The organism is Pseudoxanthomonas suwonensis 11-1 (assembly GCF_000185965.1).
Classification (GTDB): Bacteria; Pseudomonadota; Gammaproteobacteria; order Xanthomonadales; family Xanthomonadaceae; genus Pseudoxanthomonas; species Pseudoxanthomonas suwonensis_A.
On record NC_014924.1, the window covers coordinates 1 to 56,833 of the forward strand.

Here is a 56,833-nt window from a genome sequence, read left to right on the forward strand (position 1 = left end):
AGGCCCGGCCCCGAGGTCAAGCCGGCATGAAGACCGCGGCGGGAGCGGTCATCACAGGCCTGTGGATGCCCTGTTGATAACAGTGGGAAAAGACGGGGCCGGATGGTAGGCTGGCGCGTCCCGAACCCGACCCATGCGGTGGCCCGGCGACGCTTGCGCGGCGCGGTCACCGCCCGACGAGCTTTGCCTTTCGATGGATGCCTGGCCCCGCTGTCTGGAACGTCTTGAAGCCGAATTCCCGGCCGAGGACGTCCATACCTGGCTCAAACCCCTCCAAGCCGAGGAACGCCCCGACGGCGTCGTCCTCTATGCCCCCAATGCCTTCATCGTCGAACAGGTGCGCGAGCGCTACCTGGCCCGCATCCGCGAGCTGGCGCAGCACTTCGCCGGCCACCTGAACGTGCAGCTGGAGATCGGCTCGCGCCCGAAGGCGCCCGAGCCGGTATCCGCGGCCCCGGCGGTGCATGCCGGCGGAACGGCCACCCGGCCGGTTTCCAGCGAGCCGTTCAACGGCAACCTGGACCCGCACTACGTCTTCGACAACTTCGTCGAAGGCCGCTCCAACCAGCTCGGCCGCGCCGCGGCCTGGCAGGCGGCGCAGAAGCCGGGCGACCGCGCGCACAACCCCTTGCTGCTGTACGGGGGCACCGGCCTGGGCAAGACCCACCTGATGTTCGCCGCCGGCAACGAGATGCGCCGCCTGAACCCGGGCGCGCGCGTGCTGTACCTGCGTTCGGAGCAGTTCTACAGCGCCTTCTTCCGTGCCCTGCAGGAGAAGACCGCCGACCAGTTCAAGCGCCAGTTCCAGCAGATCGACGCGCTGCTGATCGACGACATCCAGTTCTTCGCCGGCAAGGACCGCACCCAGGAAGAGTTCTTCCACACCTTCAACTCGCTGTTCGACAGCCGGCAGCAGATCATCATGACCTGCGACCGCTACCCGCGGGAGGTGGACGGCCTGGAACCGCGGCTGAAGTCGCGCCTGGCCTGGGGCCTGTCGGTGGCGATCGACCCGCCGGACTTCGAGACCCGCGCGGCGATCGTGTTGGCCAAGGCGCGCGAGCGCGGCACCGTGGTGCCGGACGAGGTCGCCTTCCTGCTGGCCAAGAAGATGCGCTCCAACGTGCGCGACCTGGAAGGCGCGCTCAACACGCTGGCCGCCCGCGCCAACTTCACCGGCCGCGCGATCAGCGTCGAGTTCGCCCAGGAAACCCTGCGCGACCTTCTGCGCGCGCAGCAGCAGGCCATCGGCATCCCCAACATCCAGAAGACCGTGGCCGACTACTACGGCCTCCAGGTCAAGGACCTGCTGTCCAAGCGCCGCACCCGTTCGCTGGCGCGCCCGCGCCAGGTGGCCATGGCCCTGACCAAGGAGCTGACCGAGCACTCGCTGCCGGAGATCGGCGACGCCTTCGCCGGCCGCGACCACACCACGGTGCTGCACGCCTGCCGCCAGATCCGGACCCTCATGGAGACCGACGGCAAGCTGCGCGAGGACTGGGACAAGCTGATCCGCAAGCTCAGCGAATGATCCGGGCACGACCACCGGCTGCGGTGGACCGAGCTGGGGTAAATTGGGCGCAACGCGGGGGCAGGCTGGGGATAACCCGGGGACAGAATCCAGGTCCCAAATCCATCCACAGCTTGTCCCGGATCGCCCGGGGACTTTCCCGCAAGGTTTGTCCTCAGCAAAAATCCATCAAAAACAACGGGTTGCTATAGTTTTCCACAGGCTTCGGCGCCCTCCAGCACCACCGCTTTCAGATTTATTCCACATCTTCTTTAAAAGCGTAGAGGCACGGAATCCCATGCGTTTCACTCTCCAGCGCGAAGCCCTGCTCAAGCCTTTGGCCCAGGTCGTAAACGTGGTCGAACGGCGGCAGACCCTGCCGGTACTCGCCAATTTCCTGGTCCAGGTGCAGGACGGGCAGCTTTCGCTGACCGGTACCGACCTGGAGGTCGAGATGATTGCCCGTGCCGCCGTGGAAGATGCGGTCGACGGCGAAATCACCATTCCCGCGCGCAAGCTGTTCGAGATCGTGCGTGCGTTGCCGGACGGCAGCCGCGTCACCATCAGCCTGGCCGGCGACAAGGTGACCGTGCAGGCCGGGCGCAGCCGCTTCTCGCTGGCAACCCTGCCGGCCAATGACTTCCCCTCGGTCGACGAGGTCGAAGCCACCGAGCGCATTACCGTTCCGGAGGCCGCGCTCAAGGAGCTGATCGAACGCACCGCGTTCGCCATGGCCCAGCAGGACGTGCGCTACTACCTCAATGGCCTGCTGTTCGACCTGCGCGACCAGAGCCTGCGTTGCGTGGCCACCGACGGCCATCGCCTGGCGCTGTGCGAGGCCCCGCTGGAGCAGCCGGTCGGCACCAAGCGCCAGATCATCGTGCCGCGCAAGGGCGTGACCGAGCTGCAGCGGCTGCTGGAAGGCGGCGACCGGTCGCTGGAGCTGGAAGTCGGCCGCAGCCACATCCGGGTCAAGCGCGACGATGTCAGCTTCACTTCCAAGCTGATCGATGGCCGTTTCCCGGACTACGAGGCCGTGATCCCGATCGGCGCGGAGAAGGAAGTACGCGTGGACCGCGAGGTCATCCGCGCCGCCCTGCAGCGCGCCGCGATCCTGTCCAACGAGAAGTACCGCGGCGTGCGCGTGGAGATCTCGCCCGGGCAGCTGAAGATCAATGCCCACAATCCCGAGCAGGAAGAGGCCCAGGAAGAGATCGAGGCCGAGACCAAGGTCGACGGCCTGGCAATTGGCTTCAACGTGAACTACCTGCTGGACGCGCTGGGCGCGCTGCGTGACGAGCACATCGTCATCGCGCTGCGTGACGCCAACTCCTCGGCCCTGGTGCGCGAGGCGGGCAGTGACAAGTGCCGCCACGTCGTGATGCCGCTGCGTCTCTGACCGTGGGTTTTGGCGTGTTCCACGTGGAACCTGTACGACGCCCGGCTATTGCCGGGCGTCTTGCGTTGGGGAATCCGCCGTGCGGGTGACCCGGCTGCAGCTGCGCGATTTCCGCCGTTTCCACGAGACGGGGCTTGAACCCGGTCCAGGCGTGAACCTGATCCTCGGCGCCAACGGGGCGGGCAAGACCAGTGTGCTGGAGGCCCTGCACCTGATGGCCTATGGCCGGAGCTTCCGGGGCAGGGTGCGGGATGGCCTTGTCCGGGAGTCGGCTGCGGCGCTGGAAGTCTTCGTGGAATGGGAACAGGCCGATGCGGTTGGTGTCCCCCAGCTGCGCAGGGCAGGGTTGCGTCATGCCGGCGATACCTGGACAGGGCGCCTGGACGGCCGTGACGTGGCCCAGCTGGGTGAACTTTGCGCCGCGCTGGCGGTGGTCACGTTCGATCCGGGCAGCCATGCACTCATTTCAGGCGCCGCCGACAACCGGCGCCGTTTCATGGATTGGGGCTTGTTCCACGTGGAACAGGACTTCCTGCCGCCGTGGCGGCGCTACGCCCGGGCCCTGCGCCAGAGGAACGCTCTGCTCAAGGCTGGCGGCAGCAACGCGCAGCTGGATGCCTGGGACCACGAACTGGCCGAGTCCGGCGAGGCCCTGACTTCGCACCGCGAGGCCTACCTGGCCGAACTCGAGCCCCAGGTCCTGGATACAGCGGCCCGGCTGTCCGGCTCCCTGCACCTGCAAGGGCTGGAATTCCAGCCCGGCTGGCGCCGCCACGAGGTTCCGCTGGCCGACGCCCTGCTGCTGGGCCGCGACCGCGACCGGGCCATGGGCTATACCGGGGTAGGGCCACACAGGGCCGACTGGAAGCTGGGCTACGTTGGTCTGCCGGGCAGGGAGGCGTTGTCCCGCGGCCAGACCAAGCTGGCCGCGCTGGCCATGCTGCTCGCCCAGGCCCGGGATTTCGCCCGCCGTCGCGGCCATTGGCCGGTCATGGCCCTCGACGACCTGCCTTCGGAACTGGATCGTGAGCACCAGCAACGGGTGCTGCGGTTCCTGGCCGACCAGCCGGGCGTGCAGCTCCTGGTCACGGCGACCGAGACGCCGCCTGCACTGGAGGCCCTGGAAGGGCTACCGATGTTCGTGTTCCACGTGGAACACGGCGCAATCGGCCCGTCACCGGGCGTTCCGGGGCCGGGCGGCCCGGCCTGATATAATCGGCTGTCACCCACAGCCACCTACCGGTCGCCCCCTGCAAGGGCGTGCGGCCCGGCTTCCGATTGCGGCGAAGGCATGAGCGAACAGACCCCGAGTTCCACCCCCGGTACCTACGACTCCAGCAAGATCACCGTGCTGCGGGGCCTGGAGGCCGTGCGCAAGCGCCCCGGCATGTACATCGGCGATGTCCATGACGGCACCGGCCTGCACCACATGGTGTTCGAGGTGGTCGACAACTCTATCGACGAGGCCCTGGCCGGCCACGCCAACGAGGTCATCGTGCGGATCCTGGAGGATGGCTCTGTCGCGGTGTCCGACAACGGCCGCGGCATCCCGGTCGATACCCACAAGGAAGAGGGGCGTTCGGCGGCCGAGGTGATCCTTACCGTGCTGCACGCCGGCGGCAAGTTCGACGACAACAGCTACAAGGTTTCCGGCGGCCTGCACGGCGTCGGCGTGTCGGTGGTCAACGCCCTGTCCGAGCACCTGTGGCTGGACATCTGGCGCGACGGCTTCCACTGGCAGCAGGAGTACTCGCTGGGCGAGCCGCTTTACCCGCTCAAGCAGCTCGAGCCGTCCGACAAGCGCGGCACCAGCCTGCGCTTCAAGCCGGCCGTGGAGATCTTCACCGACGTGCAGTTCCACTACGAGATCCTGGCGCGCCGCCTGCGCGAGCTCTCGTTCCTGAACTCCGGGGTCAAGGTCACCCTGATCGACGAACGCGGCGAGGGCCGCCAGGACACGTTCCAGTACGAAGGCGGCATCCGCAGCTTCGTCGAGCACCTGGCCCAGCTGAAGACCCCGCTGCATCCGAACGTGATCTCGGTCAGCGGCGAGCACAACGGCATCGTGGTGGAAGTCGCCCTGCAGTGGACCGACGCCTACCAGGAAACGATGTTCTGCTTCACCAACAACATCCCGCAGAAGGATGGCGGTACCCACCTGGCCGGGTTCCGCGCCGCGCTGACCCGCACCCTGACCAACTACATCGAGCAGAACGGCCTGGCCAAGCAGGCCAAGGTCAGCTTCTCCGGCGACGACATGCGCGAAGGCATGATCGCGGTGCTGTCGGTCAAGGTCCCGGATCCCAGCTTCTCCAGCCAGACCAAGGAAAAGCTGGTCAGCTCCGAGGTCAAGCCGGCGGTGGAGAACACCTTCGGCGCCCGCCTCGAGGAGTTCCTGCAGGAACACCCGCAGGAAGCCAAGGCCATCGTCGAGAAGGTCGTCGACGCCGCCCGCGCCCGCGAGGCCGCACGCAAGGCGCGTGAACTGACCCGCCGCAAGGGCGCGCTGGACATCGCCGGCCTGCCGGGCAAGCTGGCCGACTGCCAGGAAAAGGATCCCGCCCTTTCTGAACTGTTCATCGTCGAGGGTGACTCGGCGGGTGGCTCGGCCAAGCAGGGCCGCAACCGCAAGAACCAGGCCGTGCTGCCGCTGCGCGGCAAGATCCTCAACGTGGAACGCGCGCGCTTCGACCGCATGCTGTCCTCGGCCGAGGTAGGCACCCTGATCACCGCGCTGGGCACGGGCATCGGCAAGGACGAGTACAACCCGGACAAGCTGCGCTACCACCGCATCATCATCATGACCGACGCGGACGTGGACGGCTCCCACATCCGCACCCTGCTGCTGACGTTCTTCTACCGGCAGATGCCGGAGCTGCTGGAGCGCGGCCACGTCTACATCGGCCTGCCGCCGCTGTACAAGATCAAGCAGGGCAAGCAGGAGCTTTACCTGAAGGACGACGCCGCGCTGGACGCCTACCTGGCCAGCAGCGCGGTCGACAACGCCGCCCTGGTCCCGGCCGACGGCGAGCCGCCGATCACCGGCGAGGGCCTGGAGAAGCTGCTGCTCGCCTACGCCGCCGCGCGCGACACCATCACCCGCAGCGCGCACCGCTTCGATCCGATGCTGCTGGAGGCGCTGGTCGACTTCGCGCCGCTGGACAGCGAGCACCTGCTGCGCGAGGGCGGCGCCGATGCGCTCAAGGCGCTGGAAGCCCGCCTCAACCGCGGCAAGCTCGGCAGCCCGCGCTTCAGCCTCGAGCTGCTGCCGGCGATCGAGGACCGTCCGGCCGCGCTGCGCCTGACCCGCCGCCACATGGGCGAGCAGGTCCAGCAGGTGCTGCCGTTGACGATCTTCGAAAGCGGAGAGCTGCGCCCGCTGCACGACGCGGCGGTGCTGCTGCACGGCCTGGTCCGCGAAGGCGCCCAGGTCATCCGCGGCAACCGCAGCCAGGCGGTCACGAGCTTCGCCGAGGCCCAGGCCTGGCTGATGGACGAGGCCAAGAAGGGTCGCCAGATCCAGCGCTTCAAGGGCCTGGGCGAAATGAACCCCGAGCAGCTGTGGGAAACCACGGTCAACCCGGATACCCGCCGCCTGCTGCGCGTGCGGATCGAGGACGCCGTCGCCGCCGACCAGATCTTCAGCACGCTGATGGGCGACGTGGTCGAGCCGCGTCGCGAGTTCATCGAGAACAACGCGCTGAAGGTGGCCAACCTCGATGTCTGAGCCCGTCCCGGCGCCGCCGCTTCCGACGGCGCCCGCACCGGCATCCCCACGGTCCGCGCCCCTGCGTGGCCTGCTCGGCGACTTCTCCCTGGATGTCGTGGTGGGGGTGGTCGCGCTGTTCGGCACCAGCTTCGCGGTGATGGTCGCCTGGGGCATCTGGCGCGCGGTCGCCCAGGGCCTGGACGGCGGCAGCGACGGCCCGGGCGCGGCCGTGCTGATGCTGGCGGCGATCCTGGGGATGTCCTCCGCTGCGATCCTGCTGTACTTCTGGCGGCGTCCGGCCAGCGCGGCCGAGCGCCGGCAGTCGTTCGCCGCCGCGGCGCGGCCGCGCACCTGGCTGCTCGCAGCCGGCGCCGGCGTGGCAGTATTCGCCTGCAGCTCGCTGGCCGGCTGGTTGATGAGCGCCGCCGGCATCGATCCGGTGCCCTCGAACATGGTCCTGATCGAGGAAGCAGCGCGGCGCTGGCCGGTGTTCCTGGTGCTGTTCGCGGTGTTCCTGGCGCCGGCCTACGAGGAGCTGCTGTTCCGCCGGGTCCTGTTCGGGCGCTTCCTGGATGCCGGCCGCCCATGGCTGGGCCTGGTGCTCAGCAGCGTCGCCTTCGCCCTGATGCACGAGATCCCGGGGCTCAGCGCTAACCCGCCGGCCGCGGTGGCCCTGCTACTGGCGGTCTATGCCTCCATGGGCGCGGTATTCGCCTGGGTGTACTGGCGCACCGGCAGCCTGTGGGCCGCCATTGGCGCCCACGCCCTGAACAACGGCCTGGCGCTGCTCGCGCACGGCATCGGCAACGGCTGAGCTTGACGAAAAGTTAAGCAGCCCGCGGACACACTTCCCGTGGAACCAGACAGGGCGGGATCTATGAAACATTTGGTGCTTGCCGCTGCAATGGCGGCGGTGGTGGCGGCCTGCGCGACGACGACTTCACCGACCGGCCGCAAGCAGTACGTGGCCTACTCGGACGCCGAGCTGAACCAGGTCGGCGCGCAGGCCTTCAACGAGATGAAGGCCAAGCAGCAGACGCTAAGCGGCGGCCAGCAGTCGTCCTACGTGCAGTGCGTGGTCAAGGCGCTGGTGGCGCAGCTGCCGGCGGACTGGCAGTCGCTGCCGTGGGAGACCGCGGTATTCGTCGACGACAGTCCCAACGCGTTCGCCCTGCCCGGTGGCAAGGTCGGCGTGCACACCGGCATGTTCAAGGTCGCCAAGAACCAGGACCAGCTGGCGGCGGTGATCGGCCACGAGATCGGCCACGTCTACGCCCGCCACACCAACGAGCGCGTGTCCCGCCAGGCCGCGACCTCCGGCGTGCTCGGCCTGCTCGGCGCGGCGGCCGGTGCCCGCTACGGCGATGGCATCGCCCAGGCGGTCACCCAGGGCGGCGGCACCCTCGCCAACCTCGGCCTGCTGCTGCCGTTCTCCCGCACCCAGGAAACCGAATCCGACGAGATCGGCCAGCGCCTGATGGCGCAGGCCGGCTTCGACCCGGCCCAGGCGGTGAATCTGTGGGAGAACATGATCGAGGCCTCGGGCGGCCGCCAGCCCGAATGGCTGTCCACCCACCCGGATCCGCAGAACCGCATCAGCAGCCTGCGCCAGCGTGCTCCGACCCTGCAGGGCACCTTCCAGGCGGCCCGCAATGCGGGTCGAACTCCGCGCTGCGGCTGATAACGTCTTCCTAACATCCGGAACAAGTCCTTTCCGTATTGAGGTTGGTTCTGTTAGGTTTGCCGACCCGATCCGCCATCGACCACCGGTGGCACGAAAGAGGTGATCCATGAAATTCCGCAGCAAGCACGCCGTCCTGTCGCTCGTCATCGCCGCTGCATTCGCTGGCGTCGTGGCGTCGGAAGACGTGTCCGCGCAGTCGCGCGGCGGCAAGAAGGCCCAGAAGGCCGAGCAGATGTTCCCGAACGCGACCCGCCAGGAGCCGAACGGCAAGGCGTCGAGCAAGGTCGGCAAGAAGCTGCAGAAGATGATCGACGCGTACAACGCCGACGATCTGGCCCAGACCCGGGTCCTGGCCGACGAGATCCTGGCTGCCGATGGCGCCAACGAGTACGACCGCTCCCTGGCCGCGCAGCTCGCTGCCCAGGCTGCTTACAACCTCGATGACAACGCTGCCAGCAAGGCCTACCTGAAGCAGGTCCTGGAGCTGGGCGGCCTGGACAACAACGGCCACTACCAGTCGATGCTGATGCTGGCCCAGCTGCACCTGGCCGACGACGAGCTCGAGCCTGGCCTCGCCGTGCTGGACCAGTACCTGTCCGAGACCGGCTCGACCAAGCCGGAGGACCTGGTGATCAAGGGCCAGGCCCTGTACCAGGCCGAGCGCTTCCAGGAAGCGATCCCGGTGCTGAAGCAGGCCGTCGAGTCCTCGCCCGAGCCGAAGGACAGCTGGGTCCAGCTGCTGATGGCCTGCTACGCCGAAGCCAACCAGCACGGCGAGGCGATCGCCCTGGCCGAGCGCCTAGCGGCGAAGAACCCGAACGACAAGAAGGCCCAGACCAACCTGGCCTCGGTATACGCCCAGGGCGACCAGGTCGAGAAGGCCGCCGAGGTGCTGGAGAAGCTGCGCGCTTCCGGCCAGCTGACCGAGGAGCGCGAGTACCGCCAGCTGTACGTCACCTACGCGAACATGGACGGCCGCGAGAAGGACGTGGTGGCGGTGATCAACGAAGGCTTGGAGAAGGGCATCCTGAAGCCGGACTACCAGACCTACCTGGCGCTGGCCCAGTCGCACTACTTCATGGAGCAGATCCCGCAGGCCATCGAGAACTGGCAGAAGGCGGCCCCGCTGTCCAAAGACGGCGAGACCTACCTCAACCTGGCCCGCGTGCTGTACCAGGAAGGCCGGGTTCCGGAGGCCAAGCAGGCGGCCCAGCAGGCGCTGGCCAAGGGCGTGCGCAAGCCCGAGGACGCCCGCAAGATCATCAACCTCAAATAACCCGCCGGTAAGCACCGCGGCCTAGGCACAGGGCCGCGGTATTGGTATATGCTTGGCGGTTCATGCGGTTTTCACCGTGTCTCACGGAACCGGCAGGTTCCCGCCTCACAATCGAGCCATTGGCGCAATGACTGAACAACTGGTCGTCCACAGGAACTACGAAGAAACCGAGGACAGCGGGCTAAGCTGGCCCCGCATCATCGGCATCGCGTTCGTCATCGCGCTTCATCTGGCGGCGCTGATGCTGCTGCTGATCCCCGCGGTCGCGCCGAAGGCCGACGTGGAGAAGGAGCGGGCCATCCTGGTCACCCTGGTCGATGCCCCGCCGCCGCCCCCGCCGCCGCCGCCGCCGCCGCCGAAGCAGGACAAGCCGCCGCCGCCGATCAAGGAGCTGTCGCCGCCGAAGCCGACCCAGGTGCCGCCGCCGCCGGAAGCCCCGCCGGTCGACGTCCCGGAGCCGCGCGACACCGACATCGTCGTCCCGCCGTCGCCGCCGGCCCCGCCGGCGCCGGTCGCCGACATCGCGGCCAGCGTGGACATCTCGTCCAAGAACATGAATCCGCCGCGTTACCCGCCCGCCGCCGCGCGTTCGGGCATCGAGGGCGAGGTCATCCTGGTCATCGACGTCGACGCCAATGGCAACGTCACCAACGTCACCGTCGAGAAGTCGAGCCGTAACCGCGACCTCGACCGCGCCGCGATGGAAGCGGCTCGCAGGTGGCGCTTCAATCCCGCAACCGTGGGCGGCCAGAAGGCGGCCGGTCGCGTCCGGGTCCCGGTGAACTTCACCCTGGGTTGATGTCCGAACCCCGTGGCGGTCCGCCGCCACGGTAGCCGGGCCTACGTTTCCGCCTTCCTTCTAAATCACCACCAAACCAAACAAAGGTAAGCGTCATGCTGCAGGAACTCTTCATTGCCGCCGCCGCCGGGGGTAACGCCGCCGGTCTGAACCAGATGGGCTTCGACCATCTGCTCCACGAAATGACCACCAAGCCGGGCGAGTTTGCCGTCTCCTGGATCGTGCTCCTGACCCTGGTCCTGATGTCGGCTGCGTCCTGGTACTGGACCATCTTCAACACCATCAAGAACATGCGCCTGAAGTCGGCGGCCGACCGCGTGGTCAACGCCTTCTGGGAAGCCCCGAACGCGCAGGAAGCCATCCGCATCATGGAAGAGCAGCCGCGTAGCGAGCCGTTCTCCAAGATCGCCCTGGACGCCGCCCAGGCTGCCGCCCACCACCAGCGTGCGGAAGCTGCCGCGACCTCCGGTACCGGCCTGGGCGAGACCCTGAGCCGCTCCGAGTTCGTCGACCGCGCCCTGCGCCAGGCCGTCACCCGCGAGAGCTCCAGGCTGCAGTCGGGCATGGTGCTGCTGGCCACCGTCGGCGCGACCGCTCCGTTCGTCGGCCTGCTGGGTACCGTGTGGGGCATCTACGGCGCGCTGATCAAGATCGGTGCGACTGGTTCGGCCTCGATCGACGCCGTTGCCGGCCCGGTGGGTGAGGCGCTGATCATGACCGCGATCGGTCTGTTCGTCGCGATCCCGGCCGTGTTCGCCTTCAACTTCTTCAGCAAGATCAACAGCGCGACGATCGCCCGTTTCGACTCGTTCGCCCACGATCTGCACGACTTCTTCGCCACCGGCTCGCGCGTTCGCTGAGCCGGTTCCCGAAGCGTCGTTCCTGCACTAGACGGAGAGCCACATGGCCTTCAGTTCCGACAACAGCAGCGGTCCGATGAATGACATCAACGTCACGCCCCTCGTGGACGTGATGCTGGTGCTGCTCATCATCTTCATCATCACCGCGCCGCTCATGGCGCATAAGGTGAAGGTGGAACTGCCTGAGGCCAACCTGGTCCGTTCGGGCGAGGAAGAGAATGAACGCATGATGCCGATCACCATCGCGGTGACGGAGGATGGTTCGCTCTACTGGAACGACGAGCCGATCACCCGCGAGGTGATGGAGTCGCGGCTGTCCAGCGTTGCCCAGCAGACCCCCCAGCCGCCGCTGAACCTGCGCGCGGACCGCACCACCCGTACCGGCACCATCCAGGATGTCGTCAAGGTGGCGCAGGGCCAGGGCATGCTGGACATCGGCTTCGTAGCCACCAAAGAGAAGGGGCAGTAACCCATGGCTTTCAGTACGGGTGGCAACAAGGGCCCAATGGCGGAGATCAACGTCACGCCGCTGATCGACGTGATGCTGGTCCTGCTGATCATCTTCATCGTGACCGCTCCGATCATGACCTATCCGATCGAAGTGGCCCTGCCGCAGCGGGTCATCAACCCGCCGCCGGTCACGCGTGAGCCGCCGCCGCCGATCGACCTGCGCATCGACGCCTCCAACCAGGTTTACTGGAACAATGGCCCGGTTGCCCTGGCCAACCTCCAGCAGCTGATGGAGACCGAGGTGCAGCGCGATCCGACGAACCAGCCGGAGCTGCGCATCGATGCCAGCGCCGATTCGCAGTACGAGACGCTGACGCGCGTCCTCGCCGCTGCGAAGAACGCGGACATGAAGAAGATCAACTTCGTGCAGTAACAGTGTCCTGGCGGCCCGCTTCCTGCAGCGGTGGCGCCGTCGGAACAGCACTGGAAGAACGCCGCCTCCGGGCGGCGTTCTTCGTTCTGGCCGTCCCTCTCCCATCGGGAGAGGAGAGGAGTGCCGGGTACAGGCGAAGCTGGCGCGGCCGCCGACGTTTGCCGAGTGCGCAGGCCCCTGGCCTGCCGGGCCGCGCAACGGGAGCCTACGGACGCCGGTTAGCCCGCCCACGCTTGCGGGCGGACTCCCGCAACCGCGCACGGGTAGGCCGCGCCACGAATCGCGCTGCAACCGGTTGCTTCGAAGATGGCGGGCGGTCCCGGCTGGAAGCCCGGCGCCGCGAGAGTCAGCGCGCCTTTTCCAGGATCGCCAGGTACGCCCGCACGGTCGCATCCAGTCCGGCGTAGAGCGCCTCGCCAATCAGTGCGTGGCCAATGGACACCTCCTCCACGCCGGGCACGCCGGCCAGGAAGTCGCCGAGATTGGCCTGGGACAGGTCATGGCCGGCATTGACCCCGAGGCCCGCGGCCTGGGCGCGCCGCGCCGTTTCCGCGCACAGCGCCAGTGCTTCCCCGGCGCGTCCGGTTGCATGGGCCTCGGCGTAGGGGCCGGTGTAGATCTCGATGCGGTGGGCACCGACTTCCGCCACGCGTTCCACGTGGGGATTTCCGGCGTCCACGAACAGGCTGACCCGGCAGCCCAGCGCGGCGAAGCCAGCGACCTGGTCCGCCAGTCCGGCGAGGTCGCCCTCCAGGGCGAAGCCATGGTCCGAGGTCAGCTGGCCGTCGCTGTCCGGGACCAGGGTGACCTGGGCCGGACGCACCTGTTCGCACAGGGCCAGCAGGCCGGGATAACCCTCGCGCGGCGGGGCGAAGGGATTGCCCTCGATGTTGAACTCCACCCCGTACCTTGCCGTGGCATCCGCCAGCGGCGCCAGGTCCTCGGCCACGACGTGGCGCCGGTCCGGGCGCGGGTGCACGGTGATGCCATGGGCGCCCGCGGCAAGGCAGGCCCTGGCCGCGGCCAGCACGTCCGGTTCGCCGCCGCCGCGCGAGTTGCGCAGGACGGCGATCTTGTTGACGTTGACCGAGAGCCGGGTCATGGGGCCGGCGGCACCTGGCCGCCAGCCTGCGCGGCCTGGGCCTCGCGACGCTTCGCCTCGGCCAGCTGGCGCAGGCGCATCAGTTCGGCCGGGTCGATCATCGCTACCTCTTCCCGTGCGCCTTCGCCGACACGGGCGCGGTACCAGCCGATTGCCCAGGCCAGCAGGAAGCCGACCATGGCCAGCAGCGACAGGGCGAGCAGTCCGACACTGGTGGTGGACATGGCCACGATCAGCGCCCCGATTCCCAGCAGCAGGTAGAGCAGGTGCATTGTGGTCTCCGTGGAACGGCGCCTTCCGTGCGCCCGGCACCGGCCATGATGCCGCCTGCGGGGCGGCGGGGCCATGCCGCGCATCCGCCGCCGGGGCCGCCCGTCGCCTGTGGACGCCTGGCGGGCGCCTACAGCACCGGCGAAAGCAGGCGGGCGAACGCTTCGGGCAGGCGGTGCCGCCACAGGCCCATCGGCCGGTCCAGGCGGACCCGCGTCGACTGCTCCATCTCACCTTCCAGCACGCTCGCCAGCTGGGCGCAGGTGTCGCGGTCGCGCAGCATCATCGAGGCCTCGAAGTTGAGGCGGAAGCTGCGGTGGTCGAAATTGGCACTGCCGACCACGCAGAACTCGTCGTCGGTCACCAGGGCCTTGGTATGCAGCATGCGCGGGCCGTACTCGTAGACCTTGACCCCCGCCTTGAGCAGCTCGTCGAAGTAGGAGCGGGCGGCGAGCGTGACCATGCGCGAGTCGCTGCGCCGCGGCACCACCAGGCGCACGTCCAGTCCGCCCAGCGCGGCCGAGGTCAGCGCCATGCGTGCCGCCTCGCCGGGGACGAAGTACGGCGTGGTCATCCACACCCGCCGCCGCGCCTCGTGGATCGCGGCCACCTGCAGGCGATGGATCGCCTCCCAAGACGAATCCGGGCCGGACACCAGCAGCTGCGCGCCGATCGTGCCGCGCCGTGCCTCCGGCCAGTAGGCCTGGTCGCCGAACCTGGTGGGCTCGCAGCAGTCCGCGTAGATCCAGTCCTCGACGAACGCCAGCTGCATGCTGCGCACGACCTCGCCCTCCACCCGCATGTGCAGGTCGCGGAACGGGCGTTCGTGGATGGTCTCGTCATGGTCGTCGGCGATGTTGATCCCGCCGATGAAACCCACCGCGCCGTCGATCACCACGATCTTGCGGTGGTTGCGCATGTTCAGCCACGGCCGGGTGAAGGGCCGGAACTTCGTCGGATGGAACCAGCAGAACTGGCCACCGGCATCGACCAGCGGCTTGAGATGGCGCTGGCGCAGCGGACCGGAGCCGACCGCGTCGAGCAGCAGGCGGACCTCGACCCCGGCGCGGGCGCGCTCGACCAGCGCCTCGAGCAGGCGCCCTCCGGTCTGGTCCGGCCGGCAGATGTAGTACTCGAGGTGGATGTGGTGGCGCGCCTTCGAGATCGCATCCAGCAGCGCGCCATAGGTCGCATGGCCGTCGACCAGCCAGTCCACCCGGGTGGCGCTGGAAGGCGGCAGGCCGGTGGTGGCCTGGCCGATGCGCGCCAGTTCCACCGCGCTGTCGTCGGCCGGGCAGATCGTCGAGTACTGGCCCATGCCCGAGCGCGTGCGCCCGCGCCGCAGGCGCTGGCGGCTGATGCGCTGCGGACCGAGCAGGAAATAGACCAGGAAGCCGACGTAGGGCAACAGGGCCAGCGAAAGCACCCAGCTGAGGGTGGCGACAGGCTCGCGCTTCTGCAGCACCACCCAGGCCACCAGCCAGGGGATGTAAAGCAGCCATGCCGCGACCAGGTACAGGCCGATGTGGGGGATGGAGCTGAGCGCCTGCCAGGCGCCATCGAGGAGGTCGGACATGCGCGGATTCTAGGCGGGCCCGGTGCGAGGCGGGATGAGGATGCCGTCGCAGGGACTGAGACGCCACCGTGGCAGGCTGGCGCCATGCACGGACCTGCGATCAAGGGACGCGGCGCGCGCGGCTACCTGCCGGGCCGGTTCGAGACCACCACCACCGAGGCGGTGGACGACGGCTGGGCGCCACCGGAGGCCGACACCGAGTCCGGCCCGGATCCGCTGCGCCCGCGCACCCAGGTCCACGAGGAGACCGCGCGCAGCATCATCACCCGCAACAACTCGCCGGACATCGGCTTCTCGCAGTCGGTCAACCCCTACCGGGGCTGCGAGCATGGGTGCTCGTACTGCTTCGCCCGGCCATCGCACGCCTACCTCAACCTGTCGCCGGGCCTGGACTTCGAGACGAAGATCTTCGCCAAGACCAATGCCCCGGACCTTCTGCGCAGGGAGCTGGCGCGGCCCGGCTACCGGCCCAGTCCGATCGCGCTGGGCATCAACACCGACTCCTACCAGCCGCTGGAGCGCAAGCTGCAGCTGACCCGGCGGCTGATGGAAGTGCTTGTCGAGTGCCGGCATCCCTTCACCCTGATCACCAAGAACGCGCTCATCGAGCGCGACCTCGACCTGCTGCAGGTCGCCGCGAAGCAGGACCTGGTGCACGTGCACTTCTCGGTGACCACGCTTGATCCGCACCTCGGCGCCAGGCTGGAGCCACGTGCCGCGGCCCCGCATGCGCGCCTGCGGGCGATGCGGAACCTGCACGAGGCCGGCGTACCGGTCGGGGTGATGTTCGCGCCGGCGATTCCCTGGGTGAACGACCACGAGCTGGAACGGGTACTGGAAGCGGCCCGCAAGGCCGGCGCCTCCAGTGCCGGCTACGTGCTGCTGCGGCTGCCGCACGAGGTCGCGCCGCTGTTCCGCGACTGGCTGCAGGCACACGTGCCGGACCGGGCCGAACACGTCATGGGCACGGTGCAGCAGATGCGTGGCGGTCGCGACTACGACTCCGGCTTCGGCACGCGCATGCGTGGCCAGGGCCGCTACGCCGACCTGCTGGAGCAACGCTTCGCACTGGCCTGGCGTCGCTTCGGTTATGCAGACGCGACCACCCGTCCGGTGGACTGCAGCCGTTTCCAGCCGCCACGGCCGCCTTCGCCGCAGGGGGAGCTGTTCTGAAGCGGCGCGCGTGCGGTCATGGCCTGGTGACCGGGTAGGCCAGCAGGATCACCAGGTCGTCCTCCCCCGCCTGTTCGATCGCATGGGTGCTGCCGGGCCTGGTCAGCATGGCGTCGCCCGGACCCACGTCGTGCACCTTGCCGTCCAGCACGTAGCGGCCACGGCCGGCGAGCACGTAGTAGATCTCGTCCTTGTGGTGCTGGTGCAGGCCGATGCCGGCGCCCTTGTGCAGCACGCGCTTGCGCATCACGAAGGAGAGGCCGTCGGCATCGGCGAACAGCGGATAGGCGGTGGTGCTGCCGGCGCCGCCGTGCGGACCGGGCTGGGCGCGGGCCAGCGCCGCCTCGTTCACCACCTGCGAAGGACGCGGCTGGGCGGCTGCATCCTGCCGCGCGGTGGCCGGGGCGCCGCAGTCAGTGTCGCGCACCACGTGCCGTTCCAGCGCCGGATCCAGCGTCTTCCAGTCGCGCACCACCAGGCACGCGACCATCGTCGCGCCGGCCGCCGAAAAGTGGGTGTCGTCGGCGATGCCGCGTTCCGGCACGTGCTCGTAATAGGCGCGCGAGGCTTCCTCGCCGAGCGCGCGGACCCAGTCGCGGCTGCTGGCGTTGAGGTCGACCAGCGCCACCTGCTCGCGCCGGGCCAGCTCGCGCATGGCATCGGTGTAGCGGGCGTGGGTGTCCAGCAGCGAGCCGAAGCTCCAGATCCGCCGGGTCACCGGGGTGATCAGTACCGGCGTGGCACCGCGCGTGCGCGCCAGCTCCACGTAGCGCATGAGCCAGCGCGGGTATTCCTCGCGCGGTTCGGTGTAGCGGCCGGGGTCTTCCTGCTTGGCGTCGTTGTGCCCGAACTGCACCAGCAGCACGTCGCCGCGGCGCAGCTCGCGGGCGATGGCATCCAGCCGGCCTTCGGCGATGAAGCTGCGCGAGCTGCGCCCGCCGATGGCGTGGTTGCGCACCTCGAACGCACCCGGGTCCAGGAAACCCTGCAGGTGCTGGCCCCAGCCGTTGCGCGGCGCGCGCTCGGGGCCGTACCCGGCGGCGGTGGAATCGGCGGCGATGAACACCCGTCGCGGCGGGGTCGCCGCGCCCGCCAGCAGCGGCACGGCCAGCAGGAGCAGGGTGGCAATGCGGGGCAGGATGCTCATGGGGCCTCCCAGGGATGCCAGGCAGTCGGTGCCTGGCATCGGGACCTGGCCGCGGCCGCGGAGAGAGAGGGTGGACGTCGCCTCTCGCCAGGCGGCGCCCACACGACCGCGGCCAGGTCCCTTCCAAAGCCAGGGCGAAGGCGGACGGCGGCGGCCGTCCGCACCGGCTTCAGCGCGCCAGCCAGCCGCCGTCGACCGGGATCACCGCGCCGTTGACGTAGTCCGAGGCGCGGCTGGCCAGGAACACCGCCGTGCCGCCCAGGTCCGCCGGCACGCCCCAGCGGCCGGCCGGGATGCGGTCGAGGATCGCCTTGCTGCGCTCCTCGTCGGCGCGCAGCTGCGCGGTGTTGTCGGTGGCCATGTAGCCCGGGGCGATGGCGTTGATGTTGATGCCCTTGCCCGCCCACTCGTTGGCCAGCAGCCGGGTGATGCCGGCGATGCCGCTCTTGGAAGCGGTGTACGAGGCCACGCGGATGCCGCCCTGGAACGACAGCATCGAGGCGATGTTGATGATCTTGCCGCTGCCCTGGGCGATGAAGCGTCGGCCTGCGGCCTGCGACATGAAGAACGCGGACTTGATGTTGACGTTCATGACGTCGTCCCAGTCTTTCTCGCTGAAGTCCACCGCGTCGGCGCGGCGGATCAGGCCGGCGTTGTTGACCAGGATGTCCAGGCCGCCGAGGCCGGCGACGGTTTCCTCGACCAGGCGCGCGACCGGCTCGATCGAGATCAGGTTGGCTTCCAGGTTGAGGAAGCGGCGGCCCAGCGCACGCACCTTCTCGCCGGTTTCCTCGGCCGCGACGATGCCGGCGGCGGCGATGTCGGCGCCGGCTTCGGCCAGCGCCAGCGCGATGCCCTGGCCCAGGCCGGTGTTGGCGCCGGTGACCAGCGCGACCTTGCCTTCCAGACTGAACGGGTTGTTTGCCATGAGCGGTCCTCGGTTTTGGCCGGCGGCGTCATGGCCGCCGGATGCATGGGAAGCCGGGGGGTGTCCCGGCGCATCGGGAGCTGCGCCGGCGGTCCACCGGCGAGGGGCGCCGCCGGCGGGCGGCGGCGCGGGCATTACTTGAGCTGGCAGATGTCCAGCACGTGCATGTCGGTGTAGTCCAGGTTCTCGCCGCCCATCGCCCAGATGAAGGCGTAGTTGGAGGTTCCCGATCCCATGTGGATCGACCACGGCGGCGAGACCACGGCCTCGTCGTTGCGCATGACGATGTGCCGCTGCTGGTCCGGCTGGCCCATGAAGTGGTAGACGCGGTCGTCCGCGCCCAGGTCGAAGTAGAAATAGACCTCGCTGCGGCGGTCGTGCAGGTGCGGCGGCATGGTGTTCCACACGCTGCCCGGCTTGAGCACGGTCAGGCCCAGCAGCAGCTGCGAGGACTGGCAGGTGGACGGCACGATGAACTGGTAGATGGTGCGCTCGTTGCTGGTCTCCAGCGCGCCGCGGTCCAGGGCCACGGCGTCCTTGATCGACAGCTTCTTCGTCTCGAAGCGGGCGTGCGCCGGGGTCGAGGCGAGGTAGAACTTGGCCGGGCTGGATGCGTCGGCCGAGGAGAAGCTGACCTCCTCGCTGCCCATGGCCACGTACAGGCCGTCCTTCGGGCCAAGCACGTACTCGGTGCCGTCGACGGTCACCGTGCCGGTGCCGGCGCCGACGTTGATCACGCCCAGCTCGCGGCGCTCCAGGAACGGCTTGCCCGCGGCCGAGGCCGGCTCGACCTGGCGCGGCAGCGACACGGTCTTGCCAACCGGGGCGGCACCGCCGATCACGAAGCGCTCGTAATGGGTGTAGTTCAGGCGGACCTCGTCGGCGGCGAACAGCTCGCCGATCAGGTACAGGTCGCGCAGCTCGTCGTTGCTGGCGCCCTGCATCACGCCGGGATGAGTCGCGTAATAGGTCTTCTGGTACATCGGTACGGCTCCTGGCAAGCGGGGGACCGGGGGCGGTCCCTATCCATCGCGGACGATTCTAGGCCTTCTGGTAACCGGTGTCATTCTGCGCTGCGCCATTCCGCGCGGGGCGCGGGAAGGCAGGGGGAAAGCCGCCTCAGGGCGGCGGCTGGCAGGAGTCGCGGACGATCAGGTGCGGGCGCACGCTGGCAACCGCCAGCGGGGCGGTATCGGTGCGGATCAGGGTTCCGGCGGCGATCCGGCCGGTGTCGCGGGTATGCCGGCGGACCGAGGTCAGCGACGGCCACAGGCGCGAGGCCAGCGGGCTGTCGTCGTAGCCGACCACCGACAGGTCGCGCGGGATGCTGATGCCCGCGCGCAGTGCGACCTTGTACACGCCGGCCGCCATCTCGTCGTTGCCGCAGAAGATCGCGGTCGGGCGCTGCCTGGCCGCTAACAGCTTCTCGGCCGCGGCCACGCCGGACTCGAAGGTGTAGCTGGCCTCGATGATGCGCGCCTTCGGCACCTCCACGCCGCGCTGGGCCAGGGTGTCGAGGAAGCCGTTGGTGCGTTCGATGGCCGAGCGGTAGGTCAGCGGGCCGGTGATCAGGGCGATGTCGCGGTGGCCGAGGGTCAGCAGGTAGTCGGCCGCCTCGACCGCACCCTCGCGGTCGTGGGTGACGATCATGCGGCCGTCGTTGTCCTCGAAGCCCACCGGCACGATGCGGCTGTAGCGGCAGCCCAGTTCGGCCAGCATGTCCGCGAGCTTCTGGTCCTCCGAGGCGCGCGGCACCAGCATCACCCCGTGCAGCTTCTGCTGCTGGACGAAGCGGCGCACCCCGTCGATGTAATTCGGCGTGCGGCTGTCGCAGGGGTGCACCACCAGCTCGAAGCCCGAATCGCGCAGCGCGTCCAGCGCGCCGTACTGCATGTCGACGATGTACTGCGCGGTCGGGTTGTCGTAGACCATGCCGATCAGGAACGAGCGCCGGAACGCCAGCCCGCGGGCCAGCGGGTCGGGCGTGTAGCCGACTTCCCGCATCAGCGCCTCGACCTTCTCGCGGGTGTCCTTGCGGACCAGGGGCGAGTTGTTGATGATCCGCGAAACGGTCTTCTTCGACACCCCCGCCAGGCGGGCGATGTCGTTGATGGTGGCTGCCTTGCCGGAGGGAATCCGGGAGGCCGTATCTGGGCTCTTGCGCGCGGGCATGTTCGGCTTCACGGGAATATCGGTTGGATTCTAGCCGGAGCCGCGGCCCGGCGAGGGGCGGGGCACGCCAGGCGGCCCGCGGCGGCCGGGCTTGCCGCCGTCCCGGGCGCCCGGATCAGCCCCGCAGCAGGGCCGGCAGCCACAGCGACAGCTGCGGGAAGAACGCCACCACCAGCAGCACGCCCAGCCCGGCCAGCCAGAACGGCCAGATCGAGCGCATGGCCTGGCCGACGCTGATCTTGCCGATGGCCGTGCCGATGAACAGGACCGAGCCCACCGGCGGGGTGACCAGGCCCAGGCCGCCGGTCAGCACCAGGACCAGGCCGAAGTGGATCGGGTCGATCCCGTAGGCGCGCGCCACCGGCAGGAAGATCGGGGTGCAGATCAGGATCATCGGCGCCAGGTCCATGAAGGTGCCCAGCAGCAGCAGCATGACCACGATCATCAGCAGCACCGCGTACTTGCTGTGCGCGATCGACTGCAGGAACTCCACCGCCGCCGCCGGTACCTGCAGGTAGGCCAGCAGCCAGCCGAACACGGCCGCGGTGGCGATCACGAACAGGATCACGCCGGTGCTGCGCGCCGCGTGCACCACGGTCTCGAGGAACTCCTTCAGCCGCAGCTGGCGGTACAGGACGATGGTCACCAGCAGGGCGTAGACCACGGCGATGGCCGCCGACTCGACCGCGGTGAAGATGCCGGCGCGGATGCCGACGAAGATCAGGGTCACCAGGCCCAGGCCCGGCAGCGCCGCGACCAGCCGCAGCAACACCGCGCGCCAGCCCGGGAACAGCTCCACGCCGTAGCCGCGGCGGCGCGCGACCAGGTAGCCGGTGGTCATCAGCGTGGCGGTCATCATCAGCGCCGGGACGATGCCCGCGGCGAACAGGTCGGCGATCGACAGGCCGCCGGCGGCCGCGGCCGAGAACAGGATCAGGTTGTGCGAGGGCGGCACCAGCAGCGCGACCAGCGCCGCGGTGATGCTGACGTTGACCGCGAAGTCCCGGTCGTAGCCGCGCTTGACCATCTGCGGGATCATCGTGCCGCCGACCGCGGACACGTCGGCGATGGCCGAGCCGGACACGCCGCCGAAGAACAGCGAGGACAGGATCGAGACCTGGCCCAGGCCACCACGCATGCGTCCCACCAGGGAGGCGGCCAGCGCGATCAGGCGTTCGGAAATGCCGCCGCGCATCATGATCTCGCCGGCGAAGATGAACAGCGGGATCGCGATCAGCGAGGCCGAGCCGGTGCCGGCCGACACCTGCTGGACCAGCACCACCGAGGGCAGGTCCAGGTACAGCAGGGTCGCCAGCGCCGCCGCGGCCAGCGCGAACGCCACCGGCACGCCGATCACCAGCAGCACGGCGAACACCAGGAACAGCAGGGCGATGGCCATCAGCGGTCTCCTTCCATGGCGGCGGCCTGGTGCGGCAGCAATGCCAGCGCCAGCCGGTTGAGCGCGAACAGCACCATCAGCGCGCCGCCGGCGGCCAGCGGGAGGTAGTTGATGCTTTGCGGCAGGGCCGCGCCGGCAGCCTTGATGTGCAGGCCGTCCAGCAGCAGCACCGAGGCCCACCACGCCAGCACCGCGCCGATCGTGGCCACCACCAGCTGCACCACCACGTCGATCGCGGTCCGCATGCCCGGGCGCACGTGGTCGTGCAGCAGGAAGAAGCCGAAGTGGCGGTTGGTGTGCACGCCGGTGGCCGCGCCCAGGCTCATGGCGGTGGCCAGCAGCAGCAGGGTCACCGGCTCGGTCCAGCTCGGCGAGTCGTTGAGCACGTAGCGGGCGAACACCTGCCAGCCCTGCACCACCACCAGCCCGAGCAGGGCGGCGGCGGCGATGCCGATGGCGACGGTGGCGATCAGGTCCAGGACGCGCTGGGCGCCGGTGGGCGGGACGGTCACGGGTTCGGACATCGCGGGTTCCAGGAAGGGGTTCAGGCGAGCGCGCGGATGCGCTGGTGCAGGCCGGCGATGGCCGGGTCGCGCAGGTACTGCTCGCGCAGCGGGCGCGCGGCGGCGCGGAACGCATCCATGTCGACCTCGTTTGCCTGCACGCCGGCGGCCAGCACGGCCTGGCGCGCGCGCTCCTCGGAGGCGTCCCAGTGCCGGCGCATGACGTCGACCGAGGCGCGCGCGGTTTCCAGCAGCAGGCGGCGGTCCGGCGGCGACAGCGCCTCGAAGGTCCTGCGCGACACCAGCAGGATGTCAGGCGCGTGCGAGTGCCCGGTCTCCGACCAGAAGCGCGCGGCTTCGAAGTGGCGGCTGGAGTGGAAGCTGCGCATGTTGTTCTCGGCGCCGTCGATCATGTGCGTCTCCATGCCGGAGAACGTGTCGCCGAGCGACATCGGCGTCGGGTTGGCGCCGAGCAGGCGCACCAGCTGGATGAAGATGTCCGAGGAGGCCACGCGCAGCTTGAGGCCGTGCAGGTCCCGTGGCACCACGATCGGGTGCTTGGTGTTGTAGAAGCAGCGGGCGCCGCTGTCGTAGACCGCCAGGCCGACCAGGTCGCGGCTCTCGAACCCGCGCAGCACTTCGTCGGCCACGCCGTTGTCCAGCGCGTGGCGCATGTGCTGCACCGAGTCGAACACGTACGGCAGGCACAGGGCGCGGGTCAGCGGGAACGCGTTGTTGAGCGCGCCGGAATACACGCGGGTGATGTCGATGGCGCCGAAGCGCGCCATGTCGATCGCCTCGCTCTCGCGGCCCAGCTGGCCGGAGTGGTACAGGCGGATGTCGAGGCGGCCACCGGTCCGTTCGCGCAGGGCCTGGCCGAACCAGCGCACCGCTTCCACGGTCGGGTAGTCGGACACATGCACGTCGGTGGCGGTCAGCACCCGCGCGCCCTCGCCGGCGCCGCTGGCGGCGGCCAGCAGCCGGCCCGGCGCGGCCAGCGGCAGGGCACAGGCCCAAGCCCCGGCCAGCAGCAGGCGGCGCCGGGTCAGCCCCTTCATGCCGGATCCTCGCCCGCCGAGGCCACGGCGACGCAGCGCAGCGTGGCATGGCCGTCGAACACCACCGTGCCGGTCTGGCCGACGCCGATGTCGTGGATGCCGGTTGCGTTGCCGGTGGCGATCAGCTCGCCGCGCCGCAGCGGCCGGCCGCGCCGCGCGGAGCGGGCCAGGGCGAAGGCGAAGGCCGCGCGCAGGCCACCCGGCAGGCGGCTGGCGCCGCCGCTGCCGACGGCCTGCCCGTCAATCGAGGTGTCGGCCAGCAGGCTGGCTTCGTCCAGCGTCGTCCAGTCCGGGATTTCCGGACCCAGCAGCAGCCCGTTGTTGTTGCCGAAGTCGCACACGACCACGCGCGGGCCGAGCTCGTTGATCGTGGCCAGCGGGCTGCTGGCGATCTCGATGCCGGCGAACAGGGTAGACGGCAGCGCCGCGGCCTCGTCCGGGGTCCATTCCAGCTTGTCGGCGGGCGCGTCGGCGTCCAGGCGCAGCACGTACTCGGCCTCGATCGCCGCGAACCCGCCGGCGAACACCGGGACCTGCTCCGTACCACCGGTAGCAATCCAGAGGTGGCGGGCGAAGATCGGGCCCAGCAGGCGCTCGTCGCCGGAGCCGTCGCGGCGTTCGGGCGCGATGTAGCCGACCTTCCAGCCGACCACCCGGTCGGGCCAGCGGGCGATGGCCGCGTCCTGGACCCGGTAGGCGGTCACCAGGTCAGCGGGGATGTCCCCGGGGAATGCCGGCAGCGAGGCGCCGCGGCTGCGGGCGGTGGTGAAGCGTTCGGCGATCGCCGCCAGTTCCGGTGGCAGTCCGCCGGTTCCATTGCCGTGCTCGGTGCTCAAGGCGCCTCCGATGTCCAATGCGAATGCATGCTGCGCCGCCAGACGACGGCGCTCGAGAAGCGGTATATGGTAAACCGGTGTCATGTAGCAATGTGCAGTGCGGCAAAACCGCCGGACTGTACGCGCAGGCACCTGTTGCGGGCATCGGAGGAGAGCATGGTTCCACCCTTCCTGGCGCGATTGCTGCTGCCGCTGGCGATCGCCGGCGCGGCCGCTCCCGCGGCGGCGGCCGGGGCGCCGCCGCACATTCCCCTGTGGCCGGGCACGCCGCCCGGCTCCGAAGGCCTGGCCCTGGAGCAACGCGTGGTGGAGCGCAGCAGCGATCCGCGGCTGCCGGACCGCTACGTCGACAACATCGGCCAGCCGTTCCTCAGCGTGTACCGGCCTGCCCGCCCCGACGGCCGCGGCCTGCTGGTGGTGCCGGGCGGCGGCTACCAGCGGGTGGTGGTCGACAAGGAGGGCACGGCCCTGGTCCCGCACTTCGCCGGCGAGGACGGGCTGACCCTGTTCGTCCTGCACTACCGGCTGCCGGGGGAGGGCCACCGGGAGCCACGCGACGTGCCGCTGGCCGATGCCCAGCGCGCCATCCGCCTGGTGCGCCAGCGCGCCGCCGAGTGGGGCATCGACCCGGACAGCGTCGGCGTGATGGGCTTTTCCGCCGGGGGCCACGTCGCCGCCAGCCTGGCCACCCGCCATGCAGAGCGCGTGTACCCGGCGGTGGACGAGGCCGACCGCCAGCCGGCGCGGCCGGCCTACGCGGTCCTGGTGTATCCGGTGATCGACATGGGTGCCCACGCGCACCCGGGGTCGCGCGAGCGCCTGCTGGGCCTTTCGCCGGACGCGGCGGCGGTGCGTGCGTACTCGCTGCAGAACCGGGTCGACGCTACGACCCCGCCGGTGTTCCTGCTGCACGCGCAGGATGACGGAACGGTGCCCGTGGAGAACACGCTGCTGCTGGACGCGGCGTTGCGTACCGCCGGCATCGACCACGAAACCCACCTCTACGCGCACGGCGGCCACGGCTTCGGCGTGCGCCAGGCGCACGGCAGCCTGGCCTTGTGGCCGGCGATGGTGCGCGCCTGGATCGATGTCCAGGCGCCGCCGCGCGATGCCGGCGCCGGCAGGTGAACCCCGATCCCGACAGTGGAGGCCGCATGACCCAGCAACCGCCATCCCGCCCGACCGAGCCACAGGTCGATGCCGGTCGCCGACGCCTGCTCCGGGCCGGCGCCGCCGCGTCGACGCTGGCGCTTGCAGCCGGCACCTCCCTGCCGGCGTTCGCGGCGCCGCCCGCGCCGGTCGTGGCCACCGTCCATGGCCGCGTGCGTGGCCTGCGCGAGCACGGAGTGCAGGTTTTCCGCGGCATCCGCTACGGCGCCGATACCGCGCCGGTGCGGTTCCGCGCACCGTTGCCGCCCGCGCCCTGGCGCGGCGTACAGGACGCCACCGCGTATGGCGCCCAGGCGCCACAGCGCTCGCGCGAGGGCATGGGCAGCGAGGACTGCCTGTTCCTCAATGTCTGGACGCCCGACACCGACCCGCGGGCCAGGCGGCCGGTGCTGTTCTACATCCACGGTGGCGGCTATGACGCCGGCAACGGCAGCGACCCGCTGTACGACGGCACGCGCCTGTGCACGCGCGGCGACGTGGTGGTGGTGACCGTGAACCATCGCCTCAACGCTTTCGGCTACCTCTACCTCGGCCTGCTCGCCGCGGGCTACGGCAGCTCCGGCAACGCCGGGCAGCTGGACCTGGTGCTGGCGCTGCAGTGGGTGCGCGACAACATCGCCCGCTTCGGCGGCGACCCGGGAAACGTCACCGTGTTCGGCCAGTCCGGTGGCGGCGCCAAGATCGCGACCCTGATGGCCATGCCCGCCGCGCGCGGCCTGTTCCACAAGGCCTGGACCATGAGCGGGCAGCAGGTCACCGCCGCCGGACCGCGCGCGGCGACCCAGCGTGCGCAACTGTTCCTGCGCACCGTGGGCATCGATCCGGACGCCGGCGACGCCCTGGCCCGCCTGCAGGCGTTGCCGGCGCAACGCATCGTGGAGGGCACGACCGCGCGCGACTTCTCCCGGGTCGAGGACACGCGCCTCTACTTCGGCCCGGTGATGGACGGGGAGGTTCTGCCGCGGCATCCGTTCTGGCCCGACGCGCCGGCGCAGTCGGCCGCGATCCCGATGGTGGTCGGCAATACCCGCGACGAGACCCGCGCCTTCCTCGGCGGCGATCCGGCGAACTTCGAGCTGGGCTGGGAAGAACTGCCGGCGCGGCTGGAGAAGCAGCAGTACGTGGACATCCGCGCCGACCTGGTGGTCGCGCATTACCGCGCGCTGTACCCGCACTACACGCCGTCGGAGGTGTTCTTCGCCGCCACCACCGCCGGGCGGTCCTGGCGCGGCGCGGTGGAGGAGCTGGAAGCGCGCGCGCGCCAGGCGCGTGGCGCGGCGCCGACCTGGGCCTACCAGCTGGACTGGGGTTCTCCGCTGGACGGCGGGAAATTCCGCGCCTTCCACACCCTGGACATCCCGCTGGTGTTCGACAACATCCGCCAGCCCGGCTCGCGCACCGGTGAGGGCGCGGCCGCGCAGCAGGTGGCCGAGGCCATGTCCGGCGCGCTGCTGGCGCTGGCCCGGCATGGCGATCCCAACCATCCCGGCCTCCCGCACTGGGAGCCCTATACCTTGCCGCGGCGGCAGACCCTGCTGTTCGACGTGCCGCCATCGCTGGCCGACGATCCCCGCGGCGGCGAACGCGCGTTCTGGCAGCAGGCGCCGTTCGTGCAGCGCGGGACGATGTAGCCCGGCCGGCGCCGTGCTCAGGACGGTGCCGGGCAGCGATCCGGACCGGCAGCGCCGGCAGCCAGCGATCGCAGCGGCACCCAGGTCACGGCCACGTCCTCCTTGTTCACCGCGTAGGCCACGACCAGGCGATCGTCCCACAGCACGCTCTTGGGATAGTGGTAGCCGGGGCGCTTGTAGCGGCCCCCGGCGCGCAACGGCGGCAGCGCGTCGCGGCCGCGCAGCAGGAAGGAACGGTCGAAGCAGCGGCCGTCGGCCGACAGCGTCACGGCCAGCGGCATGCGCTCGCGCTGCCCGCTGGGTGCGTTGACCAGGAAGGCGCTGCCGTCGGGCAGGTTGCCGGCGCTCTGCTTGGCGCGCGAATCCGGCATCGGGGTGAGCGCCGGCACGGTCCAGGTGCCGCCGCGATCGCAGCTCTCGCTGGCCAGCTGGCGGTAGCTGTCGCCCTGGTCGCGGAACACCATCACCGCGCACTCCCCGCCGTCTTTGGCGCGGCGCAGGAACAGGCTCGGTTCCAGCTCGCGGCTGGCGGGGCCTGCATGCGGCAGGTTGCGCATCGCGCCGCGCTGCCAGCCGGCCAGGCCCAGCGGATCGTCGCTGAAGAACGGCGCGGCGAGGATCCCCGGCCGGAGGTGGAAGGCGGCGAGAATGCGGCCGTCGGAAAGCGCGTGGGGGTCCTGTTCGATCACGCCCGGCACGGGGGCGCCACCGGTCCCAAGCACGGGCCGCAGCGGCGTCCACTGCACGCCGTCGGTGCTGAGCCGGTAGCCGGTCCAGCCACCTGCGCCGGACTGGAAGCCGGACGGCCAGACGTTGATGTACGCGACCAGGGTCCGGCCATCGCTCCACCAGCCGCCACCGGAATGCATGGCGCCGCCACTGCCTGCCTCCATCAGCACCTCGGGCCGGCTCCAGTGCACGCCGTCGTCGCTGCGGCTGTAGAGCACGCGGGTGTCGGGCGAGTCCTCGTCGCGCGCGGAGTTCTGCCACTGCACGTAGAGCCGGCCCCCGAACACCACCGGCACCGCGCCGTTGTTGAACATGCCGCTCGCCGGATCCGCCCGGAACACGGTGGCGCTGGTGGTGCCGGCCGCCGGGCGCAGCCCCAGGTCAGGGGCCTGCGCATCGAACAGGCCGGTGGCCAACGCGTAGGGAGGCGATGCCGGCGTCGCCGGATCGGTGGCCGCGGCGCTGGCGCTGGCCGTGGCCAGCACCAGCGCCAGGCATGCACGCGTGCGTCGCATTCCGCCGGCCGCGCTCAGTAATCGAGCGCGCGGTAGCGGAAGTCGCGGAAGTGCACCTTGCCGCTACCCGCGGCATAGATCGCCGGCTTCAGCGCCAGGAACTGCCCGGCCACGTTGTGGTGGTAGCCGGACACCTCCATCTGCACGGGGTACTTTTCCCAGCGCTTGCCGTCGCGGCTGGTGTGGAAGGTGACGATGTGCTGGTTGTTGGTCACCCGCAGCCACAGCTTGCCGCCCTTGCCCGGCGGCAGGCCTTCCACCGGACGCTCCTGGCCGTAGCGGTGCATGATGAAGCGCTCGCCGTTGCTGCCCACGCCGACGTAGAGGCGGTCGCTGTAGAACAGCAGCGCGCCGCCGACCGCGCCCGGCTCGATCTCCAGTTCCACTTCGAACTGGTAGGCCTTGTCGCCGGCGATCACGGTCAGCGGCGAGCTGTCGGCCGGGGTGCGGCCCTTGCCCTGCACGCCCATCGCGCCGTTGCCGAAGGACAGGCGGTCGTACTCGTCCCGGCCAGGGTCGTAAAACGACCACTGGTGCCCGAGGGACGTGCCGTCGAAGGTGTCGGACAGCGCCATGCCATGCGCACCGATGGCCTCGCCGCTGGGCTTGCGCAGCGGCTTGCCGAGGTCGCCGCCGCGGGCCAGGAACCAGCCGTCGTCGGTCCACTCGATCGGCTCCAGCAGCGCCTGCCGGCCAAGGGTCCAGTATCCGTTCTCGTAGCCGTGGTAGATCATCCACCAGCGGCCGTCGGTACCTTCGACCACGGTGGCGTGGCCGCGCGACCACCACGGTTCGTCGCGGCTCCGGGTGCGGGTGATCGGATTGTGCGGCGAGTTCTCCCACGGCCCGTGGATCGACTTGGAGCGCGCGGTGATCACCATGTGTCCGGTCGGCGGGCCGGCGGTGCCGCCCACCGCGGTGGTCATGTAGTACCACTGCCCGCGCTTGTGGATCTTCGGGCCTTCCTGGGCGTAGCCCTCGACGTCCCAGCTCTCGGGGTACTTCCAGCCGTCGTAGACGTGCTTCGGTTCGCCGACCACGCGCAGCCCGTCGTCGGACAGCTGCACGTAGTCGCCCCCGCTGAGGAACAGGTAGCGCTTCCCGTCCTCGCCGACCGCGTGGCCCGGGTCGATGTACTTGCCCAGGCCCAGCTCCACCGGCTCGCTCCACGGGCCGCGGATGTCGTCGGCCCACACCACCCAGTTGCTGCGCACGCTGCCCTCGGTGCCGCCGGTGCGTGCCGGGAAGTAGATGTAGTAGCGGCCCTCGTGCCTGACGATGTCCGGCGCCCAGATCGAACCGACGTTCCTGGTGATCGCATGGCCCAGCGGCACCCAGTTGACCAGGTCGCGCGAATGCCAGATCGGCAGGCCGGGATAGGCGTCGAACGAGGACAGGGTCAGGTAGTAGTCGTCGCCGTCCTTGAGCACGGAGGGGTCGGGGCGGTCACCCGGGAAGACCGGGTTGAGGAAGGTGCCATCGCCCAGGTCCGCCTGGCGCTGGTTCTCGATGCCGCGCTTCCACGGGCTGGCCGGTCCGGCCGCGGCAGCCGTGGAGACGGCGCCGGCCAGCAGCAGGGCGGCGAGCACGGGGAATCTCGGGAGGAAGGACGTCGGCATGGTGCTCCTTTCGGGAAACAGGGTGGACCGCAATTCGGATGACACCGATGGTCAAACGGACCGTACCAGAGCATTCGCCGGTGGGGCATCCTGCGTTGCAGCAAGGTTTGCGCGGCATCCGCGGCTACATTGGACGCCTCCGGAGGCGGTCCGGGACGTCACAGAATGACACCGATAGTCAGCCGCGCGACGCCGCTTCCGGCCCACCCTCGACCTACAGGTGACTGATGCGCAAGGGAAAGTTTTCCAGGTCCGGAACCCTGCTGCTTCTGCTGGGCCTGTCGCTGCCGGCCCTGGCGGCGCCGGATCCTTCGATCAGCAAGCGTCCGCCCGTCAGCCCGATACGCGCGAGCAAGATCGTGCTGGTCGGCGATTCCACCACCGCGGTGCAGGGTGGCTGGGGCCCGGCGTTCTGCGCGCGCCACGTCAGCTCCTTCCTGGCCTGCGTGAACCTCGCCCGCGGCGGACGCAGCACCTACAACTACCGCGCCGAGGGCTCCTGGGACATCGCCCTGCACGAGATGCGGCCGGGGCCCTACCAGGACGTGTACGTGCTGGTGCAGTTCGGCCACAACGACCAGCCGGGCAAGCCCGGGCGTTCCACCGACCTGCAACGCGAGTTCCCCGGCAACCTGCGTGCCTACGTGCGCGAGATCCGTGCCGCGGGCGCCAGGCCGGTGTTGCTGACGCCGCTGACCCGCCGCCAGTTCAGCGACGGCCGCCTGGTCGACGACCTGGCGCCCTGGGCCGAGGCCACCCGCCGGGTTGCCGCCGAGCTGCAGGTGCCGCTGGTGGACCTGCACGCGCGCAGCACCGCGGCGGTGCAGGGGATGGGCCCGGTGCAGGCGATGCGGTTCGCCCAGGCGCGACCGGCGCCGCAGCAGGTGGTCGCGGCCCAGGCCGGAAGCACCATCGGCATGGCGCCGGTGACGCCAGCGGCCACGCCAGCGGCCGCCACCGTGCAGGCCAACGCCGCGGCCGAACCCATGGGCACGCCCAAGGAAGCCTTCGACTACACCCATCTCGGCACGGAGGGTGCCGGGTTCTTCGCCGCGATCGTGGCCGACGAGCTGGCCCGCGCCGTGCCGGAACTGCGCCGCAACCTGATTCCCTGAGGCAACAGGCCCGGTCCCCGACGAGGTCGGGCCACTGCGCAGAGGCCGCTCCCTGGTCTGCACGGGCCAGCTACACCTCCCGTGCGACCAGGGGAACCGCCTGCATGCGCGGGCGCCATGGCGGCGCGTTGGCGTCGCGTCCCCGGCGACATGCAGGCCGGCCGCCGCCCCGTGCGGGGCGGCCGGCTGCTGCTCAGTGCAGCGGCCTCAGGTTGTTGAGCAGGGTCACTTCCGCGGCTTCGCCATCAAGGGCCACCCGCACCCTCAGGCCGTGCGGATCGCGGCCTCCCAGCGGCAGCCGTACCTGCGCCGTCTTCGGTTCCAGATCCAGCGGCGCAGCCAGGGCCGGTAGCGCGACGCGTGCCAGCTCGCGTCCGCGCGCGTCTTCCAGCACCGCGTAACCGGCCGGCGTGGCGACATGGCCCAGGCTGTGCACGGTCAGTTCGACCAGGTCGCCCTGCACGCGCGCGTCGCCGCGGCCGATGCCCAGGTCCGGACGGGTCTCAACCGGGGTGCCGGCCTCCACCAGCTCGAACTCGAACACCTGGTGCCGGCCCGGGGTGAACACCAGTCCGGTGGAGCGGCTCTTCTCCAGCCTTACCTGGCGCTCGCTCCGCCTGCCGTCGATCTTGCCGTCGCCGTCGCGGTCCACGCCGCTGCGCACCCGCCACAGGCCGGGCGCCACGTTCCAGGTGGTCATTTCCGCGGACGCCGGACGCTTGCCGGTGTTGAACGCGGTGACGGTGAAGCGCTCGCGCGAGGGCGCGTCGACCAGCAGCGCGACTTCCTCCGCCGCCTCGTCGCGCTCGAAGCGCCAGCTGACGGTATGCCCCGGCCAGCTCTGGTTGCGCTTGAGCGCGATGCCGCCCAGGCGCGCGCGCTGCAGGAATTCCGAGGGCGCCTCGACCCGGTCGGACCACCAGTGGCCCTCGGTGTTCATGTACTCGCGCTGGGCCTTGGCGCGGATCCCTTCGGCGTGCAGTTCCTCGAGGTAACGGCGGTCGCCGGTCAACTGCCAGGCGGTGACCCCGGGAAAGCCGGTGCTGCCGCGGTCGGCGGCCTCGACCAGGGCCTTGCCCCAGTCCTGCTCGCGGCCCAGCACCTGGACGAAGTTCTCGCCCAGGTTGGACAGCGCGGCCGGGCCGCCGCGGGCGACCCGGTAGTCCAGCGCCCGCAGGTAGCGCTCGTCGCCGGTCCAGCGCCACGCCGCCCAGAACAGGTGCATCACGTCGCCGGCGCCGGAGCCCTTGTTGAGCTCGCCGCCACGCGTCCGGCCGGTGGCCCAGTGGATCTCGTTGGGCAGCACCCATTGCCCGTCCGCGGCGGAATAGGCGTGTGCGAGGTAGCCGTCCGCCAAGCCGGTGATCAGCTTGCGGCTGGTCGGATCGGCGTTCCACTGGCCCACCAGGAAGGCCGGGTGCAGCGCCGGGAAGGAATACGGCTTCTGCCACTGCCAGTTGGGGTCGCGGTAGACCTTGTTGCCGCCGAACCAGTTGCTGGAGAACAGCAGGTGGCCCTGCGGGTTGGGCAGGATGATGCGCTCGTCGAAGGCCTTTACCGTCTCCATCAGCCGTTCGACGGTCAGCGGATCGCCCCAGTTGAGGTAGAGCATCGCGCTGTTGGAGTTGATGCCCTCCTCGTAGGCGTGCAGCTCGTCGGTCTCGATGGTGCTCAGGCCATCGGTGAACATGCCGTTGCGGTACACCGCCTCGGCCAGCGCGGTCAGCGAGGCGTTGATCCGGTCCGGCATCACGCCCATCAGTGCCAGGCCCGGCCACTGCTGCACCAGGTCGCTGTCGTCGGAGATGCCGCCGCCGAAGTCGCCGTACTCGACCTGGCGCTGCTCGATCCACCACTGCACGAAGCGGCGCACGTACTTCAGGTCCTCCAGCTGGCGGAAGGCCCACAGCGGCACGCCCTTGGGCGGCTCGGGCTGCTTGAACGGGGGCCGGCCCTGGCTGGCGTAGCTGATGTAGGTCCAGTACAGGCGGCCCAGCTCGTGGTCCGGGTCCACCCGCAGCAGGTCGGAGATGTCGGCGTACACCCGCGCGTACAGGCGCTGGCGCTTGGAGGTGGTGTGCTCCTCGACCAGGAAGCCCCAGTTGTCGCGCACCTGGTTGAAGCGGTCGGCCAGGTGCTCCCGCTTCGCCTCCTCGCGCGCCTTGAACACCAGGCGCACCTCGGCGCCGTCCAGCGAGGCGGCGTTGAAGCCGGGCGCGGCGCTGGCCACGCTGATCCACAGGCTGTCGGCGGTGAGGATGCGGTCGCGCAGGTCCAGGTACACCGTGCGGGCCTGGCCCGGGCGCACCGACACCGACACGTCGATCATGTCGCGCGCCGGCCAGATCGGGTCCTTGACCCGGATGTTGAGCGGGATCAGCCCGTCGTGGGTGGCCGGCAGGTCCAGCGCGGGGATGTCCAGGGCGATGCCGTCCAGGCCGTCGTGCATGTTCTCCCAGCTGTAGGCCCAGCTGCGGATCAGCGGCTGCGCCGGCGGCGCGTCGCCCACGCCGGACGGGACTAGGATGTGCACGATGGGGTCCGGATCGGCCGGCAGGCTGGCCGGGTCGCGCCGGCGCGACCCGGCGCCGCGCGGCAGGGCCATCACCGTGCTGCGCTCGCCTTCCGGGTAGCGGCCGCGGATGTAGTCCAGCAGCCCCTGCACGTTGCCGTAGTCCGGCAGCACCCGGCTGTCCACCAGGTAGCGCTGCTTGACCGTGCCCTCCGGCTCGGGCGCGTCGCTGACGTGGTAGGCCCAGATCTCCTGGATCGGCGTCTCCTGCTCGGCGTTGGAGAAGCGCAGGTGGCCGCCGTGGCGCTCGCCGAAGGTGTGCACGCTGCGCACCACGCCCTGCGGCCGGGTGAACAGCGGCTCCAGCGCCCCGGCCGAGGGGCCGGCGCTGGCCTGGCCCCAGGCGGCGCCGCGGATCTCGACGCGGTTCCAGGGCTCGTCGGGCAGGGCCAGGTCCAGGTTCCAGCCGCCCTCGGCATAGGTGTTCCAGTCCGGCAGCTGGAAGTAGTCGTTGCGCCCCGGCAGGCGCGAGCGGTTGTACACGCCCGGCCAGGTGGTCTCGGGGATGCCGTCGGTGCCCTTCCACATCCACTGCTTCTTGTCGCGCACGTCGGCGAACTCGAGCTTGCGGATGGTGGTCACCGGCGCCTCCAGCGCCGGCGGGGCGGCGTGGTCCCAGCCGTGGCGGTGCAGCCAGGCGGCGCGGCGGCGCGCCGCCGGCAGGTCCTCGCCGCCGTCGCGCGGCGGTTCCTGGCCGCGCGCCAGCGCCGCCACCGCGGCCGGGCGCAGCATGCGGTCGTACACGCGGATCTCGTCGAAGTCGCTGCCGCGCAGGAAGTTGTAGCGGCTCTGCACCTGGTAGGGCGCCAGCACCCGGCCGGCCAGGCCCAACTGGTCCAGTGCGGCGTCGTAGTCGGCCGTGGCGTCCTGGCGAGCCACTTCACGGCCGTCGACGAACAGGCGCACGCCGGCGGTCTCGTCCCAGGCGAAGGCCAGGTGCGTCCACGAGGCCGCGTCCGGCAACGCGTCCAGGCGGAACGACACCCGCGTGCGCGCCAGGTTGGCATCGGTGACGAAGGCATCGAAGCCGTGGCCGTTCCAGTCGATGCGCAGCCAGGCCATGTCCCAGCTGCTGTGGTCGGCGTAGCCGACGCGGAAGATCACGAACGGCGCCTCGCCCACCGCGTAGCGCGGGCGCCAGAAGAACGACAGGGTGCCGCGCTGGGCCTGGATGTTGCCCGGCGCATTCCATGACAGCACGCCGTCGTCGGCCCATTCGATCGCGCCGCCGTGCACGCCGTCGGGCACGATTTCCACCCGGTCCTGGAAGTTGGGCACCGGGTCGCCGGCGGCCTGGTCGGCGACGAAGCCTTCGTCGGCGGCGACCCGGAACAGCAGTCGTGCTTCCTGTGCATGGGCGAGGGCCGGCGGCAGGGCGAGGGCCAGGGCGAGGGCCAGGGCGACGGCGGTGGCGAGCAGGAGCGGACGGCTGGGTTTGTTCATGCGTTGTGCGTTTCCACGATGGATCGAAGTATCCCCGTTGCCGGGCCCGGAGGCCGCACGGGTCAACGGCCGGGCGCGGGCAGCCCGTGGCGACGACGCCACTGCGGCAGCTCGGATTCCAGCAGGCGCTGCGGCCATGTGCCATACCAGGCATAACCGGCGCGGCGTTCACGGGACAGCTGCTCGAACGGCACGATGCTGCCGTCGCGTTCCACCACCAGCGGCTGCTGCCGCTGCAGGTCGTAGAACCGCGCCCACAGGCCGGCCCCCGGCCGTGGCACCAGGCGCGCGTCGCGTCCGTCCGGACCGTCGAAGCGCTCCAGCGCCAGGCCGTCGATGCGGTGCGCCTGCAGCCAGGCCGCGCCGGCCTCGACCGCGGCGACGATGCGCGCATCCGGCCGTGGCTGGCGCATCAGCAGGCGCAGCACGCCGACCGACTCGGCCGAGGCCAGCGACGGCAGCTCGTAGCTGCGCGCACGCGCCGGCTGCAGGGTGTCGCGGTCGTACTGCGCGGCCCATATCGTCGGGCGGCCATCCAGCACGACCTGCAGCCGCAACAGGCAGTCCAGGCCGCGGGTGGCGGCCTGCGCCGCGCGGCGGGCATGGTCCGGGCCCAGCGCATCAAGCCCATCGCGGCCTTCGGCCACGTCCTGCAGCAGGCCGACCACGTGCACCATGGCGTCGTCGTTGAGCGTGACCTGGCTGCGGTAGCCGCTGTGGTCCGGATGGAACTGCGGCCAGCCGCCACCCGGGTACTGCGCGGCGAGCAGGTAATCGACGCCGCGCCGCGCCGCCTCCAGGTAGGCCGGGTTGCCGGTGTCGCGGTACGCCCGGGCCAGGTAGGCGATCTCGCTGGTGGTGGCGTTGTTGTCGATGGTGGCGTCGTCCACCCGCGCCGGATCGCGCAGCTGGCGCAGCGCCGCTTCGTCGAGCGGCTGGCGGTAGTCGACCGCGCGCCCGCGGTAATGCTTGGACCAGCCTCCGGAGGCGGTCTGCAGCCGCAGCATGTTCTCCGCGACCGGATCGCTGCGCACGGTGGCCGTGGCCGCTCCGGCCGGCAGCGCGGTCGCCAGCCCCAGGGCGAGCGCCGCCACGCGCAGGCAGCGGGCCATCCGTCGCCGAAAGCCGGCCGGCGCCCGGTCGCCATGCGGAACCATGGCGGCCGGGCGCGGCCGGAAGTTCCGGTCGCACGCGTTCAGTCGGGAGGGGCAGGGCGACCGGAGTGGCACGGCTCAAAACCTGTAGCGCAGGCCGACGTAGTACTGGCGGCCGTTGACGGTGTAGCGGTCCGGCAGCTCGAGCGAGGAGTCGACGTAGCGGCTGTCGGGGGTATCGAGCAGGTTGATCGCCTCGAAGGTCGCGGTCAGGCGCGGGTTGATGCGGTAGGACATGTTGAAGTCCACGTTCTCCACCGAGTGCTTGCCGGTGACGTCGGCGGTGGCCAGCTGGTTGCCGTCCAGGTCCCACACGTTCTCGCGGCTGAGGATCTCGCTGATGTAGCCGTCGCGGTAGCTGGTTGAAACGCGCGCGCTGAAGCGGCCGTCGTCGTAGTACAGGGTGGCGTTGTACGAATTCGGCGACAGGTTGAGCAGGTCGTTCTCGGTGACCGTGGTGACCACGGTGGCGTTGCCGTTGGACGAGGTGCTGAACCAGTACTTGATGCTGGACTCCACGTGGGTGTAGTTCAGCTGCACGCCGAACTTGCTCCAGATGCCGGGCAGGAAGGTGAAGGGCTGCTGGTAGGTCAGCTCGTAGCCCTTCAGCGGCCCGCCCGGGGTGTTGTAGTAGCTCTGCACGTTGAACAGCGTGTCCGGGCCGAAACCGGCCGGCAGCAGGTCCAGCGAGTAGCCCATGCCGCCCCAGGTGGAGATCAGGCGGGTGCGCTGGATGTAGCTGTCGATGTCCTTGTAGAACAGCGCGCCGGACAGCAGCGCGCCCTCGGCGAAGTACCACTCCAGGCCGAGGTCGTAGTTGGTGGAGCGGTACGGGTCCAGCTTCGGGTTGCCGAGGTTGATCGAGAACACCCGGCCGTCATCGAAGTACTGGGTCGGGCCGCCGCTGACGCTGGGCGATAGGTAGGTCAGCGTCGGGCGGGCCATGGTCTTGGCCGCGCCGAAGCGCAGGACCAGCTCGTCGGTGAGGTCCCAGGCGACGTTCAGCGAGGGCAGCACGTCCTGGTAGCTGTGGTTCACGACGCTGCGCACCAGGTAGCGCTCGCCCGGCGCCGAGGTGGCGTTGGCCACGCCGAAGAAGGCCTCGCAGTTGGACGCGTTGAGCGCCGGGTCCGACGCCGCGCACGGCGCCCAGCCGGAGGCGGTGATCTTCGTTTCCACCAGGCGCGCGCCGATGTTGCCGCGCAGCGGGCGGTCCAGCAGGTCGGTATTGAAATCCAGCTGCAGGTAGCCGGCCATGCTGCGCTCGTTGACCTCGAAGTTGTTGTTCGAGGAGCCGAAGTGGCCGACCCCCGCCAGGCGGTAATCGCCGCCCTGCAGGCCGTTGTCGCAGTTGCAGTAGATGTCCAGCAGCTCGGCGACCTTGCCGAAGTCCGGCGTCAGCCAGCTCGAAGGCGCGCCGGACAGGTTGCGGCCGAAGCCGTCCAGGGTGGTGCTGAGGTCGCCGACGCCCACCCCGTCAGGCAGGGCCTGGGCCAGGCGGCCGTAGCTGATGTGCCGGTATTCCTCCGAGCGCATGTCGTAGTCCTTGTACGCCAGGCCGGCGCGCAGGGAGAACGTCGGGTTGAGGATGAACTGCAGGTCGACCTTGGCGGTGTCGAACGTGTTCTCGACTGACTGCGGGTTGAGGCGGACCTCGCTGATGTTGGCCCCGCGCGCGGTCCCGTTGCTGTTGACCGGTACCACACCGTAGCCGCGCCAGGACCAGGCCGCCGGATCGTTGAGCGCGAACGGGAAGCCCATGCGCGGCATGTCCGGGTTGCCGCGCAGGTCCAGGACGAAGCCGTCGAGGTTGGAATTGTCGAAGCTGACCAGCGAGAACACCGGACGCTCGTAGTCGGAGCTGGAGTGGCCCAGCTGCGCGTCCAGCCGCACCGCATCGTTGAAGTGGTGCTCCAGCGACAGGCTGTACTGCTGGAACCTGGTCGTCTCCTCGATGCTGGTGGCCTCGGTGCGGAAGTCGACGTTGTCGAACACGCCATAGGTCAGGCGGTTGCGGTCGTCGACCTCGGCCTCGCGCACCACGATCTGGGTCTTGCCGCCGAGGTTGGCGGCGCGGTGCAGGTTGGCGCCGAGCGAGTCCTCGCGCTGGTCCTTGGACAGTTCCGAGTACATGGCGTCGAAGCTGACGATGGTGTCGTCGCTGGCGCGCCACTGCAGGGCGCCGGTCAGGCCCAGCCGCTCGATCTCGCTGGCGGTGCGGATATAGCGCGGGTAACGCGGGATCCAGGCGTTGGTCGCGGTCTCGTAGGCGGCGATGTTCTCCGGGGTGGCCGCCGGGCGCGGCAGCCCGGTGCCGCAGTTCTCCGCGTCGATGCCGTAGCTGCCCCAGCCGTTGTTGCGGTCCTGGTTGGCCTGCGAGCCGGTGCCGGCCGGGGTCTCGTTGGGCAGCGGGTTGCGCGGGGTCTGCGGGTCGTAGCCGACCGGCGAGCAGAAGCCGTAGGTACCGTTGTTGTTGGCGTTGGACTGGTTGGAGTTGCGGTGGTTGCCGTGTTCCCAGCGCACCGGGTTGTAGCCTTCCTCGTACACGTTGCGGCGGCTGTAGGAGGCCGACAGCAGGGCGCCGAAGCGGCCGTCGTTCCAGGTGTTGGACACCAGGCCGGAGACGCGCGGGTCGACCTCGCGCGCCAGCTCGCCGTAACCGGCCTGGGCGCTGGCCGAGGCGCGGAAGCCGTCGAAGTCGAACGGGCGCGAACCGCGCAGGTCCACGGTCGAGCCCAGCGAACCCTCGTCCATCTGCGCCGACTGGGTCTTGTTGACCTTGACCTGGCTGAAGAGCTCGGAGGCGAAGGTGTTGAAGTCGAAGCCGCGGCTGCGGTTCACGCCGCCGGTGCCGGTGCCGGCGGTGGCCAGCGCCTCCAGGCCGTTGAGGCGGACCCGGGTGAAGTCCGAACCCAGGCCGCGGATGGAGATGCGCTGGCCCTCGCCGCCTTCGCGGTCGATCGACACGCCGGCGATGCGCTGCATCGATTCGGCCAGGTTCTGGTCGGGGAACTTGCCGATGTCCTCGGCGTAGATCGCGTCGACCTGCTCGGTCGAGTAGCGCTTCTCGTCCAGCGACTTCTGCAGGCTCTGGCGATAGCCGGTGACGGTGACCGCGTCGAGCTCGGTCGGATCGGGCGAAGCCTGCTGTGCGGCGAGCGGCGCGGACAGGGCAAGGCCGATGGCCGCGGCAAGCATGGTAACCGGTGTCTTTCCGAAACGGACGTACGGCGACATGGGTCCCTCCCAGGACATATGCAGTGGTGGCTTGGAACCGTCGGCGCCGTCGACGGGAACCGCATGGCGATGCGGATGACACCGATAGTCAAACCGAAGGTAGCAGCCCCTGCACGGCCCCGCATCGTGCGCCGCAACAGCGCATGCAGGCAGGCGGGGCCTGGATGCACGCGGTGCCTGGGTCTCCCGTGGACGCCGTCGAGCGCACCGGCGGAGGCGTGCCGCGGAAGCGTCGGCCGCACGCAAAAGAAAACCGGGGCGGCAGGGCCGCCCCGGTTCCAGGGTCCAGGCGTGGATGCTCAGAACTTGTAGCGGATGCCCATCAGGTACTGGCGTCCGGTCAGGCTGTAATCCAGCGGCAGCTGCGAGGCGGCGCCGACCCAGGACTGCAGCGACGGCTCGTTGGTGAGGTTGATGCCTTCCAGGCTCAGCTCGATCTGCTCGCTGACCTTGTAGCGCAGCGAGGCGTCGACGTAGGTGATGCCGTTCTGGCCATGCACGTCGCTGGTGAAGCCCTGCTCGGTGCCCGGGACCTGGATCAGGTAGTTGTCGCGGTTGGTCGCCGAGACGCGGCCGGAGAAGGTCTGGCCTTCGTAGAACAGGGTGGCGTTCCACGAGTGCCGCGACAGGCCGGTCAGGTCGGTGCGCAGCGAAGCGGCGCCGGAGCTGGTCAGGTACTGGATCTTCGAATCGACGAAGGTGTAGTTCAGCTGCACGCCCAGGTTGGCCCAGTTGCCCGGCAGGAAGGTGAACGGCTGGATGAAGTTCGCCTCCACGCCCTTGAGCGGGCCGCCCGGGGTGTTGACCGGCACCGAGAACACGAAGTCGTCGTTCGCGCTGACGCCGAAGCCCTCGGCGACGCTGGCCGGCAGGCCGCTGGTGTAGAACGGCCGCACCTCGCGGGTGGTCTGCACGAAGCTCTCGATGTCCTTGTAGAACAGCCCCAGGCTCAGCATCGCGCTGTCCTGGAAGTACCACTCGGCCGACAGGTCGTAGGTCTCGGCGCGGATCGGGTCGAGGCCCGGGTTGCCGCCGGTGACGTTGCGCGAGCCGCCGCTGACGCTGACGGTCACGCCCGGGGTCAGGCTGCCCAGTCCCGGGCGGCTCATGACCTTGGCCGCGCCGAAGCGGACCAGCAGGTCGGGCGCGACCTCGGCGACCAGGTTCAGCGACGGCAGGGTGTCGCTGTACTCGCGCGAGACGGTCAACGGGGTGGGCGTGCCGGCGATGGTGGCGATGCCGGTCGAGGCCTGCTTGGTCTTGACGTAGCGCACGCCGAAGTTGCCCGAGAACGGGATGTTGCCCAGGTCGGTGGAGAACTCGCCCATCAGGTAGGCGCCGCGGTCCTTCTCCTCGACGCTGCGGTTGCTGGCCGCGTACGGCGACAGGGCGAAGGTGCCGTCGCCGCTGAAGATGTCGAAGTGGTCGGCGATGGCGTCGAAGTCCGGCACCACCCACTGGCCCGGCGAACCGGACATGCCGCTCAGGCGCGCCATCTGCACCATGTCCACCGGCACGATCCGGGTGCCGTCCGAGAACGCCGGCACGATGGTCTCGGTGGCGGTGCGGCGCCACTCCATCGACTCGAAGCCGTAGTCCTTGGCCAGCACGCCGCCCTTGAGGCGGAAGCCGGGGCTGATGCTCCAGTTGAAGTCGAGCTGGCCGACGTCGAAGTCGTTCTCGACCTTGTTGGCGCGCATGCGGATGGTGGACAGGGTCCAGCCTTCCGGATCGGTCGGGTCGATGCCGTAGTCGATTACCGGCGCCCACTTGTCGCCGCGGTAGTCGTAGCTGTAGCCGTCGACGTTGAGCTTGTCCATCATGATCGTCGCCTGCACGGGATTGTCGTGCCGGGACGAGGAGGTGCCGAGCTTGCCGGTCAGCTTGAAGCTGTCGCTGAACTCGTGCTCGCCGGACAGGCTGACCTGCTTGAAGACCGTATCCCACTCGTCGTAGCGGTGCTCGGCGCGCACGTCGACGTCGTCGAAGCGGCCGTACAGCAGCGCACCCGTGGCCGGGTCGATGTAGCCGTCGCGGACGATGGTCTCGGGCTTGCCGCCCTGCGAGGCCGAGCGGCTGAAGGAGATCGCCTCGATGTAGTGCTCGCGGCGGGTCGCGTCGATCTTCGAGTACAGGCCGTCCAGCGAGAACTGGGTGTTGTCGCCGGGCTTGAACTGCAGCGAGGCGGTCACGCCGGTGCGGTCCTGGTCGTGCTCCATCCAGGTGTAGCGCGGGAAGCGCGGGTGGAACACGTCGGCGGACATGGCATCGGTGAAGGTCGAGGCCGGATTGAAGCCGCCGTTGCTGGTGCCGTTGGCCCAGCGGCCGGTGCCGGTGCCCTGCTCCAGCGCCTTGCGCTTGGTGTGGGCCACCGACAGCAGGGCGCCGAACCTGCCGTCGGCCCAGGTGTTGGCGATCAGGCCGGCCACGCGCGGGGTGGCGTCGCCGGACATGTCGTTGTAGGAGGCCTGCGCGCTGGCGGCGACGGTGAAGCCGCTGTAGTCGAACGGACGCGCGGTGACCAGGTCGACCGTGGCGCCCAGCGAGCCCTCCTCGACGTCGGCCTGCGCGGTCTTGCGCACGATCATCTGCGAGAACAGGTCCGAGGCGAAGACGTTGAAGTCGAAGCCGCGGGTGCGGTTGGTGCCGCCGTTCTGGTCGGTGGAGCCGACCGTGGTCAGCGCCTCCATGCCGTTGATGCGCACGCGGGTGAAGTCCGGGCCCAGGCCGCGGACGGAGATGTTGCGGCCCTCGCCGGCGTCACGGGTGATGACCACGCCGGGAATGCGCTGCAGCGATTCGGCCAGGTTGAGGTCGGGGAACTTGCCCACGTCCTCGGCGACGATGGCGTCGACCACGCCGGCCTCGCCACGCTTGATGTCGATGGCGCGCTCGAGGCTGGCGCGATAGCCGGTCACCACGATGGTGTCCAGTTCCACCGCCTGCCCGGTCTCTTGCGCGAACACAGGTGCATGCAGCGCGAGGCCGATGGATGCGGCCAGCAAGGTAACCGGTGTCTTACGGCGGTTGCTACGAGTGTGCATATCCCCTCCCAGGGCTGACTATCTCGGAATGCGTTGTGCGTTGGACTAAGGGGCCAAGCGGCATGACACCGCTGGTCAAACGGGACGCTAACACCGCGTCCGGGCATGGGGCATCTTGCGCCGCAGCACGATCAACCTTGGTAGCGGTCACATCCGCGGATACGCCGAAACCCGCGCCAGCATTACAATGACACCGATAGCCACGATTTCCGGCCAATGGCCGCGCCAACTGCGCCGCCGCCCATGCCACCATCCATCCCCCCGCCTCCGGGCGGTCCCCCAGCCAGAGCCAAGGAGTCGCGATGTCCGCGCGTGTCGTGTGTTTCGGTGAACTGTTGCTGCGCCTGAGCGCGCCTGGCCGCGAGAAGCTGCTGCAGAGCCCGCAGCTGGAAGTCCGGGTGGGGGGCGCGGAGGCCAACGTCGGGGTGTCGCTGGCCCGGTTCGGCCACCGCGTCGACATGGTCAGCACCGTGGCCGACAACGCCCTGGGCGAGGCCGTCGTCGGCGAGCTGCGGCGCCATGGGGTCGGCACCTCCGCCGTGCGCCACGTGCCCGGGCGCATGGGCCTGTACTTCCTAGCCCCCGGCGCCATCCACCGGCCGGCCGAGGTCCTGTACGACCGCGCCGGCTCGGCCTTCGCCCTGGCCGCGGAAGAGGCCTACGACTGGCCGGCGTTGCTGGCCGGGGCCGACTGGCTGCACCTGTCCGGCATCACCCCGGCGCTGGGCGCCAACACCGCCGCCGCCGCCCTGGCCGCGGCCCGCGCCGCGCGCGCCGCCGGGGTGAAGGTGTCGTTCGATGGCAACTTCCGGCCGAAGCTGTGGGAGGCATGGGAGGGCGATGCCCGGGCCATCCTGCGCGGGCTGATGGCCGAGGCCGACGTGCTGTTCGCCGACCACCGCGACATGGGCGTGGTGCTCGGCGGCCAGTACGCGCAGGCCGAGCCCCTGCAGCGGGTTGAAGCCGCGGCCGCCGATGCCTTCGCTGCCTTCCCGCACCTGCAGTGGCTGGCCTGCACCCTGCGCAGCCCGCGCAACGTCGACCACCACGCCCTGGCCGGCGTCCTGGTCGGCCGCTCGTCGGGCACCGCGCTGGCACCGCAGGAGGAGGTCGGCCCGATCGTGGACCGCATCGGCGGCGGCGACGCCTTCGCCGCCGGCGTGCTGCACGGCCTCGCACGCGGCTGGGAACCGGAGCGCACGATCCGCTTCGGCCTGGCCGCCGGCTGCCTCAAGCATTCGGTCCCGGGCGACTTCAACCTGGTATCGGAGGCCGACGTCGAGGCGCTGGTCGGCGAGGGCCGCTACGACGTGAAGCGCTAGCCGGAGCCGCGGTGCTGCCGGAGGGAGGCCGGCTACGGCCGCCCTCCCCGCATGCGCCTGGCCTGGAGTGCCTGGCCTGCCTGCGACCGAAACCCAAACGCTGCACATCGCCCCTGGCCGATCCTGTCGGTCGCGGCCCTGCGGGGCGCACGCCAGCGGAGCGCGCATGCTGCCGACCATCACCGCCTTCAGGAACTCGCCCGACCGTGGCCGGGGCCTGGCCCGCGACCTGCGCGTGCGCTGGGCGCTGGAGGAGGTCGGGCAGCCGTACCGGGTGCAGCTGCTGGACTTCGCCGAGCTCAAGGCGCCGACCCACCGCGCGATCCAGCCATTCGGCCAGATCCCGACCTACGAGGACGGCGAACTGGCGCTGTTCGAATCCGGTGCCATCGTCCTGCACCTGGCCGAGCGCCATGGCGTTCTGCTGCCGCAGGACCCGGGCGCGCGCATCCGGGCGATCGGCTGGATGTTCGCCGCGCTGAACACGGTGGAGCCATCGGTGTCGAACTTTCGCTGGCCTCCATCCTGGACCGCGGCAAGCCATGGCTCGCCGACCGCATGGCCGCGCTGGAGGCGCAGGCACGGCGCCGGCTGGGCGACCTCGCGTGGCGCCTGGGAGACGCACCCTGGCTGGACGGCGGATTCAGCGCCGGCGACCTGCTGATGGTGACCGTGCTGGCGCGCGCGGAGGCCCATGGCCTGCTCGAAGGCTTCCCCAACCTGGTCGCCTACCTCCAGCGTGGCCGCGCGCGGCCGGCATGGCAGCGCGCGTACCAGGCCCAGCACGAGGCCTTCCTGCGCACCCGGGTGGAGCCGTCCTGAACGCGGCGTACCGCGGATGATCAGATGATCCGCAGGGTGATGGCCTTGAGCACGGCGCGGGTGCGGTCGCGGGTGCCGAGCTTGTCGAGGATCGCCGAGACGTAATTCTTCACCGTGCCCTCGGCCAGGAACAAACTCCGCGCGATCTCCTTGTTGGAATAGCCGCCGGCCAGCAGGCGCAGGATCGCCACCTCGCGCGGGTTGAAGCCTTCCCCGGGCGCGCGGTCGTCGTGGAAGCGGTAGCGCGCCCGCACCGGATCCGTGCTCACCGGCGCCAGCAGGGTCTCGCCGGCGGCCACGCGCAGGATTGCCTGGTGCAGTTGCCCAGGCGCGGCGTCCTTGAGCAGGAAGCCCTGGGCGCCGGCCTCGCGCGCGTCCAGCAGCAGGTCGGCCTCGTCGAAGGTGGTCAGCAGCAGCACCGGCGTCGCATCGCCACGGGCACGCAGCCCGCGCAGCATGGCGATGCCATCCATGCCCGGCATGCGCACGTCGCTGAGCACCACGTCCACCGGCTGCGCCTGCAGCGCATCCAGCAGTGCCTGGCCGTCCTCGGCTTCCAGCGCGACCGTCACCTCCAGGCGCTCGAGCAGGGCGCGCAGGCCCGCGCGGACCAGGGCCTGGTCGTCGGCCAGCGCGACCCGCAGGCGCGGCGTCGTGGCGTTCATGCCGGCAGCCTCGCCTGCAGGTGCAGGCCGCCGCCCTGGGCCAGGCCCACGTCAAGCCGGCCGCCAAGTGCCGCCAGCCGCTCGCGCATGCCGGACAGGCCGTTGCCCTCGCGCACCGGTCCGCGGCAGTGGCCGTCGTCCTCGATATCGATGGAAAGTCCCTCGCGGTCGCGGCCAATGCGCACCTTCACCCGCTCCGCCGCCGAATGCCGGGCGGCGTTGGTCAGCGCCTCCTGGACCACGCGCAGCATCGCCTCGGCCACCGCCGGGTCGGTGACCCGCACGTCTTCGTCGATCTCCAGTTCCAGCCGTGGCCGCGGGAACGGCGCCGCCAGCGCCCGCAGCGCGGTGGCCAGGTCCAGGCCGCGGTCGTCGCGCAGCGACTGCACCACCTGGCGGATGTCGGCCATCAGTTCGCCCGACAGCTGCTCGGCCACCACCAGCTCGTGGCGGCCTGCCAGCTGCGGCTCGCCCAGCAGCAGGCGCAGGTTGAGCCGCATCGCCGTGAGCTTGTGCCCGGCCACGTCGTGCAGCTCGCGGGCCATGCGCACGCGCTCGGCATCGCGCGCGCTGTCGGCGAGCAGGGCGCGGGTGGCGAGCAGGTCGGCGTTGACCCGGGCCAGCGCGTCGCGCGAGCGCTCGGCCGACGTGGCGTAGTGCACGCAGATCGCGGCCAGGCCCTGGAAGCCCATGTTGATCAGCACCAGCGGCAGCGCATCCCTGTAGCCGGCGTGGCCCAGCGCGAAATAGAACCCGGCGTTGGCCAGCACCGTCGCGATGATGGAAGTCCGCGGCGTCCAGGTGGCGAAGACGCAGGCCACCCAGATCACCAGCAGCACCTGCGAGGCGTTGACCCGGTAGCTGACCAGGCTCAGCAGCAGTACCACCGGGACCATCGCCACCAGCACCAGGTCATGCAGGCGCCGGCGGCTCTCAGGGATCACCTGCTGCGCAAGGAACAGCAGCAGGAACACGCCCAGCAGCAGCAGCGCCAGGGGCCGCTGCGCATCAGGAGTGAAGCGCAGGGCGTAACCGACGGTGAGGATGGTCAGCAACCCGGCGATGGGCAGCGGGCGGAGCAGGGATTCGAGCATCTTTCGCATGCGCGCATGCTCGGCCCTGCCCGGCTCCGCGGCAATGGCCCGGCCGCAGGTCGTGACTTCCGGCAGGTGGGCGCGGTGCTTCCCGTCAGCCGGCCTTGCGCTTCGCGGGAGCCTTCTTCGCCGCCTTCTTGGCCGGGGCCTTGCGCGCGGCCTTCTTGGCCGGGGCCTTCTTGGCGGGAGCGGCCTTCTTGGCCGGCGTGCGCTTCTTGGCCTTCAGGCTCTGCTCCAGCAGCGACATGAAGTCGACCACGTTGGTGGTGGTCTCCTCCGGAGCGTCCGGCTCGTCGTCCACCTGGGTGGTGCCGCCGGCGCTCTTGATCCGCTTGCGGATGATCGCCTGCAGCCGCTCGCGGAACTCGTCGCGGTAGTCGTCCGGGGTCCACTTGCCGGTCATCGACTCGATCAGCTGCTCGGCCATCTGCAGTTCCTTGGCGCTGATCCGGTAGTCGGAGGCCGAGCCCTCCGGCAGCTTGTGCTCGGCCGGGTCCACCAGTTCCTGGGGATAGCGCAGCAGCATCAGGATCAGCGCATCGCCATGCGGCAGTACGGCGGCCAGGTACTCGCGGGTGCGGATCACCACCCGCGCGATCCCGGCACGGCCGCTGTTGCGCAGGGTTTCGCGCAACAGCACGTAGCCCTTCTCCGCCTTCTTGGCCGGCACCAGGATGTAGGGCTTCTCGTAGTAGCGCGGGTCGATCTCGGCGGCATCGATGAAGGTCTCCACCTCCACCGTCTCGTGGCTCTCCGGCGAGGCCGCCTTGATGTCCGACTCCTCGAGCACGACGTAGCTGCCCTTGTCGTACTCGAACGCCTTGACGATCTCCTTCCACGGCACTTCCTCGCCGGTTTCGGCGTTGACCCGTTCGTAGCGCACCGGCTTCTGGTCGCGCGAGTCGAGCATGCGGAAGTGCAGGTCGGTGCGGCGCTCGCCGGACATCAGCGAGACCGGCACGTTGAGCAGGCCGAAGGAAAGGGTGCCGGTCCAGATCGGGCGGGCCATGGCGGAGTCTCGGGCAACGGGGAGAGGAGGGTTAGCACGCCTGCCGTGGCGCGGTCGTGAGCGCCGGGCGAAGGCCGGCGCCGGAACTCCTCACGCGTTCTTTAGCGGCATGGCGCAAGCATGGGCGTTCCCGCCGGACAGACAACACGAGGCAGAGCATGTCCACCCGAGACCGCAAGGACCCGCCGCCGCCCGGCACGGAGCGGCAGCCGCCCACGCCCGCCGAGGAGCAGAAGCGCAAGCGCCACGAGGATCGCAACCAGGACGAGGCGCTGGAGGAGACCTTCCCCGCCAGCGATCCGGTATCGCCGTTCGTCCCGGCCAAGGTGCCCGAATAAGCCCGATTACCTCGTACCTCGCTACACCCCGGAAAGCAGAAGGCCCCGCAGTGCGGGGCCTTCGTGCATCCGGTGCCAGCGGTCGGATCAGGCGCTGACCGCGGCCACCGCCCTGGCCACGTATTCCAGGTTGCCCTGGTTGAGCGCGGCCACGCAGATGCGGCCGGTGCCCACGGCGTAGATGCCGTACTCGTCGCGCAGGCGGTCGACCTGGGCCTTGCTCAGGCCGGAGTACGAGAACATGCCGGCCTGCTGCGAGATGAAGGCGAACTCGGGGCGGCCCTGTTCGGCCAGCTTGGCCACCAGGCCCGCGCGCAGGGCGTGGATGCGCTCGCGCATCTGGCGCAGCTCGTCCTCCCACAGGCCACGCAGCTCCGGGCTGGTGAGCACGCCGGCCACCAGCGAGGCGCCGTGGGCCGAGGGGCTGGAGTAGATGGTGCGGATGATGCGCTTGACCTGCGACTGCACCGCCTTGGCCTGCTCGGCGGTGGCGGCGACCACGCTCAGCGCGCCCACGCGCTCGCCATACAGCGAGAACGACTTGGAGTAGGAGCTGGCGACGATGAAGCTGTCGATGCCGGCCTCGACCAGGATGCCGATCGCGGCGGCGTCCTCGGCGATGCCCTTGTCGAAGCCCTGGTAGGCCATGTCCACGAACGGGAACAGCTGGCGCTCCTTGAGCACCTGCGCCACCTGCTTCCACTGCTCGACGGTGAGGTCGGCGCCGGTCGGGTTGTGGCAGCAGGCGTGCAGCAGCACGGTGGTGCCCGGCTGCAGCTTCTGCAGGTCGGCCAGCATGCCGGCGAAGTCCACGCCGTGGGTGGCGGCGTCGAAGTAGGTGTAGTCCACGACCTCGAAACCGGCGGCCGAGAACACCGCGCGGTGGTTCTCCCAGCTCGGGTTGCTCAGGGCCAGGGTGGCGTGCGGCAGCACCTTGCGCAGCAGCTCGGCGCCGACGCGCAGTGCGCCGGAACCGCCCACGGTCTGGGTGGTGGCGACCCGGCCGGCCGCCAGCAGCGGCGAATCCTTGCCGAACAGCAGTTCACGGGTGGCCTGGGTGTAGGCCGGCAGGCCGTCGATCGGCAGGTAGCCACGCGGGCGCGCGGCGGCGGCCAGCGACTGCTCCACCTGCTGCACGGCTTTGAGGAGCGGGATCCGACCCTGTTCGTCGTAGTAGATGCCGACGCCCAGGTTCACCTTGGTGGCGCGGGTATCGGCGTTGTAAGCCTCGGTCAGGCCCAGGATCGGGTCGCCGGGGACCAGTTCGACGTTCGAGAAGAAGGACACGGCTTGGCTCTGCGATGGAGGGAGACGGTTCGCGGGCGCGTGCATCGCGGCCGCAAAAACCGCCCAATCGTAGCAGGGCCCCGGCGGGGGCTCGACCGTTTCCGCGGAGACGGTCCCGGCGCTAGCGCCGCAGCTCCAGGCCCAGCAGCAGGCCGCGCCCGGGGCCGGGCTCGTAGTAGCGGCCGTTGGACTCGTTGACGATCACCGAGCCGGCGTACTGGCGATCCAGCAGGTTGTCGATCCGGGCGAAGGCGCGCACCCGGCCGTCGCTGCCGGCATTCCAGCTGCGTGCGGCCTCCAGGTGCAGCAGGCCGTGGCCGGGGGCGGACTCGGTCCCGGCGTCGTTGACCGGCACCGCGCCCAGGGCGAGGCCCTCCAGCGCCGCCTCCCAGGCCTGGCCTTGCCACTTCAGCCGCGCCCAACCCTGGCGTCGGGCCACGCCCGGGATCGCCGAGCCGGCCGCCACCGTGCCGAAGGCGTCGTTGAAGCGCGCATCCAGCCAGGTCGCGGCCAGCTGCAGCGACCAGGCCGGCGACAGCGGCACCCGCGCCGACACCTCGGCGCCCTCGCGGCGCGCGCTGCCGACGTTGCGGAAGCTGGAACGACCGCCGCTGTTGCTGGCCACCGCCAGCTCGTCGTCGGTATCGACCCGGAACAGCGCAGCCTCGACCGAAGCACCGCCATCGGCGCGCCACTTCATGCCCAGCTCGAGGTTGTCGCTGCGCGCCGGCTGCAGGTCGAAGGCCAGGCCGGCGCCGCCATCGGCGCGGTAGGACAGCTCGTTGAAGGTCGGGGTCTCGAAACCGCGCCCGGCCGACAGGTACAGGCGCAGGTCGGTGGACGGGCTGAACACCACGCCGGCCACCGGGGTGAAGGCCGAATAGCGCACCGAGCCGCTGTCGTCGGGATTGGCGGCGGTGGTGTAGCGGTCGTCGGCCTCGAAGCGCAGCTGGCTGTGGCGCGCGCCGGCCTGCAGCGCCCAGCGCGGCGCCAGCCTCCACCAGGCCTGCAGGTACTGGTCGAAGCTGCGCACGGTGTTGAGCTCGTCGCGGCGCAGCGCCCCGCGCACGCCCAGGCGCTGGACGCCATCGGCGACGAGGAAGTTCTCGTGGCCGCGGCGCTCCTGCCGCTGGCGCTCGACGCTGGTGCCGGCGGTGAGCTCGAAGCGGCCGGAGCCGTCCTGCCAGGCCACGCGCGCATCGGCGCCACCGTAGCCGCCGTCCAGGTCGATCACGCCGCCGGAGTGCAGCGGGTTGGCCTGCGGTGCCGGCGGCACCGCCAGGTACTGCACCACCTCGCGCTGGCCGGCCCAGCCGCTGGCGCGCAGGTTCCAGCCGCCGTCCAGCGGCTGCCGCCAGTGCAGGCCCAGCTGGTCCTGGCGCACCGACTTGCGGGTGTCGTAGTCGTGCGCGACCGCGGTGGCCTGGCGCGGGTTCTCCAGCATCTGCGCGCGGGTCAGACCCAGCGGGTCCTGCGCGTCCGGCGCATCGAAGTGGTTGCCGACCAGTTCAATGCGCCCGCCGCCGTCCAGGTCCCGGTGCAGGCGCGCGTTGAGCCAGGTGCGCCGGGCCTCGCTGTGGTCGCGGTAGCCGTCGCTGTCGAGTACCGAGGCCGAGAGGTTGTAGCCGGTGCCGGCGGCGGTGCCGCGCAGGCGCGCGCTTCCGGCCAGGTGGCCATGGCGGCCGGCGGTCGCACGCAGGTCCAGGCTCGGCTCTGGAGTGCCGTCGGCGCTCCACAGCTGGACCACGCCACCGGAGGAATTGCCGTAGAGCGCCGAGAACGGGCCGCGCATGACCTCGATGCGGTCGCCGGCGGCGAGGGCGAAGTGCGAGACCTGGCCCTGGCCGTCCGGTGCGGTGGCCGGGATGCCGTCGGCATACAGGCGCACGCCGCGCACGCCGAAGGTCGAGCGCGCGCCGAAGCCGCGGATCGACAGCTGGGTGTCCTGCGCGCGGTTCTGGCGGTCGCGCGCCAGCAGCCCGGGGATGCCGGAAAGCACTTCCGACACATCGGTACGCGGACGCGCCGAGTCCGCCTGCAGGTCGACCACGTCCAGCGAGGCGGGCAGGTCGAACGCCGGTGCCGACTCGATCCGCGCGGTGACGACCACGCCCGGCAGTTCGACCGTGGAAGCCGGTTCGGCCGCGGCGGCGAGGGCGGGCACGAGCGCGCCGGCGGTGCCGGCCAGCAACAGGGCGTTCTTCATGCAGCGGGTCACGGAGCAAGGGCTGGGGCCGCAAGTCTAGGCATAGGCGCGTCAGGCTTGTGCGAGGCCGCCACTCATGCCGATGCGCAATGACGTTCTGCCCAACGGTTGCGTGCGGTACCGACCTGGCCACCGCATCTTTGTTCCCCGGCACTACGCCGCTGCGGTCGCACGATCCAAGGGAGGTCAGGCCATGCGCATCACCATCATCGGTGCCGGTTTCACCGGCAGCGTCCTGGCCACCGAACTGGCCCGGATCGCCCCGGTCGGCGTCGACCTGTGCCTGGTCGGCAACGCCGATGGCTTCGGTCGCGGCGTGGCCTACGGCGAGGCCCGGCCCGAGCACCTGCTCAACGTGCGCGCCCGCGAGATGGGGGCCACCCTGGACCAGCCGGCCGAGTTCGCGCGCTGGCTCAACCTGACCCGCCGCGCCGAGGAGAGTTTCCTGCCGCGGCTGGTGTACGGCGAGTACCTCTATTCGCGCATGCAGTCGGCGGCGCAGGTGTCGCTGGCGGGCTTCAACCAGGTGCAGCAGGAGGCGGTGGCGGTGGAGCGCGAGGGCGATGCCTTCCGCGTGCTGCTGGCCGACGGCAGCGACTTCCTCACCGACCGGGTGGTGCTGGCGGTGGGCACCCTGCCCCCGCAGCGGCTGCAGGGCGTGGGCCCGCGCCTGCTGGTGGACCCGGCCTATATCGCCTGGCCGTGGCAGAAGAACCTGCGCGGCGAGGATGCCCTGTCGCGGGTACCGGACGACGCGCGGGTGCTGATCATCGGCACTGGCCTGACCATGGCCGACACCGTGGTCACCCTGCTGCGCCGCGGCCACCAGGGGCCGATCACCGCGATCTCGCGGCACGGCCTGCTGCCGCAGCCGCACCTGGCCGAACCGGGCCCGACGATCGCGCTGCCGCCGACGGTGCTGGCGGCGCTCAACAGCGGCGACGTGCGCCAGCTGCTGCGCGCGCTGCGCAGCCTGGCTCCGATCGTTCCGGACTGGCGCAGCCTGGTGGATGCGCTGCGGCCATTCCTGCAGGGTTACTGGCAGGGGCTGCCGGACGTGCAGCGCGGCCGCTTCCTGCGCCACCTGCGCTCGTACTGGGAAGTGGTGCGGCACCGGCTGGCACCGAGCCTGCACGAGGAACTGGAGCAGCTGCGCAGCGAGGGCCGCCTCACCATCCGCGCCGGCCGCCTGCTGCGCGCCAGCCGTGGCCACCAGGCGGTGGAAGTGGTGATCCGCGAACGCGGCCACAGCCACGCCCTGGCCGAGCAGTACGACGTGCTGGTGCGTGCCACCGGCCTGGATACCGACGTCGAGCGCACCAGCCATCCGCTGGTGGGCCAGCTGCGCGATGCCGGCATCATCAGCGCCGACCGCTTCGGCCTGGGCCTGCGCACCAGCACCAGCTACGAGGCGCTGGACCGCAACGGCGCGGCGGTGCGCGGGCTGTACTGCATCGGCCCGCTGCTGCGTGGAAGGTTGTGGGAGATCACCGCGGTGCCCGAGTTGCGGGTGGCCGCGCGCGACCTGGCCCAGCAGCTGCTGCGTGCGCCTTCGGCCTCGGTGCGGGTGCAGCGCGACGCCGCCCTGCCGCGCAGCGTCCGCGTGCTGCGCCAGGCCTCGCGCTGAGGCGAAGGCTTGGCGTCGTGGTTCAGACGTCGCCGTCCTGGGCCCAGCCCTCGCCGCTGCCGCGATGCAGGACGCGGTCGCCGTCGCGTACCTCGCCGGCCGGCAGTGCCGGCTGCCGCATCAGGCGCGCATACACCGGGGTGAAGTCCGGGGCGGTGGCATCCATCAGCTGGCGGAAGCTGTCGATCACGAAGTAGGTCTTCTGGAAGGTGTCGATGCGGTAGCGGGTGCGCATGATCCGCTCCAGGTCGAAGCCGATCCGGTTCGGCGCATCCGACTCCAGCGAATACTTCGACTCGCCGGCCGAGGACACGATGCCGGCACCGTAGATGCGCAGGCCGTCGGCCTGGCGGATCAGGCCGAACTCCACCGTGTACCAGTACAGCCGGGTCAGGTTCTGCAGCGCCTCCGGGCCGATCGCGTGCGCCTTCACACCGCCGCGGCCGTAGGCCTCCATGTAGTCGGCGAACAGCGGGTTCATCAGCAGCGGCACGTGGCCGAACAGGTCGTGGAACAGGTCCGGCTCGGCGATGTAGTCGATCTGGTCAGGGCGCCGGATCCACCAGGTCACCGGGAAGCGGCGGTTGGCCAGGTGCTCGAAGAAGTCCAGCTCCGGCAGCAGGCCTTCCACACCGACCAGGGTCCAGCCGGTGGCCGCGCCCAGCACCTCGTTGAGCTGGTCGAAGCGCGGGATCGCGCGCGCGTCCATGCCCATCGCGTCCTGGGCCTGCAGGAACTCGTCGCAGGCCCGTCCCACCAGCAGCTTGCGCTGGCGCTCGTACAGCGTGCCCCAGGTGGCGTGGTCGTCGGCGCTGTAATCGTCCCATGGCTGTTCGACGATCGCGGTGGTGTAGACCGGGACATAACCCTTGTCGGTCTGCAGGCGTTCGGATTCGACGCGGCGGGGGCTGGCCATGGCTTGGACTCCGGTGCGGGCGCTTGGTCCCAGCCTATGGCGGTTGCCGCGCAACCGGGTTGCAAAGTTGCAGCCGCCGGCCTTCCTGGCGCAATGTTGTTGCGTCGAACAGATGATGCACTGCAACGAATGGCCGATTCCGTCGAGCTCGACCGCACCGACCTGCGCCTGCTGGCCCTGCTCCAGCGGGAAGGCCGCGCCCCCAATGCCGAACTGGCCGCCCGGGTGAACCTCAGCCCCTCGGCCTGCCTGCGCCGGATCCAGCGGCTCGAGGCCAGCGGAGTGATCGCCGGCTATGGCGCGCGCCTGGATCCGCGCGCGCTGGGCCTGGGCCTGCAGGCCTTCGTCCGGGTGCAGCTGGAGAAGCACGGCGGCGCGGTGATCGACCGCTTCGTCGAGCGGGTGCAGGGCTGGGACGAGGTGGTCACCTGCCATGCCCTCACCGGCGACATGGACTACCTGCTGCACGTGCACGTGGCCGACCTGGAGCACTTCTCGCGCTTCCTGCTCGACCGCCTGCTCAACGACTCCGGCGTGGCCGACGTCAATTCCAGCTTCGTGCTGCGCACGGTCAAGGCCTACGCCGGCTTGCCGCTGCCGGCGGCGTGAGCACCTGCCCCGCGCGGCACGACCGCCCGAGGACTGCTGGCGACGACCGCGGCATTGCGCGCATGCTCGCGCAACGCACATGATCAGGAGCCAATGATGTCCAGGACCGTCGGTGGGGTCCCCGTGCAGCCGGTGCACATGGCCAGCTGCCACTGCGGCGCGGTGCGGCTGGAGGTCGAACTGCCGGACGGCATCGTCGAGCCGCGCCGCTGCGACTGCTCGCTGTGCCGGCGCAAGGGCACGATCGTGGCCTCGGTGCCGCTTGAACGACTGCGCGTGGTCGCCGGCCAGGACCAGCTGCGCCTGTACCAGTTCAACACCATGACCGCGCGCCACTGGTTCTGCGGTACCTGCGGCATCCACACCCACCACCAGCGCCGCTCCGACCCCAACGAGTACGGGCTCAACGTTGGCTGCCTGGAAGGGATCAATCCCTTCGACCTGGGCGACATACCGACCAGTGACGGCGTGAACCACCCTTCCGACCGCGAACCGGCCTGAGCGCGGGTGCGATGCAGGCGCACGCCGCGCCTGCATCGACCGGTCGGAAGATCAGAAGCGGTTGTCGCCGTCGAGGATGCGGCCGAGTCCCCCCAGCACCGAGCCTTCGCCGCGGTTCTGCCCGCCTGCCTGGGGCGCCGCCGCTAGCATGCGTCCGGCCAGGCGCGAGAACGGCAGCGACTGCAGCCAGACCTTGCCCGGACCGGTGAGTGTGGCCAGGAACACGCCTTCGCCGCCGAACAGCATGCTCTTGATGCCGCCGACCGGGCGCACGTCCATGCTCACGCCGGCGTGGTAGCCGACCACGCAGCCGGTATCGACGTCGATGCGTTCGCCGGCGGCCAGCTCGCGCTCGACCACGCAACCGCCGGCGTGGATGAACACCCAGCCGTCGCCCTCGAGTTTCTGCATGATGAAGCCCTCGCCGCCGAACAGGCCGGTGAGGATCTTGCGCTGGAAATGCACCCCGATCTGCACGCCGCGCGCGCCGGCCAGGAAGCTGTCCTTCTGGCAGATGATCCGGCCGCCGTGCTCGTCCAGCTTCATCGCCAGCACCGTGCCGGGGTATGGCGCGGCGAACGCCACCCTGGCCTTGCCGCTGCCGCCGTGGGTGAACATCGTGGTGAACAGGCTCTCGCCGGTGATCACGCGCTTGCCGGCCGACAGCAGCTTGTCCATGAAGCCGCCGCCCTGGCCCTGGTGCGAGCCGTCGCCGAACACGGTATCCATCTGCACCGCCGAATCCTTGAACATCAGCGCGCCGGCCTCGGCGATGGCGCTTTCGCCCGGATCCAGCTCGATCTCGACGAACTGCATCTCCTGGCCGTGGATCCGGAACTCGATGTCGTCGGCGCGGCTGCGGCCGCCCTGGCGCGGCGGAGGCGGCGGCACCGACGCCGGGTCGCCCGGCACGCCATCGACCAGCTCGGCGATGTTGCGCACCGGCAGCCAGTCGCCCATGCCCTCGCGCCAGGCCAGCAGGCCGGGATTGCGCGTGGCCTCGGCGCGCGCGCTGTCGGTGTCCATCGGGCCGATGCGGCGGTTGCTTGCGGGGTCGTGCAGGTACCACTGGGTCATGGCGGCCTCCTTGGGAAATCGGCAGGCCGAGTCTAGGGCCTCCGGCCGCCGGGGGGGTGCCGGAGGTTGGTACGGGCCGCGCCGGCGCGGCGTCGGTTCAGCCAGCCGCGGCGGGCATGGCCAGGGCGGCGGCCTCGGCGGCGCAATCGCGGGCGGGCACGCGTCCGGCGGCGCGGGCCGCGGCCAGTTCGCGGCGGGCGGCATCCAGGTCGGCCAGGTAGGCCGGTTCGGACTGCAGGCGGGCGAAGGTAGCCGCACCCATGAACTGGCCCTCGATCACGTCGGTAGTCCAGTGCACGTTGCACACCACCCGGCTCTCGCCGAAGGCGCGGCCGCGCGCCAGCAGGGTGTCGCCGCGTTCCGGCGCGGCCGAGGCCAGCACCAGCGACCACAGCGTGCCGATCGCGGTGTGCCCGGACGGATAGGAGCCGCTGTGCGCCAGGTCCGCCTCGTCCTCCGGGGTGCAGGTCGGCGCCTTGTTGGACAGGAACGGGCGCGGACGCTTGTACAGGTCCTTGGCGGTGCGGGTCGAGCGCGCGGCGTCGGCCAGGGTGCGGCGCAGCAGGCGCCAGGTCGCCGGGGTGTGCGCTACGTCGATCTCCACGCCGAGGGCGCAGGCGAACAGCGGGGCCGCCTGCGGGAAGTCGAGGTCGGCATCGACCGCGGCCTGGGCGAAGCGCGGGGTATCGCGCAGGGCGAGCGCGGCACGCATGCGCGCCTGGTCCAGGCCCGCGGCCTCGCCGGCAGGCGGCGGAGGCAGCAGGGCGGCGCTGTCGGGAATGGCGTCGTCGGCCAGGTAGCCGATCGCGCGGCCGGGGCGGCTTTCGGGCACGCCGTCGGCGGCCAG

General features: G+C 70.4%; 45 protein-coding genes and 1 pseudogene (1 of these 46 cut by a window edge). 21 read left to right on the forward strand and 25 right to left on the reverse strand.

All coding sequences use genetic code 11. The features are described from left to right. Positions 1–193 precede the first annotated feature (193 nt). The 11 genes from dnaA to PSESU_RS00055 all read left to right on the forward strand — a co-directional run bounded on the left by dnaA (position 194) and on the right by PSESU_RS00055 (position 12,120). Positions 194–1,531: a chromosomal replication initiator protein DnaA gene (gene dnaA / locus PSESU_RS00005; RefSeq protein WP_013533695.1), complete on the forward strand. Its 1,338-nt coding sequence runs from the start codon at positions 194–196 to the stop codon at positions 1,529–1,531. Between the two features lie 277 nt (positions 1,532–1,808). Beyond that, complete coding sequence (gene dnaN, locus PSESU_RS00010) at positions 1,809–2,909, forward strand: DNA polymerase III subunit beta (RefSeq protein ID WP_013533696.1); 1,101 nt, start codon at positions 1,809–1,811, stop codon at positions 2,907–2,909. Positions 2,910–2,988: 79 nt separating this feature from the next. After that, complete coding sequence (gene recF, locus PSESU_RS00015) at positions 2,989–4,119, forward strand: DNA replication/repair protein RecF (protein ID WP_013533697.1); 1,131 nt, start codon at positions 2,989–2,991, stop codon at positions 4,117–4,119. Between the two features lie 81 nt (positions 4,120–4,200). Beyond that, positions 4,201–6,636, forward strand: a complete 2,436-nt coding sequence (gene gyrB, locus PSESU_RS00020) for a DNA topoisomerase (ATP-hydrolyzing) subunit B (protein ID WP_013533698.1) — start codon at positions 4,201–4,203, stop codon at positions 6,634–6,636. Beyond that, positions 6,629–7,432, forward strand: coding sequence for a type II CAAX endopeptidase family protein (locus PSESU_RS00025; protein ID WP_013533699.1), 804 nt, complete (start codon positions 6,629–6,631; stop codon positions 7,430–7,432). Before gyrB ends, PSESU_RS00025 begins: the two co-directional genes overlap by 8 nt. 63 nt (positions 7,433–7,495) lie before the next feature. Then, positions 7,496–8,299 (forward strand): M48 family metallopeptidase, encoded by an 804-nt coding sequence (locus PSESU_RS00030; protein WP_013533700.1) that lies wholly within the window; start codon positions 7,496–7,498, stop codon positions 8,297–8,299. Positions 8,300–8,408: 109 nt separating this feature from the next. After that, a complete protein-coding gene (locus PSESU_RS00035) occupies positions 8,409–9,578 on the forward strand; it encodes a tetratricopeptide repeat protein (protein WP_013533701.1) in 1,170 nt (389 codons plus the stop codon). A 127-nt stretch (positions 9,579–9,705) separates the two neighbouring features. Further along, on the forward strand, positions 9,706–10,377 hold the full coding sequence (locus PSESU_RS00040; protein WP_013533702.1) for an energy transducer TonB: 672 nt from the start codon (positions 9,706–9,708) through the stop codon (positions 10,375–10,377). 95 nt (positions 10,378–10,472) lie between these two features. Continuing rightward, on the forward strand, positions 10,473–11,237 hold the full coding sequence (gene exbB / locus PSESU_RS00045) for a TonB-system energizer ExbB (RefSeq protein ID WP_013533703.1): 765 nt from the start codon (positions 10,473–10,475) through the stop codon (positions 11,235–11,237). A 43-nt stretch (positions 11,238–11,280) separates the two neighbouring features. Then, the gene (locus PSESU_RS00050) at positions 11,281–11,706 is read left to right on the forward strand and encodes an ExbD/TolR family protein (protein WP_013533704.1); all 426 of its coding nucleotides are present in this window, start codon (positions 11,281–11,283) and stop codon (positions 11,704–11,706) included. A gap of 3 nt (positions 11,707–11,709) precedes the next feature. Continuing rightward, positions 11,710–12,120 carry an ExbD/TolR family protein gene (locus tag PSESU_RS00055; RefSeq protein WP_013533705.1) on the forward strand — a complete coding sequence of 137 codons (411 nt, stop codon included), beginning with the start codon at positions 11,710–11,712 and terminating at the stop codon, positions 12,118–12,120. A gap of 346 nt (positions 12,121–12,466) precedes the next feature. On the opposite strand, the gene PSESU_RS00060 is transcribed toward PSESU_RS00055, so the two are convergent. The 3 genes from PSESU_RS00060 to cls form a co-directional block, all read right to left on the reverse strand. After that, a complete protein-coding gene (locus PSESU_RS00060) occupies positions 12,467–13,222 on the reverse strand; it encodes a pyridoxine 5'-phosphate synthase (protein ID WP_013533706.1) in 756 nt (251 codons plus the stop codon). Next, a complete protein-coding gene (locus PSESU_RS00065) occupies positions 13,219–13,494 on the reverse strand; it encodes a membrane protein (protein ID WP_013533707.1) in 276 nt (91 codons plus the stop codon). The genes PSESU_RS00060 and PSESU_RS00065 overlap by 4 nt, the downstream gene beginning before the upstream one ends. 128 nt (positions 13,495–13,622) lie before the next feature. Beyond that, a complete protein-coding gene (gene cls / locus PSESU_RS00070; protein WP_013533708.1) occupies positions 13,623–15,068 on the reverse strand; it encodes a cardiolipin synthase in 1,446 nt (481 codons plus the stop codon). Positions 15,069–15,152: 84 nt separating this feature from the next. Between cls and PSESU_RS00075 the strand changes: the two genes are divergently transcribed. Continuing rightward, complete coding sequence (locus tag PSESU_RS00075) at positions 15,153–16,241, forward strand: PA0069 family radical SAM protein (RefSeq protein WP_013533709.1); 1,089 nt, start codon at positions 15,153–15,155, stop codon at positions 16,239–16,241. Positions 16,242–16,257: 16 nt separating this feature from the next. Here the strand turns inward: PSESU_RS00075 and PSESU_RS00080 are convergent, their stop codons facing one another. From PSESU_RS00080 to PSESU_RS00115, 8 genes are all read right to left on the reverse strand, one after another. Further along, positions 16,258–17,388: a GDSL-type esterase/lipase family protein gene (locus tag PSESU_RS00080; protein WP_013533710.1), complete on the reverse strand. Its 1,131-nt coding sequence runs from the start codon at positions 17,386–17,388 to the stop codon at positions 16,258–16,260. A gap of 169 nt (positions 17,389–17,557) precedes the next feature. Next, positions 17,558–18,316: a 2-dehydro-3-deoxy-D-gluconate 5-dehydrogenase KduD gene (kduD, locus tag PSESU_RS00085; RefSeq protein WP_013533711.1), complete on the reverse strand. Its 759-nt coding sequence runs from the start codon at positions 18,314–18,316 to the stop codon at positions 17,558–17,560. Between the two features lie 134 nt (positions 18,317–18,450). Then, on the reverse strand, positions 18,451–19,299 hold the full coding sequence (gene kduI, locus PSESU_RS00090; protein WP_013533712.1) for a 5-dehydro-4-deoxy-D-glucuronate isomerase: 849 nt from the start codon (positions 19,297–19,299) through the stop codon (positions 18,451–18,453). A gap of 136 nt (positions 19,300–19,435) precedes the next feature. After that, on the reverse strand, positions 19,436–20,488 hold the full coding sequence (locus PSESU_RS00095) for a LacI family DNA-binding transcriptional regulator (RefSeq protein ID WP_013533713.1): 1,053 nt from the start codon (positions 20,486–20,488) through the stop codon (positions 19,436–19,438). A gap of 115 nt (positions 20,489–20,603) precedes the next feature. Next, entirely contained in the window at positions 20,604–21,887 is a 1,284-nt protein-coding gene (locus PSESU_RS00100) for a TRAP transporter large permease (RefSeq protein WP_013533714.1), read from the reverse strand. Further along, positions 21,887–22,411, reverse strand: coding sequence for a TRAP transporter small permease (locus PSESU_RS00105; protein WP_013533715.1), 525 nt, complete (start codon positions 22,409–22,411; stop codon positions 21,887–21,889). Before PSESU_RS00105 ends, PSESU_RS00100 begins: the two co-directional genes overlap by 1 nt. A 20-nt stretch (positions 22,412–22,431) precedes the next feature. After that, the gene (locus PSESU_RS00110) at positions 22,432–23,448 is read right to left on the reverse strand and encodes a TRAP transporter substrate-binding protein (protein ID WP_013533716.1); all 1,017 of its coding nucleotides are present in this window, start codon (positions 23,446–23,448) and stop codon (positions 22,432–22,434) included. Further along, positions 23,445–24,284 (reverse strand): 2-keto-4-pentenoate hydratase, encoded by an 840-nt coding sequence (locus PSESU_RS00115; protein ID WP_013533717.1) that lies wholly within the window; start codon positions 24,282–24,284, stop codon positions 23,445–23,447. Before PSESU_RS00115 ends, PSESU_RS00110 begins: the two co-directional genes overlap by 4 nt. Positions 24,285–24,440: 156 nt before the next feature. On the opposite strand from PSESU_RS00115, the gene PSESU_RS00120 reads away from it, so the two are divergent. Both PSESU_RS00120 and PSESU_RS00125 read left to right on the forward strand, forming a co-directional pair. After that, positions 24,441–25,412, forward strand: coding sequence for an alpha/beta hydrolase (locus PSESU_RS00120; protein ID WP_013533718.1), 972 nt, complete (start codon positions 24,441–24,443; stop codon positions 25,410–25,412). Between the two features lie 26 nt (positions 25,413–25,438). Next, positions 25,439–27,085 (forward strand): carboxylesterase/lipase family protein, encoded by a 1,647-nt coding sequence (locus PSESU_RS00125; RefSeq protein ID WP_013533719.1) that lies wholly within the window; start codon positions 25,439–25,441, stop codon positions 27,083–27,085. Between the two features lie 17 nt (positions 27,086–27,102). Here PSESU_RS00125 and PSESU_RS00130 read toward each other — a convergent pair whose 3' ends face one another. Both PSESU_RS00130 and PSESU_RS00135 read right to left on the reverse strand, forming a co-directional pair. Beyond that, the gene (locus PSESU_RS00130) at positions 27,103–28,329 is read right to left on the reverse strand and encodes a sialidase family protein (protein WP_013533720.1); all 1,227 of its coding nucleotides are present in this window, start codon (positions 28,327–28,329) and stop codon (positions 27,103–27,105) included. A 14-nt stretch (positions 28,330–28,343) separates the two neighbouring features. Beyond that, the gene (locus PSESU_RS00135; protein ID WP_013533721.1) at positions 28,344–29,948 is read right to left on the reverse strand and encodes a family 43 glycosylhydrolase; all 1,605 of its coding nucleotides are present in this window, start codon (positions 29,946–29,948) and stop codon (positions 28,344–28,346) included. Positions 29,949–30,175: 227 nt separating this feature from the next. Between PSESU_RS00135 and PSESU_RS00140 the strand changes: the two genes are divergently transcribed. Further along, positions 30,176–31,063, forward strand: coding sequence for a rhamnogalacturonan acetylesterase (locus PSESU_RS00140; protein WP_013533722.1), 888 nt, complete (start codon positions 30,176–30,178; stop codon positions 31,061–31,063). Between the two features lie 193 nt (positions 31,064–31,256). On the opposite strand, the gene PSESU_RS00145 is transcribed toward PSESU_RS00140, so the two are convergent. From PSESU_RS00145 to PSESU_RS00160, 4 genes are all read right to left on the reverse strand, one after another. Next, positions 31,257–35,078, reverse strand: a complete 3,822-nt coding sequence (locus PSESU_RS00145; RefSeq protein WP_013533723.1) for a LamG-like jellyroll fold domain-containing protein — start codon at positions 35,076–35,078, stop codon at positions 31,257–31,259. Between the two features lie 62 nt (positions 35,079–35,140). Further along, positions 35,141–36,190 (reverse strand): pectate lyase, encoded by a 1,050-nt coding sequence (pelA, locus tag PSESU_RS00150; protein ID WP_013533724.1) that lies wholly within the window; start codon positions 36,188–36,190, stop codon positions 35,141–35,143. A gap of 120 nt (positions 36,191–36,310) precedes the next feature. Continuing rightward, positions 36,311–39,469, reverse strand: a complete 3,159-nt coding sequence (locus PSESU_RS00155) for a TonB-dependent receptor (RefSeq protein WP_013533725.1) — start codon at positions 39,467–39,469, stop codon at positions 36,311–36,313. A 299-nt stretch (positions 39,470–39,768) separates the two neighbouring features. Beyond that, positions 39,769–42,513, reverse strand: coding sequence for a TonB-dependent receptor (locus tag PSESU_RS00160; RefSeq protein ID WP_013533726.1), 2,745 nt, complete (start codon positions 42,511–42,513; stop codon positions 39,769–39,771). A 302-nt stretch (positions 42,514–42,815) separates the two neighbouring features. On the opposite strand from PSESU_RS00160, the gene PSESU_RS00165 reads away from it, so the two are divergent. Further along, the gene (locus tag PSESU_RS00165; RefSeq protein WP_013533727.1) at positions 42,816–43,835 is read left to right on the forward strand and encodes a sugar kinase; all 1,020 of its coding nucleotides are present in this window, start codon (positions 42,816–42,818) and stop codon (positions 43,833–43,835) included. 166 nt (positions 43,836–44,001) lie between these two features. Further along, positions 44,002–44,657, forward strand: a pseudogene (locus tag PSESU_RS00170) (glutathione S-transferase family protein). Positions 44,658–44,677: 20 nt separating this feature from the next. On the opposite strand, the gene PSESU_RS00175 reads toward PSESU_RS00170, so the two are convergent. The 3 genes from PSESU_RS00175 to PSESU_RS00185 form a co-directional block, all read right to left on the reverse strand. Continuing rightward, positions 44,678–45,322: a response regulator gene (locus PSESU_RS00175; protein ID WP_013533728.1), complete on the reverse strand. Its 645-nt coding sequence runs from the start codon at positions 45,320–45,322 to the stop codon at positions 44,678–44,680. Next, the gene (locus PSESU_RS00180; RefSeq protein ID WP_013533729.1) at positions 45,319–46,425 is read right to left on the reverse strand and encodes a sensor histidine kinase; all 1,107 of its coding nucleotides are present in this window, start codon (positions 46,423–46,425) and stop codon (positions 45,319–45,321) included. The genes PSESU_RS00175 and PSESU_RS00180 overlap by 4 nt, the downstream gene beginning before the upstream one ends. An 85-nt stretch (positions 46,426–46,510) precedes the next feature. Beyond that, the gene (locus PSESU_RS00185) at positions 46,511–47,425 is read right to left on the reverse strand and encodes a Ku protein (RefSeq protein ID WP_013533730.1); all 915 of its coding nucleotides are present in this window, start codon (positions 47,423–47,425) and stop codon (positions 46,511–46,513) included. A gap of 158 nt (positions 47,426–47,583) precedes the next feature. On the opposite strand from PSESU_RS00185, the gene PSESU_RS00190 reads away from it, so the two are divergent. Continuing rightward, positions 47,584–47,763, forward strand: coding sequence for a hypothetical protein (locus PSESU_RS00190; protein ID WP_013533731.1), 180 nt, complete (start codon positions 47,584–47,586; stop codon positions 47,761–47,763). An 87-nt stretch (positions 47,764–47,850) separates the two neighbouring features. Here PSESU_RS00190 and PSESU_RS00195 read toward each other — a convergent pair whose 3' ends face one another. Then, the gene (locus tag PSESU_RS00195; protein WP_013533732.1) at positions 47,851–49,050 is read right to left on the reverse strand and encodes an aromatic amino acid transaminase; all 1,200 of its coding nucleotides are present in this window, start codon (positions 49,048–49,050) and stop codon (positions 47,851–47,853) included. A gap of 121 nt (positions 49,051–49,171) precedes the next feature. Beyond that, positions 49,172–51,256, reverse strand: coding sequence for a TonB-dependent receptor family protein (locus PSESU_RS00200; protein ID WP_013533733.1), 2,085 nt, complete (start codon positions 51,254–51,256; stop codon positions 49,172–49,174). Between the two features lie 193 nt (positions 51,257–51,449). Between PSESU_RS00200 and PSESU_RS00205 the strand changes: the two genes are divergently transcribed. Further along, positions 51,450–52,883 carry an FAD/NAD(P)-binding protein gene (locus PSESU_RS00205; protein WP_013533734.1) on the forward strand — a complete coding sequence of 478 codons (1,434 nt, stop codon included), beginning with the start codon at positions 51,450–51,452 and terminating at the stop codon, positions 52,881–52,883. Positions 52,884–52,905: 22 nt separating this feature from the next. On the opposite strand, the gene phhA is transcribed toward PSESU_RS00205, so the two are convergent. Beyond that, entirely contained in the window at positions 52,906–53,799 is an 894-nt protein-coding gene (gene phhA / locus PSESU_RS00210) for a phenylalanine 4-monooxygenase (RefSeq protein WP_013533735.1), read from the reverse strand. Between the two features lie 129 nt (positions 53,800–53,928). Between phhA and PSESU_RS00215 the strand changes: the two genes are divergently transcribed. Both PSESU_RS00215 and PSESU_RS00220 read left to right on the forward strand, forming a co-directional pair. Next, entirely contained in the window at positions 53,929–54,408 is a 480-nt protein-coding gene (locus PSESU_RS00215; protein WP_013533736.1) for an Lrp/AsnC family transcriptional regulator, read from the forward strand. 96 nt (positions 54,409–54,504) lie between these two features. Further along, on the forward strand, positions 54,505–54,909 hold the full coding sequence (locus tag PSESU_RS00220) for a GFA family protein (protein WP_013533737.1): 405 nt from the start codon (positions 54,505–54,507) through the stop codon (positions 54,907–54,909). 51 nt (positions 54,910–54,960) lie between these two features. On the opposite strand, the gene PSESU_RS00225 is transcribed toward PSESU_RS00220, so the two are convergent. Continuing rightward, positions 54,961–55,986 (reverse strand): TIGR00266 family protein, encoded by a 1,026-nt coding sequence (locus PSESU_RS00225; RefSeq protein ID WP_013533738.1) that lies wholly within the window; start codon positions 55,984–55,986, stop codon positions 54,961–54,963. 97 nt (positions 55,987–56,083) lie between these two features. Continuing rightward, positions 56,084–56,833: the 3' portion of an acid phosphatase gene (locus tag PSESU_RS00230; RefSeq protein WP_013533739.1), read on the reverse strand. The gene runs 105 nt beyond the window's last position; only the last 750 of its 855 coding nucleotides appear in the window; the start codon falls outside the window, past its right edge — the gene reads right to left on this strand; the stop codon is at positions 56,084–56,086.

What these genes read in the sequence shown, in the direction of transcription:
- PSESU_RS00135 (WP_013533721.1), bottom strand. Translation starts at nt 29,948, where the DNA reads ATGCCGACGTCCTTCCTCCCGAGATTCCCCGTGCTCGCCGCCCTGCTG.
- PSESU_RS00100 (WP_013533714.1), bottom strand. Translation starts at nt 21,887, where the DNA reads ATGGCCATCGCCCTGCTGTTCCTGGTGTTCGCCGTGCTGCTGGTGATC.
- gyrB (WP_013533698.1), top strand. Translation starts at nt 4,201, where the DNA reads ATGAGCGAACAGACCCCGAGTTCCACCCCCGGTACCTACGACTCCAGC.
- kduD (WP_013533711.1), bottom strand. Translation starts at nt 18,316, where the DNA reads ATGGCAAACAACCCGTTCAGTCTGGAAGGCAAGGTCGCGCTGGTCACC.
- PSESU_RS00180 (WP_013533729.1), bottom strand. Translation starts at nt 46,425, where the DNA reads ATGCGAAAGATGCTCGAATCCCTGCTCCGCCCGCTGCCCATCGCCGGG.
- PSESU_RS00190 (WP_013533731.1), top strand. Translation starts at nt 47,584, where the DNA reads ATGTCCACCCGAGACCGCAAGGACCCGCCGCCGCCCGGCACGGAGCGG.
- PSESU_RS00160 (WP_013533726.1), bottom strand. Translation starts at nt 42,513, where the DNA reads ATGCACACTCGTAGCAACCGCCGTAAGACACCGGTTACCTTGCTGGCC.
- exbB (WP_013533703.1), top strand. Translation starts at nt 10,473, where the DNA reads ATGCTGCAGGAACTCTTCATTGCCGCCGCCGCCGGGGGTAACGCCGCC.
- PSESU_RS00120 (WP_013533718.1), top strand. Translation starts at nt 24,441, where the DNA reads ATGGTTCCACCCTTCCTGGCGCGATTGCTGCTGCCGCTGGCGATCGCC.
- PSESU_RS00075 (WP_013533709.1), top strand. Translation starts at nt 15,153, where the DNA reads ATGCACGGACCTGCGATCAAGGGACGCGGCGCGCGCGGCTACCTGCCG.
- dnaA (WP_013533695.1), top strand. Translation starts at nt 194, where the DNA reads ATGGATGCCTGGCCCCGCTGTCTGGAACGTCTTGAAGCCGAATTCCCG.
- PSESU_RS00110 (WP_013533716.1), bottom strand. Translation starts at nt 23,448, where the DNA reads ATGAAGGGGCTGACCCGGCGCCGCCTGCTGCTGGCCGGGGCTTGGGCC.
- PSESU_RS00035 (WP_013533701.1), top strand. Translation starts at nt 8,409, where the DNA reads ATGAAATTCCGCAGCAAGCACGCCGTCCTGTCGCTCGTCATCGCCGCT.
- PSESU_RS00040 (WP_013533702.1), top strand. Translation starts at nt 9,706, where the DNA reads ATGACTGAACAACTGGTCGTCCACAGGAACTACGAAGAAACCGAGGAC.
- PSESU_RS00055 (WP_013533705.1), top strand. Translation starts at nt 11,710, where the DNA reads ATGGCTTTCAGTACGGGTGGCAACAAGGGCCCAATGGCGGAGATCAAC.
- PSESU_RS00165 (WP_013533727.1), top strand. Translation starts at nt 42,816, where the DNA reads ATGTCCGCGCGTGTCGTGTGTTTCGGTGAACTGTTGCTGCGCCTGAGC.
- PSESU_RS00185 (WP_013533730.1), bottom strand. Translation starts at nt 47,425, where the DNA reads ATGGCCCGCCCGATCTGGACCGGCACCCTTTCCTTCGGCCTGCTCAAC.
- PSESU_RS00145 (WP_013533723.1), bottom strand. Translation starts at nt 35,078, where the DNA reads ATGAACAAACCCAGCCGTCCGCTCCTGCTCGCCACCGCCGTCGCCCTG.
- phhA (WP_013533735.1), bottom strand. Translation starts at nt 53,799, where the DNA reads ATGGCCAGCCCCCGCCGCGTCGAATCCGAACGCCTGCAGACCGACAAG.
- PSESU_RS00215 (WP_013533736.1), top strand. Translation starts at nt 53,929, where the DNA reads ATGGCCGATTCCGTCGAGCTCGACCGCACCGACCTGCGCCTGCTGGCC.
- PSESU_RS00030 (WP_013533700.1), top strand. Translation starts at nt 7,496, where the DNA reads ATGAAACATTTGGTGCTTGCCGCTGCAATGGCGGCGGTGGTGGCGGCC.
- PSESU_RS00095 (WP_013533713.1), bottom strand. Translation starts at nt 20,488, where the DNA reads ATGCCCGCGCGCAAGAGCCCAGATACGGCCTCCCGGATTCCCTCCGGC.
- PSESU_RS00130 (WP_013533720.1), bottom strand. Translation starts at nt 28,329, where the DNA reads ATGCGACGCACGCGTGCATGCCTGGCGCTGGTGCTGGCCACGGCCAGC.
- PSESU_RS00060 (WP_013533706.1), bottom strand. Translation starts at nt 13,222, where the DNA reads ATGACCCGGCTCTCGGTCAACGTCAACAAGATCGCCGTCCTGCGCAAC.
- PSESU_RS00080 (WP_013533710.1), bottom strand. Translation starts at nt 17,388, where the DNA reads ATGAGCATCCTGCCCCGCATTGCCACCCTGCTCCTGCTGGCCGTGCCG.
- PSESU_RS00065 (WP_013533707.1), bottom strand. Translation starts at nt 13,494, where the DNA reads ATGCACCTGCTCTACCTGCTGCTGGGAATCGGGGCGCTGATCGTGGCC.
- pelA (WP_013533724.1), bottom strand. Translation starts at nt 36,190, where the DNA reads ATGGCCCGCTGCCTGCGCGTGGCGGCGCTCGCCCTGGGGCTGGCGACC.
- dnaN (WP_013533696.1), top strand. Translation starts at nt 1,809, where the DNA reads ATGCGTTTCACTCTCCAGCGCGAAGCCCTGCTCAAGCCTTTGGCCCAG.
- kduI (WP_013533712.1), bottom strand. Translation starts at nt 19,299, where the DNA reads ATGTACCAGAAGACCTATTACGCGACTCATCCCGGCGTGATGCAGGGC.
- PSESU_RS00200 (WP_013533733.1), bottom strand. Translation starts at nt 51,256, where the DNA reads ATGAAGAACGCCCTGTTGCTGGCCGGCACCGCCGGCGCGCTCGTGCCC.
- cls (WP_013533708.1), bottom strand. Translation starts at nt 15,068, where the DNA reads ATGTCCGACCTCCTCGATGGCGCCTGGCAGGCGCTCAGCTCCATCCCC.
- PSESU_RS00140 (WP_013533722.1), top strand. Translation starts at nt 30,176, where the DNA reads ATGCGCAAGGGAAAGTTTTCCAGGTCCGGAACCCTGCTGCTTCTGCTG.
- PSESU_RS00205 (WP_013533734.1), top strand. Translation starts at nt 51,450, where the DNA reads ATGCGCATCACCATCATCGGTGCCGGTTTCACCGGCAGCGTCCTGGCC.
- PSESU_RS00155 (WP_013533725.1), bottom strand. Translation starts at nt 39,469, where the DNA reads ATGTCGCCGTACGTCCGTTTCGGAAAGACACCGGTTACCATGCTTGCC.
- PSESU_RS00220 (WP_013533737.1), top strand. Translation starts at nt 54,505, where the DNA reads ATGTCCAGGACCGTCGGTGGGGTCCCCGTGCAGCCGGTGCACATGGCC.
- PSESU_RS00125 (WP_013533719.1), top strand. Translation starts at nt 25,439, where the DNA reads ATGACCCAGCAACCGCCATCCCGCCCGACCGAGCCACAGGTCGATGCC.
- PSESU_RS00025 (WP_013533699.1), top strand. Translation starts at nt 6,629, where the DNA reads ATGTCTGAGCCCGTCCCGGCGCCGCCGCTTCCGACGGCGCCCGCACCG.
- PSESU_RS00175 (WP_013533728.1), bottom strand. Translation starts at nt 45,322, where the DNA reads ATGAACGCCACGACGCCGCGCCTGCGGGTCGCGCTGGCCGACGACCAG.
- PSESU_RS00105 (WP_013533715.1), bottom strand. Translation starts at nt 22,411, where the DNA reads ATGTCCGAACCCGTGACCGTCCCGCCCACCGGCGCCCAGCGCGTCCTG.
- PSESU_RS00050 (WP_013533704.1), top strand. Translation starts at nt 11,281, where the DNA reads ATGGCCTTCAGTTCCGACAACAGCAGCGGTCCGATGAATGACATCAAC.
- PSESU_RS00225 (WP_013533738.1), bottom strand. Translation starts at nt 55,986, where the DNA reads ATGACCCAGTGGTACCTGCACGACCCCGCAAGCAACCGCCGCATCGGC.